The sequence below is a fragment of the Pseudomonas migulae genome (assembly GCF_024169315.1).
Classification (GTDB): domain Bacteria; phylum Pseudomonadota; class Gammaproteobacteria; order Pseudomonadales; family Pseudomonadaceae; genus Aquipseudomonas; species Aquipseudomonas migulae_B.
This window is the reverse complement of the sequence record NZ_JALJWR010000001.1, coordinates 5,307,025-5,363,626: the sequence shown is the minus strand read 5'-3', so window position 1 is coordinate 5,363,626 and position 56,602 is coordinate 5,307,025. Positions and strand designations below refer to the sequence as shown.

Sequence of the window (56,602 nt, the reverse complement as noted above, 5' to 3'; positions counted from 1 at the left end):
CGCGTAGGCAAACACCCCGGCGAGCAAGTAGAAAGTGCCGATGACCTTGTGCGGATTGAACCGGTCCATCGCCCAGCCCACGCCTACGGCGCTGAGCACGCCGCCGAACTGGAACAGCGCGCCGATGAATGCCGCCTGTTCCATGCTCGCGCCGCTGTCACGCATCAGCGTCGGCAGCCAACTGGTCAGCAGGTAAACGATCACCAGGCCCATGAAGTAGGTCAGCCACAGCAGCAAAGTGCCGGTGCTGTAGGTGCCGGAGAAAATCACCGCGAACACGTTGCGTGCCTTTACGGTTTTCTGTTCCGGCACGCTGAAGCTGGAAGCCTGGGCGACAACGGTCGGATCGATCGGCGCCAGCGCCTTGCGCACTTTGTCGGTGCCGCGATTGCGCACCACCAGGTAACGTGCCGACTCCGGCAGCCAGAACAGCAAGACCACCGCAAGGATCAACGGCAGAATCCCGCCGATCAGCAGCAGGCTGTGCCAGCCGAACGCCGGAATCAACTTGGCCGAGATAAACCCGCCACCGGCCATGCCGAGGTTGAAGCCGCAGAACATGCTGGTCACCAGCAGGGATTTCTTGCGCTCCGGGGTGTATTCCGACAGCAATGTCGTGGCGTTCGGCATGCCGGCGCCAAGGCCCAGGCCGGTGAGGAAACGCAGCACCAGCAACTGATCGACGTTGCTGCTGTAGGCCGAGGCCAGGCTGAAGGCGCCGAACAACAGCACCGCGCCGACCAGTACGACTTTTCGCCCGAAGCGGTCAGCCAACGGCCCGGAGCCCAGTGCGCCGAAGACCATGCCGATCAACGCCGCACTCATCACCGGGCCAAGGCTGGCGCGGTCGATGCCCCAGTCCTGGGACAGCGCCGGCGCGATGAAGCCCATGGCCGCGGTGTCAAGGCCATCGAGGAAGACAATCAGGAAACACAGGATCACCACTCGCCACTGGTAGCGCGAAATGGGTTGAGCATTGATGAAGGACTGCACGTCGAGGCAGTTACCTACAGCAGACTGAGGCTGGTTCATTATTTTTATTCCACGCAAGAACGCAGTCGGACAGGTGCCAGCCTGAGCTGGCGCTGCCGCGACATTAGTGATCTCGGGGAAAGTGCGTCAATTCGTTAAGCGCGAGTCTGTGCGGTTATCGAACAGCTTAGGCAAACAGCTGGGCGCTGAGGTTGCGGCTGGCGGCCAGCAGACCGGGCAGGAAGCGTTGCTCCAGTTCGTTGCGGCTGACCCGGCCGGCGTGCGTGCTGACGTTGAGCGCCGCCACGACTTGCCCGGAAGCGTCGTACACCGGCACGGCAATCGAACGCAGGCCTTGTTCCAGTTCCTGATCGACGATGCACCAGCCTTGTTGCCGCACTTCCTGCAGGCATTCGAGCAGCGCGTCGGGAGTGTGCAAGGTGCGGCTGGTCTTGGCTTGCAGGTCGGCATGGTCGAGGTATTCGCGCAGCGACGTGTCGTCGAGTGCCGCGAGAAGAATCCTGCCCATGGAGGTGCAATAGGCCGGGAGGCGTCCGCCGACCGACAGGTCAACGGAAATCAGCCGCTGGGTGGTCGCCGAGCGAGCGATGTACAAAATGTCATCGCCTTCCAGCGTGGCCATGTTGCAGGCCTCGTGGAGTTGTTCGCTCATGCGGTCGAGATAGGGCTGGGCCGACACCGCCAGCGGGGTCGAGGACAGATAGGCATGGCCGAGGGTCAGCACTTTAGGCAGCAGCGAATAGGTGCGACCGTCGGTGGTGGCGTAGCCGAGTTTGATCAGAGTGTGCAGGCAACGTCGCACGGCGGCGCGGGGAATTTCCGTGCGGTGACTGATCTGGGCGATGGTCAGGTGCCGTTTGCGCTCCTGGAACGCTTGCACCACGGCCAGGCCTCGGGCGAGGGACGTCATGAAGTCCGGGTCGCCGGTCAGGGCCTGGATCCGCTTGGCGGGCGACGCGACGATCGGCGGCGCCACTGAAGCGAAGGAATTGCGCATTTGCTCGTTCATATCAGGTCCTTTTCCCACACCAATCGGCGACGACTATTACAAGCGGCTCCGGTTCGGCACACAAGCCAAAGGCAGCCAAGATTGGGCGATTATCGAACCCTCGCCCGATAATCGCAATTGGTGGCCATCACTGAGCCTTGTTCGAGCACGTGTGCGCCCTTCCCCGTTACATGGTTTTAACCCCATGCTTGAACCCTGAGTTAAAGACCCCCATGTTAGGGTCTAACTTGTTCGACTTAATGACGCCAGAAAGACAGCGCGGCCAAGTGAAGGTAAAAACTTGCAAGTAATAAAACGATCACACATGAAGATCCATTTTTAACTCTTTGGCGATAGTGTTCTTCAAATCGACCGCTATAATGCAATTCAGTGACGACCCGGTTGTTCTATTCGCCGGTTCCGTCACCCGGTAGCGCGATGTCCCATCGTGGCTGCCCGCAGCAAGCGCCTGATGCTCATTTAAATGCTCCGACAGCGCGCTCGCTGAAACAGGAAACTGATGCTACGTCAGCTGTTTTGCTCTGGTGCCGTGGCCGCCTGCAACATGGAAGTATCGATCGCCGTGCCGTAAAACAATGCCTTTCGGGCGTTGTCCTTTCGGCGAGCGTGGTCAATGCATTTGTTGCAGCGCGATTTACCAGAATTAATCTCAACCCATACAGGTAGCACTGTGACGAAAGACGAACTGCGCGCGGAACTTGAGCGCCAGGAACAACGTTACAAGGAAGTTTACGGCGGGGAAGTCACCACCTACGCCGCTCAGCCCGAACCGGAACGCAAACCCTGGCGCAAACGCGCCACCGTTCAGGATCAGGCTTTCACCCAGGAACTGCAGAAGATGGAAAAGGAACTCAAAGCCGAAGAGCCATGATCGCCTCGGCCTGACTCCTTTCAAGGGCCTGCGTCTGCCCCCGTTAAAAGCGGGATGCATTGATGTTGCCATTCGCGCCCGCTACGAGCGGGCAGCGGTCACCTTATCTATCTGATGAGGTAATTGGCTCTTGTCTGGCCCTCTTCTCAGATATTTCATACAAGTCTTTGCATCTCTTCCCGTTTCGAGAGAAACCCTTGTGCCTGCGGGCTTTTCAAAGCAATTCAACGACTTGCAAAACCCCGCAAACACCCGGAACCCAGGGTACGGCCACTGACTAATTCGTTGAAGAATGTTACCGATGAGCAGCTAGTGCATCGATTTACAGTCTTTTCTGGCATAATCGCGCCCCCTTACGACCGGGTCAGAAAACCTTCATGATCGATTTATTCAGCGGACTGGATGCTTGGGTGCTTGTGAGCCTCTTGCTCGCCCTCGCCTTTGTCCTCGCCTTCGAGTTCATCAACGGCTTTCATGACACTGCAAACGCGGTGGCCACTGTTATCTACACCAAAGCCATGCCGCCGCATCTGGCCGTGTTCTTTTCCGGTGTGTTCAACTTCCTCGGCGTGCTGCTGGGCGGTGTTGGCGTGGCGTATGCCATCGTCCACCTGCTGCCGGTAGAACTGCTGATCAATGTGAACACCGGTCACGGACTGGCCATGGTGTTCTCGTTGCTTGCCGCCGCCATCACCTGGAACCTGGGCACCTGGTACTTCGGTATCCCGGCCTCCAGCTCCCACACGCTGATCGGATCGATCCTCGGGGTTGGCCTGGCCAACGCCCTGATCAACGACATCCCATTGGCCGATGGCGTCAACTGGCAGAAGGCGATCGATATCGCGGCTTCGCTGGTATTTTCGCCAATGGCCGGGTTCCTGATCGCCGCGCTGATCCTGATCGGCCTTAAATGGTGGCGTCCACTGTCGAAGATGCACAAGACGCCGGAACAGCGCCGCAAGATCGACGACAAGAAGCATCCGCCGTTCTGGAACCGCCTGGTCCTGGTGATCTCGGCCATGGCTGTGAGCTTCGTGCACGGTTCCAACGATGGTCAGAAAGGTATCGGCCTGATCATGCTGGTGCTGATCGGTATCGTTCCGGCGCAGTTCGTTCTCGACCTGGGCAGCACCACCTACCAGATCGAACGCACTCGCGATGCAACCCTGCACCTGAACCAGTTCTACAAGCGCAACGCCGATACGCTGGGTGAATACCTGGCCCTGGGCAAAAGCGTGGAAGGTGATCTGCCGGAGAAATTCCGTTGCAACCCGCAACAGACCGAACCGACGATCAACGCCCTGCTCGACACCCTTAAAGGCGTCGCGGACTACCACTCGCTGTCGGCGGAAAGCCGTATCGAAGTGCGCCGCTACCTGCTCTGCCTGGATGACACGGCGAAGAAAGTCGGCAAGCTGCCTGGCCTCGCTGCCCGTGAAAAGGCTGACCTGGACAAACTGCGCAAAGACCTGACCACCACCACCGAATACGCCCCGTTCTGGGTGATTCTGGCGGTCGCACTGGCCCTGGGCCTGGGCACCATGGTGGGCTGGAAGCGCGTGGTACTGACCATCGGCGAGAAGATCGGCAAGCAAGGCATGACTTACTCCCAAGGCATGTCGGCGCAGATCACGACCGCAAGCCTGATCGGCATGGCGAACATCTTCAGCCTGCCGGTTTCGACCACCCACGTCCTGTCGTCGGGCGTGGCCGGCACCATGGTCGCCAACAAAAGCGGCCTGCAGGGCGGCACCGTCAGAACGATCCTGCTGGCCTGGGTCCTGACCCTGCCAGCGACCGTGGCCCTGTCGGCCGGCCTGTTCTGGCTGGCGTCGAAGGCGCTCGGTAGCTGATAGATCGCTGCAACGAAAAAGGCGCGTTCCGTGAGGTTCGCGCCTTTTTCATGCCTGCTTTCCTCCAAACGCCGCAGATCAAATGTGGGAGCGGGCTTGCTCGCGAATGCGATTTAACATTCAACATCATTGTTGGCTGACCTGGCGCATTCGCGAGCAAGCCCGCTCCCACCTTTGATCTCTGTACATCCTCAAGAAATCGCGGGCAAAAAAAAGGGCAACCGAAGTTGCCCAAAATGCCTTGCGTGCTCATTGCATCAAGAAAGACCTACGGTTTTTTCCGCTTGTGCGAATCCTTCCAGATAAAAAATCCAAACCCTGCAAAAAACAGAACCATGAGGCCGACTGTCAGCACTCCGGCGATCACCACGTTGTCGAAAAACATGACTGGCCTCCTGCACTTGCCCTGTTGCGATAGGGCTAAGTTAACCAATCAGGCAGGAGAAAAAATTGACCGGGGTCAATATCGCCCGAGACAGGGCGCAAAGGCGGGGGAAAACTGATCTGCATCAACGGATGCGGGGGGATTAACGCTTTTTCGGTTTGTTCTTCGGCTTCTTCTTCGCTTTACCCAATGGCATCGCTTGCTCGAATGCCTGGCGCACTTCGTTCAGGCGTTTGTCGTTGAGGTCGTGAACGCGCTTGGCGCGCTCGGCATTAAGGTCGATCAGCTTGTCGTCTTGGCTCATGGCGTTCAGTGCATCGAGTGAATGAAAATTCCGCTGCCGCATCGATCGGCAGGATTGCGCCAATAATGCGGGCTGGCGCTGGCGCTGACCAGTCACCCGTGTGACAGCGGCTTAACAAAATATGTACCGAAGCGGTTTTTTCACCGCACAATCGCGGTTTTGCGATGGACCCAAAGGACCCGCGCCGTGGAATTGCACCAGGATCTGCCGCCCTTGATGGCCCTGCGCGCCTTTGAGGCCGTGGCCCGCCATTTGAGCTTCATCAAGGCCGCCGATGAATTGTCGGTGACCCAAAGCGCAATCAGCCATCAAGTGCAGAAACTGGAGCAGTTCCTGAACCAACGGCTGTTTATCCGCCGCACCCGGGCCATCGATCTGACGCCCGCCGGCGAAGCGTACTACCGGCAGATTCAACCGGCCTTGGCGTCCATTGCCCTCGCAACCCGCGAACTGTGCGGCAACGATCATCATGAAACCACCCTGCGCATCGGCCTCCTCGCCTCATTCGCCACGCTGTGGCTGGTGCCGCGCCTGGCTGACTTTAATGCGCGCCATCCACACATCCATGTCGAGCTGCTGCCTTCGGTAGAACTGTCCGACGTTGGCGGTGGCGAAGTCGACCTGGCGATTCGTTATGGCAAGGGCGGCTGGCCGAAAGTCAGGGTTCAGCGCTTCATGGCAGAAACACTGACACCCGTTTGCAGTCCGGCATTCAAGGCTCAGGGCACCGGTCTCGGCCCGTTACTCATGGCCAAATCCCATCAACCGTTCGAGTGGACCGACTGGAGCACGCGCAACGGCATTGACCTCAGCCGCTACCCGAGCGTGATGCTCCACGACTACAACATCGTTGTCGAAGCCGCAGTGGCCGGTCAGGGCATTGCCATGGGTCGTCACCATTTGATCGAACGCCGATACAAGGAAGGCGCGTTGGTGGACGCCTTTGACACCCCACCCTTCATCAGTGAAATCGGTTATTGGCTGGTCACTCCCGATCGACCCTCGAGCGACGCTGCGCAATGCTTCAGTGAATGGCTGAAGGAGATGGCTCACGCATGAGTTATTTGAATACATCGAATTAAATCTATCCGTTTGTCGCGCTCGCTGGACGCCAACATGCTGATGCCCTCATTCAGGAGGATTCACCATGACCGATTCACTCGCCCATCGTGTCCAGCAACTTGGCCTGAGCCTGCCGACGCCAAGCCAGCCCATCGCCAACTACGTCAACCATGTGGTCAGTCAGAACCAGCTGTTCATCTCCGGCCAGATTCCGTTGCAGGACGGCAAGCCGGCCTTCATCGGTCGCCTTGGCGAATCGATCTCCGACGATGAGGGCGCCAACGCCGCCGAACTCGCGGCCTTGGGCCTCTTGGCGCAACTCAGCGCTGCACTGGACGACGACCTGTCAAAACTGGTGCGCATCATCCGCCTCGGCGTGTTTATCTCCAGCGCTCCCGATTTCCAGCGACAAGGTGCGGTCGCCAATGGCGCGTCCAATCTTTTGGTCAATGCACTCGGCGAGAAAGGCCGGCATGTCCGCACGGCCGTAGGCGTCTCGAGCTTGCCCGGCGGCGTGGCGGTGGAAATCGACGCAATATTCGAGTTGCGGCCGTGAATCTTGCCGAGGTGGAACATTTGCGCGCGGCCACACCGGGTTGCTACAGCGTGATTCACTTCAACCATGCCGGCGCTTCATTGCCCAGCCAGGCCACCCTCGACGCGATGATCGAGCAGTTGCAGCGCGAAGCCAGCTGCGGCCCGATGGAGGCCGCCGACCAGAGCATTCAGGCCCGCGCACGCAACGCGGCGGCGACATTGCTCAATGCCAACAGTGAAAGCATCGCGTTCGCCAGCAGTGGCTCGGCGGCATGGGGCATGGCGTTCAACGCGCTGGGGCCGTGGCAGGCCGGCGACCGGATTCTGGTCGGTCGTCATGAATGGGGCGGCAATCTGGCTTGCATGTCCCGGGCTGTCAGCGCGGGCGCGCGACTTGAGGTGATCCCCTGCGATGAGACGGGCGCGGTGTCCGTCCCTGCCCTCCAGCAGATGATCGACGCGAAGGTGAAGCTGATCGCGCTGACCTGGCTCCCGGCCAACGGCGGTCTGATCAATCCGGCCGAGGCCATTGGTGCCGTGGCGCGACAGCACGGGATTGCCTACTTCATCGACGCCGGCCAGGCACTCGGGCAACTGCCTTGCGATGTGCAGGCACTGAACTGCGATGTGCTAAAGGGCGCCGGGCGCAAATTCCTGCGTGGCCCGCGAGGTACGGCGCTGATGTACGTCAAACCGGGGTTCCTCGAACGACTCGTGCCCGGTCATCTGGACGTGCTATCGGCCCCTTGGGACGGCGAAAGCTTTACCGTGCGCGACGATGCGCGGCGGTTTGAAACCAGCGAAGTATCGGTGGCCTTGCTGGCGGGATTGGCCAATGCACTGGAGGAGTTCATGGGGTTGGGCGCAACCCGCATTCGTCATCGGATCGATGGGTTGTGCCGGCACCTGCGCGATCGCCTCGGCGCAATCAGCGGCCTGACGCTGCACAACCTGGGGCCCACTGATCAGCAATCAGGCCTGATCGCCTTCACGCTCAAGGGTTGGGACTGTGTCGACTTGAAGCAGCAACTGGCGCAGCGCGGGATCAACATCGGCGCCAATGGTGTGGCCTATACGCCGCTGGACATGCAGGCAAGAGGGCTGCAAAGCATCGCGCGGATTGCGGTCAGCTACCTCAATACCGAAGAAGAAATGGAAGTACTGCTGAAGGCCCTCAGCGAACTCACCAAGGCTTAAATCTGAATGTCGACCCACAAGCCCTGACGCGGTTCGTCTTCAATCAGCGGTGCGACCGGTACGGTGTTGTCGGCGTTGAGCTCGGTACCGGGAATCGCCAAGTGTACGTCAGGGTCTTCATCGGCATCGCGACGACGCCGTTGCTGTTCCTGCTTGCGGCGTTGTTCCTCGCGCAGCTGAAAAGCCGCCTCTTCCGGGTCGCGCTGTTGCAGGTCGATAGTGCTTTCGTTGGAGCTTTCCTGCACCGGCACAACGGGTGGAATGTCCGGACGCTGGCGGATCGGGTCGTGCTGGGAAGTGATCGGCACGGCACTCAAGGGGAGCATCGGTGGCAGCATAAGTATTGGTCTCCTGTCAGCATGCTGTCGGCTGCGGGGATGGCGACTTGAGCCATCGGTCGCAAACTGTGACCTGATTGGCACTCACAAGTGCCCCGTCCTGCGCCCTGTGCATCGTTCGACTATCGTAATACCGTCAGTTTTTATGAGAGTCCTTTGGCCCTGAAGCCCTCATTCCGTTAAGATAGCCCGCTTTTTCAAGGTGGGAGTCAGGCAGCATGGCGCAGCAGTATCAACCGGGGCAACGCTGGATCAGTGACAGCGAAGCCGAGCTGGGTTTGGGCACCGTTCTGGCACAGGACGGCCGCTTGTTGACCGTGCTCTATCCGGCCACTGGCGACACTCGCCAGTACGCGCTACGGAATGCGCCCCTCACCCGCGTGCGATTTTCGCCAGGTGACTCGATCACTCACTTCGAAGGCTGGAAACTGACGGTCCGGGAAGTCGACGACGTCGACGGCCTGCTGGTCTACCACGGCCTCAACGCGCAGAACGAAGTGGTCACCCTGCCGGAAACCCAACTGTCGAACTTCATTCAGTTCCGTCTGGCCAGCGATCGCCTGTTCGCCGGGCAGATCGATCCGCTGGCCTGGTTCTCCCTGCGTTACCACACGCTGGAACACACCAGCCGCCAGTTGCAATCCTCGCTCTGGGGCCTGGGTGGCGTGCGTGCGCAACCGATCGCGCACCAGTTGCACATCGCCCGTGAAGTGGCCGACCGCATTGCGCCGCGGGTTCTGCTGGCGGACGAAGTGGGTCTGGGCAAGACCATCGAAGCCGGCCTGGTGATCCACCGCCAACTGCTCTCGGGCCGCGCCAATCGCGTGCTGATCCTGGTTCCCGAGAACCTGCAGCACCAGTGGCTGGTGGAGATGCGCCGCCGCTTCAACCTGCAAGTCGCGCTGTTCGACGAAGAACGCTTCATCGAAAGCGATGCCGCCAACCCGTTCGAAGACACCCAGCTCGCGCTGGTTGCACTGGAATGGCTGGTGGAAGACGAGAAGGCTCAGGACGCGCTGTTCGCCGCCGGTTGGGACTTGATGGTCGTCGACGAAGCCCACCACCTGGTGTGGCACGAAGACAAGGCCAGCCCGGAATACTCGCTGGTGGAACAACTGGCCGAAGTCATTCCTGGCGTATTGCTGCTGACCGCGACCCCGGAACAACTGGGTCAGGACAGTCACTTCGCCCGTCTGCGCCTGCTCGACCCGAACCGTTTCCATAACCTGCACGCTTTCCGCGCCGAGAGCGAAAACTATCGCCCGGTGGCCGAAGCTGTTCAGGAGCTGTTGGACAAGGGGCGCCTGTCGCCTGAAGCGCACAAGACCATTCACGGTTTCCTCGGCAACGAAGGCGAAGCGCTGCTGGCCGCCGTCAACGATGGCGACATCGAGGCCAGCGCCCGTCTGGTCCGTGAGCTGCTCGACCGCCACGGCACCGGCCGCGTGCTGTTCCGTAATACCCGCGCCGCAGTGCAAGGTTTCCCGGAACGCAAACTGCACCCGTACCCGCTGCCGTGCCCCGACGAATACCTCGAGCTGCCGCTGGGCGATCACGCCGAGCTGTACCCGGAAGTCAGCTTCCAGGCCCAGCCGGACGCCAACGAAGAAGAGCGCTGGTGGAAATTCGACCCACGCGTCGAGTGGCTCATCGATACGCTGAAGATGCTCAAGCGCACCAAAGTGCTGGTGATCTGCGCCCACGCCGAAACGGCCATGGACCTGGAAGACGCCCTGCGCGTGCGCTCCGGCATTCCGGCCACGGTGTTCCACGAGGGCATGAACATCCTCGAGCGTGACCGCGCCGCCGCTTACTTCGCCGACGAAGAGTTCGGCGCGCAAGTGCTGATCTGCTCGGAAATCGGCAGTGAAGGTCGCAACTTCCAGTTCTCGCACCATCTGGTGCTGTTCGATCTGCCGTCACACCCGGACCTGCTGGAACAGCGGATCGGGCGTCTGGACCGGATCGGCCAGAAGCACATCATCGAACTGCACGTGCCGTACCTGGAAACCAGCCCGCAAGAGCGCTTGTACCAGTGGTATCACGAAGCCCTGAACGCGTTCCTCAACACCTGCCCGACCGGCAACGCCTTGCAGCACCAGTTCGGCCCGCGCCTGCTGCCGCTGCTGGAAAATGCCGACGATGGCGAGTGGCAAGCGCTGATCGACGAAGCCCGCGCCGAGCGTGAGCGTCTGGAAGCCGAACTGCACGCCGGCCGTGACCGTTTGCTGGAGCTCAACTCCGGTGGCGCTGGCGAAGGTGATGCGCTGGTCGAGGACATTCTTGAGCAGGACGATCAGTTCGCCCTGCCGATCTACATGGAAACCCTGTTCGACGCCTTCGGCATCGACAGCGAAGACCATTCGGAAAACGCGCTGATCCTCAAGCCGAGCGAAAAAATGCTCGACGCCAGCTTCCCGCTGGGCGACGACGAAGGCGTGACCATCACCTACGACCGCAACCAGGCGCTGTCTCGCGAAGACATGCAGTTCATCACCTGGGAACACCCGATGGTGCAGGGCGGCATGGACCTGGTGCTGTCCGGCTCGATGGGCAACACCGCCGTGGCGCTGATCAAAAACAAAGCGCTGAAACCTGGCACCGTGTTGCTGGAATTGCTCTACGTCAGCGAAGTGGTTGCGCCGCGCTCGCTGCAACTGGGCCGTTACCTGCCGCCGGCCGCGCTGCGCTGCCTGCTCGATGCCAATGGCAACGACCTGTCGGCCCGGGTGTCGTTCGAAACCCTGAACGATCAACTGGAAAGCGTACCGCGCGCCAGCGCCAACAAGTTCATCCAGGCCCAGCGCGATCAGCTGACGCCACGGATCAACGCCGGTGAAGAGAAGATCTTCCCGCGTCACGCCGAGCGTGTGGCTGAGGCGCAGCGTCGCCTGGCGGCCGACACCGACGAAGAACTGGCGCGCCTGACGGCGTTGCAGGCGGTCAACCCGACCGTGCGTGACAGCGAACTGGTTGCCTTGCGCAAACAGCGTGAGCAAGGTCTGGCCATGCTCGACAAGGCTGCGCTGCGACTGGAAGCGATTCGGGTGTTGGTGGCGGGTTAAGTCCCCTGCTCCACCGGTAAACAAAAAGGCCCGCAGCGATGCGGGCCTTTTTTATGGTCGTATGAACCACAACAAATCTGTAGGAGCGAGGCTTGCCCGCGAAGAACGATAACGGGGTCTTACTGTTAAACCGCGGTACCCCCTTCGCCGGCAAGCCTCGCTCCTACAGGGATTTGTGGCTCAACCACCGCCACCAACCCTTCCTTCATCCGCTTCGCATCCCGCACAAAACACCGCGATGCCAGAAACAGAAACACCATCGTCAGGAACAGCGCCACCGGAATCAGGTACATCGCGTCATGCAGCCCGACGGCCTTGAACGCTTCGGTCATCTGCTCGGCACCGGCCGCCAGCATGGCCGTGTGCGCAAAGTGATCGGACAGACCACCCACCACCACCGGCCCCAATCCACCGCCGAGCAAATACAACCCGGCAAAGAACAACGCCATGGCCGTTGCCCGCAGGCGTGGTTCGACCACGTCCTGAATTGCCGTGTAGACGCAGGTGTAGAAGTTGTAGGCAAACAACCAGCCGACGCTGAATACCGCCACGAACACCCCGATTTCAATCCGACCCGCGTGCAACGCCCACGCGGTGCACACCGTCGAGATGATCAGGCTGAAGGCCGCAAACAGCAGCCGTCCGTTGGCCACGCGCTGGTGAATCTTGTCCGCGACCCAACCGCCCAAGGTCAGGCCGAACAGCCCCGTCACACCGACGATGACACCGGTCGCCACGGCGGCTTCATGCAAGGGCATCAGGAAATAACGCTGCAACATCGGCACCAGAAAAGAGTTGCAGGCATAGGTGGCGAAGTTGAAACACAGCCCCGCCATGACCAGCCAGAGGAATGTCGGCACCGCCAGCACTCGGCGGATCGGCCGGTCCACTCGTTCCTGCGAGACCTGCACACTCTCCGCCGCGCCGCGTTTTGGTTCCTTGATGAAGAACATGAAGATCGCCAGGACCAACCCCGGCACAGCCGCGATGAAAAACGGTGCACGCCAGCTGTCGAAGGCCTTGACCATCCAGCCGATGGTGAAGAACGCCAGTAGCAGCCCCAATGGCAGACCCAACATGAAAATGCCCATCGCCCGTGCACGGCGGTGGGCGGGGAACAGGTCGCCGATCAAGGAATTGGCGGCGGGTGCATAACTGGCTTCACCAATCCCGATGCCCATGCGCACGATCAGGAAACTCCAGAAACTGCCCACCAGCCCGTTAACCGCGGTCAGCGCGCTCCACGCCGCCAGGCCCCAGCCCATCAGTTTGGCGCGCGAGCCGGTATCGGCCATCCGCCCCAGAGGCAGGCCGGCAATCGCGTAGACGATGGTGAATGCAGTCCCGATGATCCCCAGCTGAAAATCGCTGAGGTGCCATTCCATACGGATCGGCTCGATGATGATGGCGGGAATTGTGCGGTCGAAGAAGTTGAACAGATTGGCCAGGAACAGCAGGAACAGAATGCGCCAGGCATTCGCCGCTTGGGTCGAGTTCTGCATGGGTCCGTCTCTTTTATTGTTATTGGGCTTCACTGCCGTCGCATCCGAGCCCGGAACCTGCAATCTAGTCAGGCGCGTCAGGGCTGTCTGTAATGATTCGTAAAGCTGATACCGCCCCATGGAACCCGGCGCGGTGCATGCAACAATTTATGTCTAAACGTCCCAAGCCTCATTCCAAAATGGTTGAAATCAATGTGCCACTACGGCTTGCGGTCTTTGTATGACCTCTATACTCCAAAGCATTCGCCAGCGTGCATGACGCGGCCAGGACAAGACGAGGCGTGCTATGGAGTGGCTTGGTTTGCGTTTTATTACCGAGCTGACCGCAAACGGGCAGGTTGTCCTCAATTGCACGCATGACCCCTTTCTGGTGCTCCTGGCCTATCTGGTCGCCTGCGTGGGCGGCTTCGCCACACTGGACATGGCCGAGCGTGTCGGCCATTCGGAAAGTCCTGCTTCTCAACGGCTCTGGCGCTGGGTCGGCGCCGCCTGCCTGGCGGGCGGGATCTGGGCCATGCATTTCATCGGCATGCTGGCGTTTCAGGCGCCGATCGAGATTAACTACGAACTGCCCATCACCATTGCCTCTCTGTTGATTGCCCTGTTCGCCTCGTGGCTGGCGATGCTCACCCTCAGTCACCCTCGCCTGAGCCTCTGGCAATATGCCCAGGCTTCGATCTGCATCGGACTGGGCATTGCCACCATGCATTACGTGGGCATGGCCGCCATGCGTTCGAATGCATTGACCTATTACCAGCCCGTGCTGTTCACCCTCTCCGTCGTGATCGCCATTGGCGCCAGCTTCGCGGCGCTGTTGATCTCGAGTCGTCTGCGCGATGGCTCTGGCAGGTTCCATCAACTGGTCAAGTTCAGCGCCAGCCTGGTACTCGGGGCGGGCATCATCAGCATGCATTTCACCGGCATGGCCGCCTTCAACATGGTGCTGCCGATCGGCAGCCTGCTGACGCTGCCCGGTGACAACAATCACCTGCAACTGGGGCTGACGGTGGCGGTGATGACGCTGCTGATCATCGGCAGCAGCATCAGCGCGGCATTGGCGGACAAGAAACTGCAACACAAGGAACACGACCTGCAACGGGTCAACACGCTGCTCGGCCAACTGGACCAGGCGCGCATGTCGCTGCAACACATGGCGAACTATGACGCCCTGACCAACCTGATCAACCGGCGCGGCTTCAACCAGACCTTCGCCGAGAAGCTGCTCCAGAAAACCAGTGAAGGCGGGAGGCTGGCGGTGATGTTTCTGGACATCGACCACTTCAAGCGGATCAACGATAGCCTCGGCCATGACGCCGGCGACGAACTGCTCAAAGTCCTGGCCCAGCGCATCATGGGGTCGGTACGCAGCCACGAAGATGTGGTGGCGCGCTTCGGCGGTGACGAGTTCTGCCTGCTCATCAGCCTGCGCGATCGCGAAGAAGCACGGCACATGGCCCAGCGCATCATGCTGAAGATGAAGGAGCCGATCGAGCTGTCGGGGCGGCGCATGGTCATGACCACCAGCATCGGCATCAGCCTGTTTCCCGACGATGGCACCACCTGCGAAGAACTGCTCAAACACGCCGACCTGGCGTTGTATCAATCCAAGGGCGGCGGTCGCAACAGCCTGAATTTTTTCAGCTCAAACCTGAAAACCCGCGCCACGCTGGAGCTGCAACTTGAAGAAGAACTGCGCCATGCCCTCAGCGAAAACAGCGGGCTGGTGCTGCATTACCAACCTGTCTATGACCTGAAAACCGGTCGGGTCAGCAAGCTTGAAGCGCTGGTCCGCTGGCAACATCCGGTTCACGGACTGCTGGCGCCGGACCGGTTCATTGCCATCGCCGAGGACAACGGCCTGATTGCCGGGTTGGACAACTGGGTTCTGCGCAAAGCCTGCGAGGACCTGGCTGCGTTGTCGCGCGAGGGATATGAAGCACTGCATATCGCCGTGAACTGCTCGCCCCTGAACCTCGTGCGTGAAGAGCTGGCCGCTGAAATCGAACAGACGCTCCAGGCAACCGGGGTCGCGCCGGAGCGCCTGGAACTGGAAGTGACCGAGAACGCACTGATGAACAACCTCGCCGCGACGCTGGTGTTGCTGCGCCAGATTCGCGCCCTCGGCGTTTCGCTGTCGATCGACGATTTCGGCACCGGCTATTCATCGCTGGCTTACCTCAAACGCCTGCCGCTGAACACGCTGAAGATCGACCGCTCGTTCATTCAGGACATTCCCAACGCCACCCAGGACATGGAAATTGTCCAGGCGATCATCGTCATGGCCCACACGCTGCATTTGCAGGTGGTCACCGAAGGCGTCGAAACCCCCGAGCAATACGCGTTTCTTCAGCGTAACGGCTGCGATTTCGTGCAGGGCTACCTGCTCAGTCGCCCGGTGCCGCTGGCGGAGCTACGTCCGGTGCTGAAGCAGATCAACCAACGCAAACATACGCACACGTTCAGTCCTCTGAGCCTGGCTCGCGGTACAGCTGCACTAACGTTGACGGGTCCTTTTGCAAAAAGCCCTGAGCCCCATGCAGGCGCATCAGTTGTGCGGCCAATCCGCTGATGGGCGTGGCCGAGCCCTGTTCACGGGAAAATTTCACGGCAGTGTCGAGGTCCTTGAGCAGCGTGCGCACGTGCCATTTCACCGGTTCGAAGCGGCTTTCGGCCATTTGCGGGGCGAGAATCTGCAAGGGTCTGGAATCGGCAAAACCACCCGCCAGGGCTTCGGCGATCAGGCCGGCCTGCACACCGGAACGCTCGGCCAGCGCCACCACTTCGGCGATGACCAGGGCGTTGCAGGCGACAATCATCTGATTGCAGACCTTGGTCACCTGCCCCGCTCCGACCGCGCCCATATGGGTCACGCGCTGGCCGAGGTTGAGCAGAACCGGCCGGACACGCTCAAGGTCCGCCGCTTCGCCGCCCACCATGATGGCCAGGCTGCCGGCCTCGGCACCGACAACACCGCCTGACACAGGAGCGTCCAGCCAGCTCATGCCGGTCTGGCTGGCCAGTTGCGCCGACATTTCCCGCGTCGCGGTGGGTTCCAGGCTGGAAAAATCCACCAGCAGCTGGCCACTTTTCCCACCCTCGACGATCCCGCCCGGACCAAACACCACGTCACGCACGACCGCCGTGTCCGCCAGACACAGCATCAGCACCTCCGCGTGCTGACAGAGTTCGGCGGGCGTCGCCACCTGCCGCGCGCCCGCTTCTACCAAAGGTGCGCACTTGGCCAGATTACGGTTCCACACCGTCAGCGCAAATCCCGCCGCCAGCAGGCGCCGGCACATCGGCAAGCCCATCAGACCGATCCCGGCAAATCCCAACGAAGGTAGGGTTGACATCATTTGGCCTTCTTTTCGATTAAAGATCGCCAAATATTGGCCGATTCATCATGACTAAGGAAAGGATTCCCCCGAGTGATGCTCAGGCCAACCCCCTGACGCTTGGGCCAATGACGCGCTAAAAAAGACGCGAGAACCCATCCGTGACGGTTCGACGACAGAGTCGCCCGACCGACCAGCCCAGGTACATGGCGCACAATGACTTCCAAAAACAATCCGGCCACTGCGATATCCGATCTGACGCTGAGCCCCGCGGCGAACAGCCCCGCAACGTCGAAGCCATTGACGCCGTCGCGCCCGCTGGCGACTCAGCAGTACCTGTACTTCACCGAAACCAACACCGACCGCATCCTCGACAACCTCGACGGCCTGCGCGACCTGGTGTTCCCGCGCCCGCCGCACCTGGAAGGCGATAGCGAGCACCACAGCGACCAGGAATTCCCGTCGGTGTGCCTGATCGGCCTCGGTCGCTGCGGCTCGAACATTGCGCTGGACGTCGCGGAGCTGGTGTACAACGCGCGCAAGTTCTACCTCAACGAATTCAACAACGAAGACCGCCTGTCGCCGGACAAACGCTACGCCGAAAAGGGCTACAGCCCGGCCCAGTGGATCCGCAACAACCTGCGCCTGGGGACGAACAAGGCCACCAAACCGGTGTTCCTGGTCGAACCGCTGGTGATGCTCGGCGACCTGGACAAAGACATCGCCGGTCGCATCCGTTTCTCGCGCAAGGGCGAAAAAAGCGGCTTCCTGCGCGACTACAGCAAAATGAAAATCATGGACTTGTCGGAAGTCCACGCCGGTGGCGCCGGTAACGCGCCGATCCTCGGCCAGTACCTGGCCAAGATCATCCTGAACAAGGACACCCAGCGTTTCTCCAGCCCTGACTGGAAGATGATTCACTCGTATCTGATCGACAGCTGCGGGATCAAGGCCAACCAGTCGCGCCTGTATTTCTCGATCTTCAGCGCCGGCGGCGGTACCGGTTCGGGCATGGCCTCGGAATTCGGCCTGGCCCAGCAGCACTCGTACATGAACAAGACGTTCGACACCAAGCCGATGGACGAGCATGACGGCAAGAGCGGTCATTCCTTCGTCTTCGAGCCGATCTTCACCAGCGGTATTTGCGTACTGCCGAACATTTCCGATCACCGCAGTGAAATGTCCGAGGCGCTGCACATCAACGCCGGTCGCCTGTTGTGCAAATACCTGTCGGAAGAGTGGGACTTCTCCTACAACTTCGCCAATGAAGACAGCAGCGAAGCCAGCGTCATGGGCCGTATCCGCCCATGGAACGCCATGATGCTGATCTCCAACGACATCATGCGTTATGCCGAAGAAAGCGATGACGGCAACATCCAGAACATCGACGTCAACGCGATGGAAAAGCACGCCAACCAGTACATCTCGCAGCAGATCTTCAACATTCTGACGGCGCAGGCGGTCACGACTGACTACGACCAGAACTATTTCCGTCGCGCCGGCATCGACATTGGCGAAACCATCCGCCTCGACGCCAACGATCTGTTCATGAGCCTGGCCGGCCCGGTGGCGATTGCCTACGCCGAATCCGTGGTGCCGGAAACGCCGCCGCCGAGCAGCGACAAGTTCAAGGTGTTCGAAAAAGAGCCGCAGCGCCTGAACATCGACGACCTGTTCTTCCGCTCCATCGACCTGCCGCACTTCAACAAGGTCACCCAGGCCATCGAAGGCATCAGCCTGTTGCCGATCGAATCCAAGCGTTATCGGGCGTCGCTGGAGCAGTACAAGAATTCCGGTTATGACGCGGCCGCGTTGCACGACCTGCACTTCTTCAAGAATTGCTCGTCGGTGGTCTCGATCGTGTCCTTGCCGAAAGACTACAAACTGTCCTACATGGACCTGAACCGGTTGAAGACTCACCTCAACAGCCTGTTCCCGAACACCACGCTCAAGCGTTATGCGTTGGTGATCGGCGCGTCGGCCAACTTGTCGCTGACCACATTGATCGCCAAGAGCCCGTGCCTGTCGGACGATTTCCTGACGCTGATCGTCGCGTTCATCAAGCGCTGCTTCGCGAAGAACCCGTACCGCTTCGACGACACGCTGGATAATTCGATCCTGGACTTCATCATCAATGAGGAATTCGACGAAGACCTGATCGACGACTTGCTTAACGAGTTCGAGAACCCGGCGAAGATCCTCGATACCAACTGGTATGCGATCAAACCGATGTACGAGAAGAAGTACCGCGAGCTGATCAACGACAAGGACAAGTTTGTCTCGATCAATGACATTCGCCTGTCGCGCGATTGCGTGAAGAAGGCGATCAAGTACCTGCGCGAGATCTACCGTCACCGGATTGGCAAGACCAAGGTTATTTCTCTTAATAACCATACCGGTAAAACGTTCTCGGTCTGACCTTACACCGCGCCGCCCCCTTCGCGAGCAAGCCCGCTCCCACATTTGACCGCATTCGCCCTGAGTGAACGCGGTTGAATGTGGGAGCGGGCTTGCTCGCGAAAGCGGCCTAAGGTCACCACAAATACCAACATCCAGAAACAATTAAGCAGCCGATCGGCTGCTCAATAAACTGTGCCCGTTACGTTTACGTCACCGTGATGCTGGCCACGCCTGTGGCCTTTCTCTACGGCAACATGCCATCACGCTACTCGGCTACACACTTTCCCCCGGCGAGCTCACGCACTCATTCGGTGCAGCGATTCACTTCGTCGCCCTTTCCTGGATCAGAATCCACGGCGAAACCACCACTGCCCACAGCTCCGGGTCGCGTTCAAAAAGATCCAGCGCCCGCGTTTCAGACAGCTTGGCGACCTCGTCGGCGGCCAGCCAGGCAGCCACTTTCTCCCCTTCGTCCGTTGCCACAGCCTCGGCCGCCGCAATCAAATCCAGACCCGGATCGACCCACAATAGGGCACCCCTGGCGAAGAACGGCTCCAGCTCCTTCCAGGTAATAGATGCGGTTTCACCAAGCAGCTTGGCATAGAGGGTGCTAGGTTCTTGAGTCATGGGTCCTGTCCGGAAAAGAAATCGACGTGGATGATAACGTTGGTGGTCTGGCAGAAAAACCCGGATGCAATTGAGTCACCGATCGAAAACTGCAGGAAAGCCAAGGATTGCTGATATTTCAGCTGAAGCCCCCGCCGCAATTCTGTCTTTTTCTTTCAAAAAAGCGACACCCCCTGATTTTGCCCCCCGGCGCCAGCTTCCCAGGCTGACAATCGGCGCTCTACACTGTACCGGTACAGTTGCCGGGGGCATTTTCCGGAGGATATCGAAGATATCTGACCCGGTTCTGCTGCTACGGCGCCAGGACTATAAAAACTACAACAGTAAGAGTGGAGCACTATGACTAAGGCTACTAAGCAGATTTCCAAACTGTTTGCCGCTATGGTTCTGGCCGGGGTTGCCAGCCATTCGTTCGCAGCTGACACCATCAAGATCGGCATCGCCGGCCCTAAGACCGGTCCTGTAGCCCAATACGGCGACATGCAGTTCAGTGGCGCCAAAATGGCCATCGAACAGATCAACGCCAAGGGCGGCGTAGACGGCAAGAAACTCGAAGCCGTTGAATACGATGACGCCTGTGATCCAAAACAAGCTGTGGCTGTCGCGAACAAGGTCGTCAACGACGGCGTCAAGTTCGTGGTAGGTCACCTGTGCTCCAGCTCCACTCAACCGGCTTCGGACATCTACGAAGACGAAGGCGTGATCATGATCACCCCGGCTGCCACCAGCCCGGACATCACCAATCGCGGCTACAAAATGATCTTCCGTACTATCGGTCTGGACAGCGCCCAGGGCCCTGCCGCCGGTAACTACATCGCCGACTTCGTAAAACCGAAGATCGTTGCTGTTCTGCACGACAAACAGCAATACGGTGAAGGCATCGCCACCGCCGTTAAACAGACCCTCGAGAAGAAAGGCACCAAGGTTGCCGTGTTCGAAGGCATCAACGCCGGCGACAAGGACTTCTCCTCGATCATCGCCAAGCTCAAGCAAGCCAACGTCGACTTCGTCTACTACGGCGGCTACCACCCTGAGCTGGGCCTGATCCTGCGTCAATCCCAGGAAAAAGGCCTGAAAGCCAAGTTCATGGGTCCGGAAGGCGTGGGTAACGACTCGATTTCGCAGATCGCCAAAGACGCTTCCGAAGGTCTGTTGGTAACCCTGCCGAAATCCTTCGACCAGGATCCAGCCAACGTTGCTCTGGCTGACGCCTTCAAGGCGAAGAAAGAAGACCCGAGCGGTCCGTTCGTGTTCCCGGCCTACTCGGCGGTGACCGTGATTGCCGACGGCATCAAGGCAGCCAAGTCCGAAGACTCTGCCAAAGTGGCTGAAGCGATCCACGCTGGCACGTTCAAAACCCCGACTGGCGACCTGAGCTTCGACGCCAAGGGCGACCTGAAAGACTTCAAATTCGTGGTTTACGAGTGGCACTTCGGCAAACCAAAAACTGAAGCCAAGCCTCAGTAAGGCGTTGCCTGACTGACTGCCAATAAAGCCCACGGCGTGCCGTGGGCTTTGTTTTACGAACGTATAGGGCCGCGCTGGCGTGATCCGCCAGTCTCCCCACCTGAAAATCTCAAAACCGTCATCAGCGGTTCGCTGGCAAACCTCGCGTTCGAAGTGGATGCAGATCCACGGGGCTCGAGCGGGAAAATGACTCCACCAGTGAAATGCGTATCAGGTTTTTAGGAGCGCTGTAATGCCTGACATCTATCACTTTTTCCAACAGCTGGTTAATGGTCTGACCATTGGCAGCACTTATGCCCTGATCGCCATCGGCTATACGATGGTTTACGGCATCATTGGAATGATCAACTTCGCCCACGGCGAGGTGTACATGATCGGCTCCTACGTGGCGTTCATCGCCATCGCCGGGCTGGCCATGCTGGGACTCGACAGTGTTCCGCTGTTGATGACCGCCGCTTTCCTCGCGACCATTGTCGTGACCAGTGCCTACGGTTACAGCATCGAACGGATCGCCTACCGCCCCTTGCGCGGCAGCAACCGTCTGATCCCGCTGATTTCCGCCATCGGCATGTCGATCTTCCTGCAGAACACGGTTCTGCTGGCGCAAGACTCCAAGGACAAATCCATTCCCAACCTGATCCCCGGCAACTTCGCCATCGGGCCAGGTGGCGCACATGAAGTGCTGATTTCCTACATGCAAATCGTGGTGTTCGTGGTGACCCTGGTCGCCATGATCGGCCTGACGCTGTTCATCTCCCGCTCTCGCCTGGGTCGCGCCTGCCGCGCCTGTGCCGAAGACATCAAGATGGCCAACCTGCTGGGTATCAACACCAACAACATCATCGCCCTGACCTTCGTCATCGGTGCCGCACTGGCCGCCATCGCTGCCGTGCTGCTGAGCATGCAATACGGCGTGATCAACCCGAACGCAGGTTTCCTCGTCGGCCTCAAAGCCTTCACCGCAGCAGTACTGGGCGGCATCGGCAGTATCCCCGGAGCCATGCTCGGCGGGCTGGTGCTTGGGGTAGCGGAAGCCTTCGGTGCCGATATCTTCGGCGACCAGTACAAGGACGTCGTGGCGTTCGGTCTATTGGTTCTGGTGTTGTTGTTCCGGCCAACCGGCCTGTTGGGCCGTCCGGAGGTTGAGAAAGTATGACTAGGAATCTTAAACAGGCGTTGTTCAGCGCCTTGCTGGTGTGGGCCGTTGCCTACCCGGTGCTCGGTCTGAAACTGACCATTGTCGGCATCAACCTCGAAGTCCATGGCACCAGCAATGCAACGCTGATCACCATCGCCGTGTGCTCGGTGCTGATGTTCCTGCGGGTGTTGTTCGATCAGCAGATCAGCTCGGCCTGGCGCTCCTCGCCAAACATGCCGTTGATTCCGGCCAAGGCCAGCAACTTCCTGACCCTGCCGACCACCCAGCGCTGGTTCATCATTGCGTTGATCGCCGGTGCCCTGGTCTGGCCGTTCTTCGGCTCCCGCGGCGCGGTGGACATCGCCACCCTGGTGTTGATCTACGTGATGCTCGGCCTCGGCCTGAACATCGTGGTCGGTCTGGCCGGCCTGCTCGACCTCGGTTACGTCGGCTTCTATGCCGTCGGCGCCTACAGTTATGCACTGCTGTCGCATTACTACGGTTTGAGCTTCTGGATCTGCCTGCCGATCGCCGGCCTGATGGCGGCCACCTTCGGCTTCCTGCTCGGCTTCCCGGTGCTGCGCCTGCGCGGTGACTACCTGGCGATCGTGACCCTGGGCTTCGGTGAAATCATCCGTCTGTTCCTGCGTAACCTCACCGGCCTCACCGGTGGCCCGAACGGCATCAGCAACATCGAGAAACCAACGTTCTTCGGCCTGACCTTCGAACGTAAGGCTGCCGAAGGCATGCAGACGTTCCACGAGTACTTCGGCCTGGAATACAACTCGATCAACAAGGTGATTTTCCTCTACCTGGTTGCGCTGTTGCTGGCCCTCGGCGCCCTGTTCGTCATCAACCGTTTGCTGCGCATGCCGATCGGTCGCGCGTGGGAAGCGTTGCGTGAAGACGAAATCGCCTGCCGGGCACTGGGTCTCAATCCTACGGTCATCAAGTTGTCGGCCTTTACCCTGGGCGCCAGCTTCGCCGGTTTCGCCGGCAGCTTCTTCGCCGCCCGTCAGGGTCTGGTGACGCCGGAGTCCTTCACCTTCATCGAGTCGGCGATCATCCTCGCCATCGTTGTGTTGGGTGGCATGGGCTCGCAACTGGGCGTGATCCTCGCGGCCGTGGTGATGATCCTGCTGCCTGAAATGATGCGTGAGTTCAGTGAGTACCGCATGTTGATGTTCGGCGCCCTGATGGTGCTGATGATGATCTGGCGACCTCAAGGCCTGCTGCCCATGCAACGTCCTCACATGGAGCTGCGCAAATGAGCCGCGAAATCCTTAAAGTCGAAAATCTGAGCATGCGCTTCGGCGGCTTGCTGGCGGTCAACGGCGTGGCCCTGACCGTGAAGGAAAAACAGGTGGTTGCGCTGATCGGCCCCAACGGCGCCGGCAAGACCACCGTGTTCAACTGCCTGACCGGTTTCTACAAACCGAGCGGCGGCAGCATCCTGCTGGATGGCGAGCCGATCGAAGGCCTGCCCGGCCACAAGATCGCCCTCAAAGGCGTGGTGCGCACCTTCCAGAACGTGCGGTTGTTCAAGGACATGACAGCGGTCGAGAACCTCCTGATCGCGCAGCACCGTCACCTGAACACCAACTTCCTGTCCGGTCTGTTCAAGACGCCGGGGTTCCGCAAGAGCGAACGCGAAGCGATGGAATTCGCCGAGTTCTGGCTGGACAAGGTCAACCTCACGGCGTTCGCCAACCGCCCGGCCGGCACCCTGGCCTACGGTCAGCAACGCCGTCTGGAAATCGCCCGCTGCATGATGACCCGTCCGCGGATCCTCATGCTCGACGAACCGGCCGCCGGCCTGAACCCGAAGGAAACCGAGGACCTCAAGGCGCTGATCAGCATGTTGCGCGAAGAGCACAACGTCACCGTGCTGCTGATCGAACACGACATGAAACTGGTCATGAGCATTTCCGACCACATCGTCGTGATCAACCAGGGCACGCCCCTGGCCGACGGCACGCCGGAACAGATCCGCGACAATCCTGAAGTGATCAAAGCCTACCTGGGGGAAGCGTAAATGCTGCAATTCGAAAACGTTTCCACCTTCTACGGCAAGATCCAGGCGCTGCACAGCGTCAACGTCGAAGTCCGTCAGGGCGAGATCGTGACTCTGATCGGTGCCAACGGCGCCGGCAAGTCGACCCTGCTGATGACCCTCTGCGGTTCGCCGCAAGCCCACAGCGGCAGCATCCGCTACATGGGTGAAGAGCTCGTCGGCCAGGACTCGTCGCAGATCATGCGTAAAAGCATTGCGGTCGTACCGGAAGGTCGTCGGGTGTTTGCCCGTCTGACAGTGGAAGAGAATCTGTCCATGGGCGGATTCTTCACCAACAAGGGCGATTATCAGGAACAGATGGACAAGGTTCTCGGACTTTTCCCACGCCTGAAAGAACGCTTTGCCCAGCGCGGCGGCACCATGTCCGGCGGTGAACAGCAAATGCTCGCCATCGGCCGTGCGCTGATGAGCAAGCCCAAGCTGTTGCTGCTCGACGAGCCTTCGTTGGGCCTGGCACCGATCATCATCCAGCAGATCTTCGACATCATCGAACAGCTGCGCAAGGATGGCGTGACGGTGTTCCTGGTGGAGCAGAACGCCAACCAGGCGCTGAAAATCGCTGACCGTGCGTACGTTCTGGAGAACGGCCGGGTGGTGATGCAAGGCACCGGCGAAGCGCTGCTGACCGACCCGAAAGTGCGCGAAGCGTACCTCGGTGGTTAAGCCTTTGCGGTAAACAAAAAACGGCCTTCGGGCCGTTTTTTTGTGCCTGCCACACTCTCATCAACAATGAAGATCCAGTGTGGGAGCGGGCGTGCTCGCGAAAGCGGTGGGTCAGCCAACATTGATGCTGAATGCGAAACCGTATTCGCGAGCAAGCCCGCTCCCACAAGGTTTTGTGTTGTGTCAGACATTATCGTTAGAGCCGATCCAGCGCCTCCCCGCTTCGCTTGAACCAGCCAATCAAATAATCCGCCAGCACTTGCGTGCGCTTGGGCAACCCACCCTGATACGGATGCACCAGGTACATCGGCATGCGACGTGTCTGATAGTCGCGAAGGAGCCAGCGCAAACGCCCGTCAGCCAATTCCGACTGCAGCAGGTAGGACGGCAGACGCGCAATACCCGCGCCACCCAATGCGGCTTTCTTCAACAGGCTGTAATAGTTGCTGGCGAACGGTCCCGACACACGCACCCGCAACAACTCGTGTTGCTGGTGATACAGCCATTCTTCGCGGCCGCTGTAGTGGCTGTTGAGTAAACAGCGGTGTTCTGCGAGCGCCTGCGGCGTCAACGGTTCGCCGTATTGCTCAAGGTAGGCCGGACTGGCACAGGTCAGTTCGTGCCAGGCCAATAGGGGGCGCGCCACCAGACGCTCGTCATTGCCCACGTCGGCGCGAACCGCCAGATCGAAACCGTCGCGGGACAAATCACGATAGTTGTTGCTGAGGTCGAGTTCGATCTGCACTTCGGGATACTGGTGGGAAAACTCCAGCAACAAGCCATCGAAGAAGGTTTCCCCCAGCGAGACCGGAACCGTCATACGCACCGGCCCGGCCATGTCGTCCTTCAACCTCGCCAATGCCTGATGCGCTCGTTCCACCTGGACGACCAGCGCCTGGGCTTGCGGCAACAGCGCCGCCCCGGCCGCCGTCAAACTCAAGCGTCGAGTGGTGCGTTGCAACAGCACCACGGAAAACCGCGACTCGAGCAGGCTGATGCGCTTGGATAACTGCCCCTTGCTGCAACCCAGCTGCTGCGCCGCCAAGGTGAAACTGCCTGCTTCGATCAACACGGCGAACGCCGCCAGATCATCCATCTCGCTCATGGATTGTTTCCATTTGAAAACCAAAGGTTGCCTATTAGCGCGCTTATCCGCAGAAAAAACCACTCTAGACTGAAGCCACTTTCAACACACATGAGGTTCAGCAGCATGAAAATTCTTTTGATAGGCGCAGGCGGCACCATCGGTTCGGCAATCGACAAGGAATTGTCCGAGCGTCACGAGATCATCCGCATCGGTCGCAATAGCGGCGATCTGCATGTGGATATCAGCGACAGCACCTCGATCCGCAAACTGTTCGAACAGACCGGCAAGTTCGATGCGCTGGTCTGCGCCGCGGGCAACGTAACCTTTGCACCGCTCGCTGAAATGAGCGAAGACAGTTTCGCCCTGGGCCTGAAAGACAAGCTGATGGGCCAGGTCAACCTGCTGCTGATCGGCCGCGAATTTGCCAACGATGGTGCCTCGTTCACCTTCACCACCGGCGTGCTCAGCCATGATCCGATTCGCAGCGGTGCCTCGGCAGCCCTGGTCAACGGCGCCCTCGACAGCTTCGTGCGCGCTGCGGCGATTGAACTGCCGCGCGGCCTGCGGGTGAACTCGGTGAGCCCTACCGTATTGCTCGAAGCCATGGGCAAATACGCGCCGTACTTCCGCGGCTACAAACCGGTTCCCGCAGCCGATGTGGCACTTGCCTACGCCAAAAGCGTGGAAGGCCTGCAAACAGGTCAGACCTTCCACGTCGGCTGACACACAACCATCCCTGTAGGAGCGAAGCTTGCTCGCGAAAGCGTCGTGTCATTCAACGACGATGTTGAATGAACTGGCCCCTTCGCGAGCAAGCTTCGCTCCTACAGTTTGATCGACGCAGCCAAATCAAAAGTCAGCGGGGTTGTGATGAACGGTCAGGCTGAGTAACGTGGCGGCACTTGTCTGGAGAGCCAAAGATGCGTGTTGCCCGTTCCTTAGTCCTTGTTGCCCTGCTTCCGCTGTTCGCCGCCTGCCAGTTGCTGGATGGCCCGCGTGAAAGTGCTTCCCACGTAGGCCAGACCCGAATGCAGGGTCAACTGATGGCAGCCGACGGCAAGCTGTCGTTCCAGCCATGTAATGAGCAGCGCAGTTTCGTGGTCAAGGACACCGGCGGCACCAGCGTCCTGCAAGAGTTCGCGAGCCTGGCCGATGCCCAGGGCAAGCTGTTCGCCGATGTGCGTGGCCGGATCGAGGGCAGTCGCCTGGATCTTGCGCAGTTGTACCGCGTCGAACGCTCCGGCACGGCCTGTGACGATGCCAATTTCAAACTGTTGATCCTGCGCGCCGCCGGTCACGGTCCAGAGTGGAACGTGAAAGTCAGCGGCAAAGGCATGGTCATCGACCGTGCAGGTCAACCGCCGTTGGCCGTGCCTTATGTTGAAGAACAATTGGGCGACGGCCGCTTCAACCTCAGCACCGAAGCCAATAACCAGCGCATCGAACTGTGGGTCGCGCCGCAACGGTGCGTCGACAGCAGCACCGGCAGCGTCCAGCACATGAGCGCCGAATTGCGCATCGATGGCCAGGTCCAGCGCGGCTGCGGGTATTTCGGCGGATCACGCGACGACTGATCGTTTAAGCCTCACGGGAATCATTCTTTGAGGCTTATAATCGCGGCCTTCAAACGCCCTGGCGCAGTTGTGCGCCCCGCGAACCGGATCCTGTCATGTTACGAATCACTGAACTCAAGCTGCCGATCGACCATCCCGAAGAAGACCTGCGCCCTGCCATCGTGCAGCGCCTGGGCATCGCCAGTGATGACCTGCTCGATTTCACCTTGTTCAAGCGCAGCTACGATGCGCGCAAAAAGTCCTCCGAACTGTGCTTCATCTACACCATCGACCTCACTGCGAAGGATGAGGCCGCGTTGCTGCACAAGTTCGCCGATGACCGTAACGTCAACGTGGCGCCGGATGTCAGCTACAAAGTGGTCGGCCAGGCGCCGGCCGATCTCGAGCAACGTCCGGTCGTGGTCGGTTTCGGTCCGTGCGGGATTTTCGCCGGGTTGCTGCTGGCACAGATGGGCTTCAAGCCGATCATCCTCGAACGCGGCACAGAAGTTCGCCAGCGCACCAAGGACACTTGGGGCCTGTGGCGTAAAAGCGTGCTCAACCCCGAGTCCAACGTACAGTTTGGTGAAGGCGGCGCGGGGACATTCTCCGACGGCAAGCTCTACAGCCAGATCAAGGACCCGAAATTCATCGGCCGAAAAGTCCTGCATGAATTCGTTAAAGCCGGCGCTCCGGAAGAAATCCTCTACGTCAGCAAGCCGCACATCGGTACGTTCCGTCTGACCGGCGTTGTGGAAAACATGCGTGAGCAGATTCGCGCCCTGGGCGGCGAAGTGCGCTTCCAGCAGCGCGTCACCGACGTGTTGATCGAAGATGGCCAACTGGTCGGCGTCGAGCTCAACGGCGGCGAGCAGATCCATTCGAAACACGTGATTCTGGCCCTCGGCCACAGCGCCCGGGACACCTTCCGCATGCTCCACGGCCGTGGCGTGTTCATGGAAGCCAAGCCGTTCTCGGTGGGTTTCCGCATCGAACACCCGCAGTCGCTGATCGACCGCGCGCGCCTGGGCAAATACGCCGGCCACCCGAAACTCGGGGCCGCCGACTACAAACTGGTGCACCACGCCAAGAACGGCCGCTCGGTCTACAGCTTCTGCATGTGCCCCGGCGGTACCGTGGTCGCGGCGACGTCCGAACCGAATCGCGTCGTGACCAACGGCATGAGCCAATACTCGCGTAACGAGCGCAACGCCAACTCCGGAATCGTCGTCGGCATCACCCCGGAAGTCGATTACCCGGGCGGCCCGCTGGCCGGTATCGAGTTGCAGGAGCGCCTGGAATCCCACGCCTTTGTGCTGGGCGGCAGCAATTACGAAGCGCCGGCGCAACTGGTAGGCGATTTCATCGCAGGCAGACCGTCCACCGAGCTGGGCAGCGTTGAACCGTCCTACAAACCCGGTGTTGCGCTGGGTGATTTGGCGCTGGCCTTGCCGGCATTCGCCATCGAAGCCATTCGCGAAGCCTTGCCGGCGTTCGAGAAGCAGATTCGAGGTTACTCGCTGCATGACGCGGTGTTGACCGGGATCGAAACGCGCACCTCGTCGCCGCTGCGGATTACCCGTAACGAGTCGATGCAGAGTTTGAACGTGAAGGGCTTGTTCCCGGCGGGTGAAGGCGCGGGTTACGCGGGCGGGATTCTGTCGGCAGGTGTGGACGGGATTCGCATCGCTGAAGCCGTGGCTCGCGATATCCTCGGTCTCGAAGCCTGATCCCAGGAACGACACCGCCCCCGTAGGAGCGAGGCTTGCCCGCGAAGAAGTTGACGCGGTCTTCCTGAAAGACAGCATTATCGTTCTTCGCGAGCAAGCCTCGCTCCTACAGGGGTGGTGTCCGGCTTAGATATTGGCGCGCAGCACGGTCGCCGGCAACGGCTCACCCCGCTCGACACTCGCCGCCACCACATCCATCAACCCACTCAACTCATACCCCTGGGCCTTGAGCCAATCCTGATCGTAATAACTGGTCTCATAGCGCTCGCCGCCATCGCACAGAATCGCCACGATCGACCCCGACTCCCCCGCCGCCACCATCTGCTGGGCCGCCATCAACGCGCCGATCAGGTTGGTCCCGCTCGACCCGCCCACTCGCCGTCCCAAACGCTGCGCCAGGTAATGCATGGCCGCCAGCGACAGATCGTCCGGCACCTTGACCATTGCATCGATCACCTTCGGCAGGAACGACGCCTCGACCCGTGGCCGACCGATGCCTTCGATCCGCGAACCGTGATCCAGGCGCAGGCTGGCATCGCCGGTCAGGTAGTAATCGAAAAACACCGAACGCTCGGCATCGGCACACAGCACGCGGGTGCAATGCTGGCGATAACGCACGTAACGGCCGAGGGTCGCGGTGGTGCCGCCGGTGCCGGGGCTGGAAATCAGCCAGCTCGGCTCGGGATGCTGCTCGAAACGCATCTGATGGAAGATCGACTCGGCGATGTTGTTGTTCGCCCGCCAGTCGGTGGCGCGTTCGGCGTACGTGAACTGATCGATGAAGTGCCCGTCGTGCTCGCGCGCCAGGCGTTCGGACTCGGCGTAGATCTGCGTCGGATCATCGACCAGATGGCTCTTGCCACCGTAGAAAGCAATCTGCGCGATCTTCTCTTTAGAGGTGGTTGCCGGCATCACTGCAATAAACGGCAAGCCCAGCAAACGGGCGAAGTACGCCTCGGAAATCGCCGTCGAACCGCTGGACGCTTCGATCACCGGCGCACCGGGCTTGAGCCAGCCGTTACACAACGCATACAGGAACAACGAGCGCGCCAGGCGATGTTTCAGGCTGCCGGTGGGGTGGCTCGACTCATCCTTGAAATACAACTCGATGCCCGGCAAACCCGGCAGGGGTAACGGGATGAGGTGGGTATCGGCGCTGCGCTGGAAGTCGGCTTCGATGATGCGGATGGCTTCTCGAGCCCACTGTCGGTTGTCGCTCATGATGGTTTTCTCGTTGAGTCGGCCTTGTCGCAAGGCTCAGCCCTGAAGCTTAGGAAAAATCCGACATCCCGCACAGATACAGCTGAGCTTCAATACGTCCGGCAACTGCTAGGCTCAGGTCCGTGTCGCCCTTTCGGCTGTAACGGCATATAACAAAAAAGAATATAACTTTTGTTTTAACAACTAACGGTACGGGTTAGGGTGTGCCACCTTTTTTGATAATTCGATGGAGAGCGACCTTGCCTCTGCGTAGCACTTTCACGCGTTTCTTTCAGTTGGAAGCTGCCAGCGGTCTGTTGTTGATCGCCGCTGCAGCCCTGGCTTTGATCATCAATAATTCGCCGCTGTCATGGCTGTACACCAGCTTTCTGGACACTCCGGTGGTGGCGCAGATCGGTGCGCTACAAATCGCCAAACCGGCGCTGCTGTGGATCAACGACGGCCTGATGGCCCTGTTCTTCCTGCTGATCGGCCTGGAAGTGAAGCGCGAAGTCCTCGACGGTCAACTGTCGAAACCTTCGCAGGTCGTCCTGCCTGGCGCCGCGGCCATTGGCGGCATGGTCGTGCCGGCGCTGGTTTACTGGTTTTTCAACCGTGACAACCCCGCAGCGCTCGGCGGCTGGGCCATTCCGATGGCGACTGACATCGCCTTCGCCCTCGGTGTCCTTGCACTGCTGGGCAAGCGCGTGCCGGTGTCGCTGAAACTGTTTTTGATGACCCTCGCCATCATCGACGACCTGGGCGCGATCATCGTCATTGCGATCTTCTACTCAGGAACGCTATCGACCCTTTCGCTGGCGCTCGCCGGGAGCTGCATTGTTGCCTTGATTGCGATGAACCGGCTCGGCGTGGTCAAGCTCGGGCCGTACATGATCATCGGTTTGATCCTGTGGGTGTGCGTGCTCAAAAGCGGTGTCCACGCGACACTGGCCGGCGTCACCCTGGCCTTCTGCATCCCGCTGCGCACGAAAAACGCCGAACCTTCACCGCTGCTGACGCTGGAGCATGCCCTGCACCCATGGGTGGCCTACGGCATCCTCCCGTTGTTCGCCTTCGCCAACGCTGGCCTGTCCCTGAGTGGCGTGACCGTCGAAAGCTTCACCCACCATGTGCCGATGGGCATCGCGGTCGGCCTGCTGCTGGGCAAGACCCTCGGCGTGTTCGGCCTGACCTGGCTGGCGGTGAAAATCGGCATCGCCGCCCTGCCCCAAGGCGCCAATTGGGGCCAGGTGCTGGGGGTGGCGATCCTCTGCGGGATCGGTTTCACCATGAGTCTTTTTGTCGGCTCCCTGGCGTTTGAACCGGGCGTCAGTGACTACGCCGGCATGGACCGAATGGGGATTTTGACCGGTTCGATATTGGCGGCATTGATCGGTTATGCGGTGACGGCAGCGTCGAGTCGCAAGAACACCGCGCTGCCATCCTGATCAACAGGGACAACTCCTAACGTCATTCGAGACGCGTCCTACAGCCACGATCAGCCACGTTCGTTAACGTCGCACAGCCCGTTTTTCAAGGGTTGTCGACGGACGAATGCAAGGATGATCAGTGGCTGGCAAGGACATTCCCCGGGTTCAAAACCCACCCTCAGGTGACGGGCATCACGTTACCTACCGCTACATGACGGCCACCGAACTGGCCGCGCGAAACACACGCCAAAACGCTTACGACGCCCTGCTCGCGAGGCAACAGGCCTTTGAAGACAGTCTGCAGGTCCTTGCGAAAAGGGACGATGCCGTTCGCGCAGGCTGCGTGTTCGCCAAGTCCTGCAAGCTCCCCGATGCCATCATCGATTACTCCCATCCTTCCGGCGTGGTCCCGACTGACAGCCTGAAAGACTACGGTGAGCTGATTCTGCTGGGCGCTCGCGAAGCGGATGAATCAGGCGCTGTGCCACTGAAAAAGATCAGCGGCACAGCGATTCCTGCCGGTCTGGGCAGCCTCACCCTGGCCGGTTCGGCATTCGCCGCCATTCCTGCCGCCGCTGCCGCCACCGTTGCCGCAACGCTGGTTGGCCTTGTCGCACTGGTCACACCCTCGAGCCTGGGCGACAGCTCGCTCTACACCGAAGACCAGCTCCGGGCCCTGAAACAGGCGCGTACTCGCGTGCGCTTGCGGGTTGAGCAACAGGCTGATGGCAGCCTCAAGGGGTATGGCTTCTACACCGGCAAGAATCGCGATTGGGAAATGGTGGATGTCGTGCAGTTTGCATTGCGCGGCAGTCAGCAGGTTGCGGATCTGGGGGATGGCGTTGAGCTGATCTGGACACCGGCTGTGGATGGTTCAGACATCCTCGGCATTCCCGCACTGGAGGCAGCTCCGCAAGCACCGCACATCTGGGTTTATCCGCCGACGAAACAGGCTGACAGCATCATCGTCGATCCGGTTTATCCGCCTGATTACAAGGATTTCATTCTTGTTTTTCCGGTGGGGTCGGGGGTGCAGCCGGTTTACATCGTTCTGAGTGTCCTGGGAGACCTGAAGTACCACCCTGCGCCAACAGCATTACCAGCTTTTCCAGATATAAAACCTGCGCCGATGAAAACTTCCGTGCGGGGCGGCGGAAAAAAACGCAGACGCTGGAAGGATCCGTCAGGGAGAATTTATGAATGGGACTCACAACATGGCAAGGTTGAGTTGTACACGAAACAAGGAAAACATCTGGGAGAGTACAACCCAGAAACCGGAGAGCAGACAAAACCTGCCGATCCGGCAAGGAGAGTAGACAAATGAAACATGTAATAGAGGTTTTCGACCGTCAGACTGAAGATCTGCTTCTTACCGTAGATGTCCCTGGCAGTCGACGTAAAGCTTTGAGAGTTCTGATGAACTGGCAGCAACCGGACGACGAATTCGACGGTCACGACTTGTCCCCAGAACAAGTAAAGGTATTGGAAGACTGGACAGGAAAATCCCTAATGGGTGCAAATAACATCGTACAACTGGTATGCACAGAATGACTCGAAGCTATCCGGCGGTACGCCATGCAGTTGAAGCTTTTGATAAAAAAACAGAATTTTTAGTGTTTGAAGTGCCCATCCCCAGGGAGAATATCGAAAAGCTAAGAATAATAATGAAGTGGAGCGAACCAGAAGACGAAATCTATGGTTACGATCTTGATAGTGCTCAGATAACGCAGTTGGAAGCTTTGATCGGCATTACGTTCTACGACCCGAAGTACGATTTTCAGATCGGGAGTCATGCAAGCAAGTAATTTTCTACTCGCATAAAAAACCCCGACCAGTCACCTGATCGGGGTTTTCTTTTACCCGTTCTCGCTTAGTGCGAAACGCGGCTAGTCCCATCAACAGTAGCAATCCGCACCCGCTCACCCACACGGAACACTTCATTCTCCTGAACCTGCTGAACATAGGCGCGCATGCTGCCGTCGTCTTCGCGAACGGTGATTTCAACGCCCTGGGCGCGGGTCAGGCCTTCTTCAGTGGCCGAGCCGATCAGGCCGCCGGCAACGGCGCCGATGACCGCCGCAACGATACTGCCGCGACCGCCGCCAATGGCGCTGCCGCCAACACCACCGACCGCCGCGCCGGCGAGGCCGCCGATCGGGGTCTTGGTGCCTTCGATTTTCACCGGACGCAGGGATTCGATGGTGCCCATGCGAACGGTCTGCACACGACGCGCTTCGTCACGGGAATAGGAGTCACCGGTCAAGCTCGATTGGCAGCCAGTGAGCAACATCGCCATCGTGGAAAAGGAAGCAACCAGCAGAACAGACTTACGCATAGCATCAACTCCAAAGGACAGGTCATCATTAAACTCCGCAGCTTGACGCCTGTCACGACGTGGCCCGGATAAAATTGGTTTGATTCAGGCCAGGTACAGGCGCCTCCACGAACTCAGCACACAGTAGCGGCAAATGGCTGAATCTGCGCCGCTGAACCAGGAATTGTCATGGATTACTTCATCATTGTCGTCACCACTGTCGCCGGTCTGTACTTCCATGGTTGGTTGTACTTGCGGATCAAACGCTGGATGGACCGCGACCTGGCGTTAGCCTTGGCTGGTGAGGACGAGCATAAGAAAGTCTTCATGCTCCAGCAACTGGCGAACGCTCAAGCGCAGAAGATCAAGCGTCGGGACCTGCCCCAGTGGCTGGAGGCCGCTGCGGCAGGCTATCCCGATCGGTAGACTGCTCAGGGTGCCAGACGTTCAAGAATCCAGTCGGCGCCCTGCGAGCGGTAGTTGAGGCGATCGTGCAGACGGCTCGAACGACCCTGCCAGAATTCGATGCGCTCAGGCAGCAGGCGATAACCGCCCCAGTGTTCGGGGCAATGAGGCTGTGTATCGCTGAAACGTTGCTCGGTGTTCTTGAGCAACGCTTCCAGTTCAGCGCGATCGGCGATCACGCGGCTTTGCGGTGAAGCCCAGGCGCCGAGACGGCTGCCCAGCGGCCGAACCTGGAAATAGGCATCGGACTCTTCCGGCGTGACCTTCACCACCCGACCTTCGATGCGCACCTGACGCTCCAGGGCCGGCCATAAAAAGGTCATGGCCGCGAACGGATTCGCGGCCAGGTGCTGCCCCTTGGCGCTGTCGTAGTTGGTGAAGAACGTGAAGCCGTGTTCGTCCAGGCCCTTGAGCAGCAGAATGCGGCAATGCGGCCGACCGTCCTGGTCGACGGTCGCCAGGGTCATGGCGTTGGCTTCCACCGGTGCCTGTTCGGTTTTCACCGCGTCGGCAAACCACTGATGGAACAGCGCGAACGGTTCGGCCGGGGCTTGTGCCTCGGTCAGGCCGTCTCGGGTGTAGTCGCGACGCATATCAGCCAGGCCCTGGGTCATGGCGCATTCCTTTTGGTTAACGAATCACTTTTTCACAGCATCGGCGGCAACGACTTTCTTGTCAGTTGCTGCAGCTTTGGCCGGCGCGGTCTTTTTGGCCGGTGTCGCAGTTTTGGCCGGTGCCTTCTTGGCAGCGGCTTTCTTGGCCGGTGCTTTTTTCGCGGCAGGCACAGCGGCTTTCTTCGCGGCAGGTGCAGGCGTAACCGGCTTGACCACTGGCTTGACGTCCTGGGCTGCGACCAATTTCACCGGCGCCGGGGCTGGCATGTTGTATTTGCTCAGCAGCGCGACCATGGTGTTTTGCGGGGTCACCAGCAGCTCAACGCGACGGTTCAAGGCACGGCCTTCAGTGCTGTCGTTCGCTGCACGCGGGGCTTCGCCGCCCATGCCGCGCAGCATCAGGCGATCACGCTGCAAGCCGCTGAGACGGAAGATCGCCGCCACGGCTTGTGCCCGTTCCTGACTCAGTTTCACGTTGGCCGGTGCGGCGCCCGAGGTGTCGCTGTGACCAAGTACCAGCACGGCGGTCTTCGGATCGACTTCGAGGATTTTCGCCACGCGAGTGAACGGGCCCAGGGTGACCGGCAGCAACATCGCTGGACGGTCGGGGTTGAACGAGCCTTCTACCGGCGCAGTCACCACCAGCACGTTTTCACGGCGCTCGAGTTGCAGGTTACTGTCCTTGATTGCCTCGCGCAGGCGCGGTTCGTAATCATCGAGCCAGGCCTGGGTGACTTTCGGATCCGGCATCGGCACGACTTTAGCGGTGCTCTGTTCCTTGCCGCCGAACGGCCACCACCATTTGCCACCCGCATCGGCTTCAGCCTTGGCCACTTCAACCGGTTTGGCTTCAGGTTTCACCTCAGGCTTCTTGTCCAGAACTTCCTCAGAGCCAAACGGCCAGTACCAAGGATTGGAGCTTTCAGCCTTCTTGACCACCGGGGCCGCTGCGACGGGTTTCACGGGTACCGGAGCGGGAGCCGGCTCTTTTGCCGCGACTTTGTCGGAGGAGCCGAACGGCCACCAGCTGCTGCCATCCGAATCATTTTGTGGAGTCTGCGCACAACCGGTAACAGCGACACACAGGGCCAAAGCGAGGGTGGTTTTATTAAGTGACATTGGATATCCACAAAAATGAAGTCATAAAAAATCAGGCCGGCATGACCCGGATAAACAGACGCTTGGAAAACATAAAGGCCTTCGGGTTCCGGCCCTGGAACCGTTGAGCGCGTTTTACAGACAAGTGGCCAGTACCCGTGCGAGCTTTTGCGCGCGCGGATCCATCAAGACGTAAGGCCCCAGTGTATTTGTCACAAAACCGAAGGCGACATCGTGCTCAGGGTCAGCAAAACCGATGGAACCGCCGGCGCCCGGATGGCCGAACGCTCGTGGACCGAGGCCATAAGTGGCGTTGGGAACGTCCGGTTGATCGAGCATGCAACCCAGGCCGAAGCGGGTCCGGGTCAGTAAAGTCTTGTCCTCGCCGAGGCTGTGTTCGCGGGTCAGCTCGTCGAGCATCTCGCTTTCCAGCAGGCTGCCGTCGAGCAGACCGGCGTAGAACCCGGCCAGGCTGCGGGCATTGCCGTGGCCATTGGCAGCCGGTTGCTGCATGCGCCGCCACTCGGGCTTGTTGGTGCTGGTCAGGACCGACGGCGGGTTGGTGAAGGCCCGCGTGGTCATGGCCGTCGGTTCGCGCATCGTCACTTGCAGCAGGCGTTGGGCCGCGGCATCGCCGACGTTGCCCTTGCCACGGGCGATGTGCGCCACGCGATGGAACTCTTCATCCGCCAGGCCGACGTGGAAATCCAGCCCCAACGGTTTGGCGACGCGGGCCACAATCGACTCGCCCGGCCCACGACCGTCGGCCCGACGCAGCAATTCGCCGACCAGCCAGCCATAGGTGATCGCGGCATAACCGTGAGCAGTGCCCGGCGTCCACCACGGCGCTTCGGCCGCCAGTGCATCGACCATGGTCTGCCAGTCGTAAAGCGCCTCGGGCGCCAGCAACTCGCGCAACGCCGGCAGACCGGCCTGATGGCAGAGCAATTGACGCAGGGTGACGGATTCCTTGCCGGCGGCAGCGAATTCGGGCCAGTAGCGGGCAACCGGGGCGTCCAGTTGCAGCTTGCCTTCGGCCACCAGTTGCAGGGCGGTGACGGCGGTGAAGGTCTTGGTGCAGGAGAACAGGTTGGCGATGGTGTCGCTGTGCCAGGCCTCAAGGCCATCCTTGTCGGCGGTGCCGGACCAGAGATCGACGACGGTTTCGCCTCCGACCTGGATGCACAGCGCTGCGCCACGTTCCTGGGGATCGTCGAACAACGCGGCAAACGCTTCACGCACCGCTTCGAACCTGAGTTCGTAATGACCCTGAATCTGCACCCGCTACTCCCTCGGACAAAGCTCTACAAAGTGGCCCGCATTGTTCCAGCCATTGATGGTTTTGGGAACAGGGGCGGGCTGGGCGGTCGGTTTGCCCGTGTCTTGGCTCTGAAATTTATGGTGTTTTTGAGGATGCCTTCGCGGGCAAGCCTCGCTCCTACAGGTTCAGAGGTGCTCTTGTAGGAGCGAGGCTTGCCCGCGAAGAACGATGACTCGGTTTCAGGCCTTAATGGCCCTTCCCGGAATGCCCACCCGGGTTACCGGCGCCCTGCCCCGGGCCTTTGCCGGCTTCGGCTTTTCGCCCACCCTCGGCATCATGGCTGGCTTTATCCGCTTCAGCCTTGGCCTTCTCGGCCTCTTTGCCCAGCTGATCAACGGCCGCGAGGTTGCTCTTGCGCACACTGTCGACAAAGCCCTGGAACGGCAGATCGGTAATGCCCACCAGACCGAAGTGCCCGTTTTCGCCGTCCAGCAGTCGGCCGGTCACCGGTTGATCGAGGTACTGGAACCAGTGCACGCCAACAATCAACGGCTCGCTCAGCGCCTGTTTCAGGAAGTTGGCGTAGGCCGGGCCGCGGTCTTCTTCCTTGGCCAATTGCGTAACGCCACCCCAGAACGGGCCACGATCGGCGGAGCCAAAGTTGAATTCGGTGATCAGCACCGGCTTATCCAGACTGCGCAATTTTGCGAAGTCGTAACCGTCCTGCGGTTGCAGGGTGTACAGGTTGAAGCTCAACACGTCGCAATACTGCGCGCAGGATTCCACGGCTTCCGGCGTGCTGATGGCAAAGCGACCGCCGAGCAACAGCTGATTCGGCGCGTGCCACTTGAGCGAGTCGGAAATGGTTTTGAAGTACGTGTCGGCAAAGACCTTCTGGAAGTATTTGAAGTCAGCCTCGATTTCCGGGTGTTCGGCGCTTGGCAGCGGCGGTACGAAGCCTGGGTCTTCCATCAATTCCCACGCCGGCAGGTCGATGCCCCAGGCTTTGGAAAGGCCCGCCTGATTGCGGTATTTGTCGCGCAGTTGCTTGAGGAACGCGCGCTTGGCCGGCACGTCGGTGGTCATTTTCAAGGTGCCGTAGGCCAGCGCGTAGCGGGCTTTCGGGTCGTCACCGGGGCCGGCCCAGGCCAGCTCGTTGTCGGCGAAGTAACCGATCAGCCACGGATCGTCACGATGATCGCGGGCGGCAATGGCCACGGCACGCTCGGTGGCCATGGCGAAACGCGGGTCAAACGGGTCGGGCATGCCGCCCCACCAGTCGGTGCCCGTGCTGATGCTGGCGTAATCGCCGACGATCGACAGCGGCAAGGTGTAGGGCACGCGATCAGCGTTGGCCAGTGCCGGGGCACTCCAGTTGCCGACGGTGTTGAAACCCCAGGCTTGCAGGCGATCCAGGGTGTGGCTGGTCCAGCGTTGTTCATCAATCACCGCTGTGCAGGGCTCGGCGGGTTTCTGCTCGGCCGCTTTCGCAACGGTCGCGTCCTCTGCGCCGGCCTTGGCGGCTTCGGCAACACCGGATTCGGCCGTGGCCGGCACGACCGGTTGCTCAGCGGCTTTTTCAACCGTCGCCTCAACCGCGTCAGCCTTGGCCGCTTCGGCGACACCGGCCTTGGTGTCGCTGCCCAATACGCAAGGAGCGCCATACAGACGCTGCAGGTTGGCACCATAGAAGTCGTACCAGCGGCCGGCGTTATAGCCACGGCCCTGATCGACGCCATTGCCGCCACGGTTGTCGCCTTCACCAAAATGACTGGCCAGCGGCTCGTCAGGTTTTGGCAGTGACTCGAACATCCATTCGCGGCCGGCGATGTAGGTCTGGTTGACGTCCGGGGTAACGGTGTTGACCCCGAGCGAATAAAACGGATGCCCTTCCGGTGTCACCAGATACCAGCGACCGTCACGTTTCTCGGTGCGGAAAAAGCCGCTGGCCTTGAAGGCCGGGCCTTTCAACCAGCCACCGAATTTGTCCAGCGACGACTTCTCGCGCTCGGCCAACCAGGTTTTGGTTTGTTGCTGTTCCTTGGCGGCGGCGCTTTTGAGTTGCTCGTCGCTGCCGATCTTCTCCGGCCATTTGCTTCGGGTCGATTGCCCGAACGCGTCCACCAGCCCGCCGTAAACGGCTTGGGTCACAGCCGCGCTGTCTTGCACACCAAAGCGTTCCAGCAGGATGCTTTGGGCGACTTTCGGCTGATCCATCGACAAGGTCACCGACACCACCTGGCTGCGATCCAGTTCACCGGCGCTGCTGGCCAGCAGGATGCGTTGACCGTCGACGGTCATCGGCATCGGCGGGCCGGCCTTCATGCCCAGGCTCAGTGGCGAAGTGGCGACCAGCGGCACCAGCAGCGTTTGCGCAGGACCGGCCGGCAGGTCGACGCGACTGATCAGCGTCTTGCCGTCGTTGCTCTGGATTTTCACGTAGAGCGTCACGGCCCAGTTCATCGCGCTCTGGATCCGCAGGCTCATCACGCCGGACTGCGACCAGTCCCAGGCACCGGTTTGCGGAGTCAGGCGCAAGGTTGGCTGGGCCACCGGGTTGAACGTCACCCGACGCAGCACTTCGCCTTCGGCTGTTTGCTCGGCATTGGATTGCGGCAGGCTGGCGTCCTGAGTCGCCACCTGAACCACGTCGGCGGGGCGCACGAAGTTGAACAGCGTCTGCTGGGCTGCGGGCGCAGCGAGCAAGGGCGTTGTGAACAACAAGGCAAAAACGGCAGGCAACGAACGGCGGATCATGAGAACGAAATTCTCCCTAACGACCTCAATGGGCCAATGGAAAAGCGATGGCAGAGAGATAGACAACGCGGCGGGCAGATTTGCCCACCGCTGTATCAGGAAATTTCTCGACGGAATGGCGGCAACGCATTGAGGATGGCTTTGCCGTAACGCTGGGTGACCAGGCGCCGGTCAAGCAAGGTGATGGTGCCGCGGTCTTCTTCGGTCCGCAGCAAGCGACCGCAGGCCTGAACCAGTTTCAGCGAGGCGTCCGGCACGGAGATCTCCATGAACGGATTGCCGCCCCGTGCTTCGATCCACTCGGCCAGTGCCGCTTCGACCGGATCATCCGGCACCGAGAACGGAATCTTCGCGATCACCACGTGCTCGCAGTAGGCACCGGGCAAGTCGACCCCTTCAGCAAAACTCGCGAGGCCGAACAACACGCTGGAATCGCCACCGTCGACGCGTGCCTTGTGCTTGTTCAGGGTTTCCTGTTTAGACAGGTTGCCTTGAATGAACACTTGCTTGCGCCAGTCGCGGTCGAGGCCGTCGAACACGTCCTGCATCTGCTTGCGCGACGAGAACAGCACCAGCGTGCCGCGCGAACCTTCGACCAGCTGCGGCAGATCGCGAATGATCGCGGCGGTATGGGCCGGTGCATCACGGGGGTCGGCTTTCAGGTCCGGCACCCGCAACACACCGGCGTCGGCGTGATGGAACGGGCTCGGAACCACGGCGGTCACGGCTTTTTTCGGCAGGCCGGCACGCATGCGGAAACGGTCGAACGTGCCGAGTGCGGTCAGCGTTGCCGAGGTCACCAGTGCGCCATAAGCCACGTTCCACAGGTTGCGCCGGAGCATTTCCGCCGCGAGGATCGGGCTGGCGTTGACCTCGATGTCGAACAGCGAACCGCTTTCGGCCAGGGTCAGCCAGCGCGCCATGGGCGGGTTGTCTTCCGGGTCTTCAGCGGTGAACGCGACCCACAGCTCCCAGTTGCCCGAAGAACGCGACAACAGGCTGCCAAACAGCGGATACCACTCCTCGGCCTGGTTGCTGGCGATGCCGATGTTGACCTCGCCGTCCATGCCTTCCTTGAGCAGCTCGGTGAGCCGGGTGAACAGGTCGGTGAGGCGGGCGAAGCCTTTCTTCAGCTCGACGCCCATTTCGCGCATGTGCTCGGGAATCACCCCGCCGACGAAGCGGTGACGCGGCCGCTCACGGCCTTCGACGTCTTCGCCGGGTTTGAAATCGGCGACCTGTTCGCAGGCACTGAACATGAACTGTTGCTGGGTCTTGATCTCACGGGCCAGTTCCGGCACCTGTTCGATCAACTTGCCCAGGTCACCCGGCAGCGGGTGCTGGGCGAGTAATTTGGTGAGGTTCTTGGCCGTGGTTTCCAGCCAGTCGGCGGTGGAACGCAGACGCGTGTAGTGAGCGAAGTGGCCGATGGCCTTGTCCGGCAGGTGGTGACCTTCGTCGAACACGTAGATGGTGTCGCGCGGGTCCGGCAGAACCGCACCGCCGCCCAATGCCAGGTCGGCCAGGACCATGTCGTGGTTGGTGACGATCACGTCGACCTTGCCCATGCCTTCCCGGGCCTTGTAGAAGGCACACTGGCCGAAGTTCGGGCAATGACGGTTGGTGCACTGGCTGTGATCGGTGGTCAGGCGCGCCCAATCGGCGTCTTCCAGGGCGGTGGACCAGCTGTCGCGATCGCCGTCCCATTTATTGCCGGCGAGTTTTTCGATCATGCTGGTGAACAGCTTCTGACTGGCCTCATCGACCTCGATCTTGAAGCCTTCTTCTTCGAACAGCTGCGCGGTGGCGGTTTGTGCGTGACCTTCCTGGAGCAACATGTCGAGCTTGGACAGGCACATGTAGCGCCCGCGCCCCTTGGCCAGGGCGAAGCTGAAATTCAGCCCGCTGTTGCGCATCAGGTCGGGCAGATCCTTGTAGACGATCTGTTCTTGCAGGGCCACGGTGGCCGTGGCGATCACCAGGCGTTTGCCGGCGGCCTTCGCGGTCGGGATCGCCGCCAGGCTGTAGGCCACGGTCTTGCCGGTACCGGTGCCGGCTTCCACCGCGACAATCGCGGGGTCGCCACTGCGCCGGCCTTCGTCGTCGGTGTCGATGTCACCGAGGACTTTGGCAATTTCGGCGATCATCAGGCGTTGGCCGTAGCGCGGCTTGAGGCTCTTGGCTTCGAGAAAACGCGAGTAGGCGCCCTGGATCGTGGTTTTGAGTTCGGTGCTGATCATGGATTGTCGGGCGCAAAAAACGCTGGATAAATTTTCAGTGGTTCGGTTCGGCGGCTATCATACCGCGCTAATTAATCCCGCGCAGAACGGAGTACCTCAATGACACCTTTTGGCATCGTTTACACCCTGCATGTCCTGTCCGCCCTGGTATGGGTCGGCGGTATGTTTTTCGCCTGGATGGTCCTGCGACCCGCGGCGATGAAGGCGCTGGAAGGCCCTGCCCGGTTGAAGCTGTGGGTAGAAGTGTTTCAAGGTTTTTTCCGCTGGGTCTGGGTGGCGGTGGTGCTGTTGCCGATCAGCGGCGTGGGCATGATCCATCTGCAATACACCGGTTTTGAATCCGCGCCGCGTTATGTGCAGGTGATGATGGGGTTGTACGTGGTGATGACGGCGCTGTTTATCCGGATTCAGGCGTTGCTGCTGCCGGAATTGCGCACGGCGGTGGCGGCGCAGGACTGGCCGACAGGGGCTGCGGTGCTGGGGCGGATTCGCAAGTTGGTGGGGATTAATCTGATTGTAGGGTTGGTGTTGGTGGCGATTGCCGCGGCGCGGCCGATGTTCTAAAGCCCCGCCAACTTTGTGCTGAGGGGGACTTTGTGCTGAGGGGACTCTGTGGCGAGGGGATTTATCCCCTCGCCACAAAAGTCCCCTCGCCACAGGGTCTTCGGTGATTTTTACAACCTTTGCACAGTCACAGAACCCGCCGCACCCGCAGGCCCCGGCTGCCCGTCGGCGCCTGGTTTGCCGCTCTTGCCGCCATCGGCCTTGTACACCAGGCAACCCTTGGCCTTGCCGCCCGCCCCTGGCTTGCCGCCAGGACCGGCCAGACCACCCGCGCCGCCAGCCACTTGAACCTTGATCTGCTCCGCCGGGTAATCGCGCGGCACTTCCAGCCTGACCAGTGCACCTGGAGCACCCGGTTGTCCATCGCTGCCATTGCTGCCATCGGCACCACGGCCGGCCTGGCCCCAGGTGCAGCCCGGTGCCTGACCGTTGGCGCCGTCGAGACCGACAAAACCCGGTGCCCCTACGCCGCCACGTGCATCAACCAACAACTGCGGTGCATTCAGTGCCTTGATCTGCACATTCAGATTGCGCCCCGAGCGGGCCGCCTTGAGGTAAGTGCCCGGCGCGCCGCGGGCGGTGATCTGGCTGCCTTCGGAAAGCTCGGCACGATTGACCTTCAACTCCAGGGCATTTTCGCTCGGCACAATGGCGATCCGCGCTTCACGTCCCAGGTGCAACTCGCCCACGGTGACTTCGGTCACGTTCGAGGGAATCAGCAGCGTGCCGTAATCGGCCACTTCCAGGCGTTCCAGCTGCAAGGTACTGGCGGTGTTGGGCAGGCGCATCAGCGAGTTGGTTTCGACGCTGACCACTTGGGCGCAGGCGAGCGGGCTGATGAAAGCGGCGAGCAGACAGAGTTTACGCATGGGATGCCTTAGATACGGCGGGAGCCGGAATGGTTTGCAGGTGGAAAACACCGAAAAAGACAATCTTCAAGCGATCGCGCCAAGGGTGGGCACGACCTCTGAGGCTGCGGAAACAGAACACCGCCTCAAGAAGATGAAGGACCGCCAACAGGCCACCGGCCAGATTGACCAACAGGTGCAGCGGATGGACAAACGGCATCATCTGATTGACCAGCACCACCAGCCAGAACAGCAGGGTCAACAGCTTCCCCAACCCCCAAAACACCTTCATACGCTCCCCCATTGAGAATTATTCTTTGGGCGCACAGTAACGGCTTCCACGCGGGATAAGCCAGAGGGCAACGGAAAAATCTTCATGAAGGCCGCCGAATGGCCATCGCAACAACCGCGATGGCTGCCCGACGGCTCTATCACGCGGTTCAGCGATTGATGTGCAATTCCACGCGACGGTTTTTCGCGCGTCCTTCGTCTGTTTCGTTATCGGCCACAGGCTGGCTTTCGCCCCGGCCTTCGCTGGTGAGTTTGTTCGGCGCCAGGCCCATGCCCAACAAGTAAGCCGCCACGCTGCTGGCGCGGCGTTCCGAGAGGGCCTGGTTATAGGTGTCCGAACCCACGCTGTCGGTGTGACCAATCACTTTGATGCTCACCACATCGGCACTTTGCAGTGTGGGCATCAGCGCATCCAGCTGATTTTGCATCGAGGGCGTCAGGTCGGATCTGTTGTATGCAAACAACACGTCGCTTGCATCGCTCAGGGTAATGACTTCGGACTGCACAGGTTTCACGCTGGCCGGGTACTGCGGCAGCGGGCAACCATGGTGTTCGACCGGGGTATTGGCTGGTGTATCCGGGCAGCGATCACGCCGATCGAACACACCATCGTCGTCTTCATCGCCGTCCTGGGCGTAACAGATCAAGCCGCCCGTCAAGATACCCAGTGCCGCTCCGCCCGCCGCCCAACCGCTACTCTCCAGAGCGCCCAGGCCTCCACCGACCAGACCGCCGATCACGCTGCAGATCGGCCAGGTACGTTGATTGAGAGGGGCAGTGCCATCGCTGTGAGTCGCGCAACCGGTCAACACGCTGCCAAGCAGCAGCACCGGCAAGAGGGTTCTTGGGAGAAGGCTCATGGTTGAAAGCTCCTGTGTTACCGGCAGATGCCGGTCACACAGGAGTAAAGACCCGCATCCGCGACTGCACAAGCCGCGGAGCGGAAGGGACTCAACGCTCGATCTTGATTTCGGTACGACGGTTCAACGCGCGGCCGTCAGCGGTTTTGTTATCGGCAACAGGCTGGCTTTCACCGGCACCGGTCACAGACACGAAGCTGCTGCGTGGCACACCATCCTTGACGAGGTAATCCACCACCGAGTGCGCGCGACGATCAGACAGTTTCTGGTTGTAGGCATCGCTGCCCACGCTGTCGGTATGGCCAGTAACGGTCAGGCGTGCGGTGGAAGATTCCTGTTTCAGGCGAGTGGCGACTTTGTCGAGTACCAGCTTGTCGGAAGGAGTGAGTGTGGCTTTGTCGAACTGGAAGTGAACATCGCGGATGACAATGGTTTCTTCCTTGACCACAACCGCCTCTTCAACCACTGGCGCAGGGACTGGTGGTGGGCAACCATCGGCATCGACCTGCACGCCTCTAGGCGTACCCGGGCACTTGTCGCGGCTGTCCGGCACGCCATCGCCGTCTTCGTCGCCATCACCGTGAACCCAGCAATAAGCTGCGGCGGTACCGCCAACCAACAGCGCGCCGTACCCTGCCCATGCCGTGCTCTCGGTCGCGCCGAGACCCGCACCTATCACACCGCCGACTGCCGCACAGGTCGGCCAGTCGGTTTTCTGCAAACCTGCGCAACCAGTCAACACACTGGTTAGCAGAACCAAGGGTAATGCTGTCCGAACTATGCTCATCTAGTTTTCTCCTGAGGATCGGCTTAGAACCGATTCAGGGAGTAAAGACCCGAGTTTTAATCTCCGCCAGCAATAGGCCATGCCTGTTTTGTCCCGTGTTCACGGGTGATCGGCACTTTTGACCCTAAGCCGCTCTATATCTGGGCGTTTGGGCAGGCTAGTCTTGGCGCTCTGATTGAGGATCTTCGATGATTGCAGGTATTTCTTCGCGCACGCCGCAGCAGGCGCTGGCCGCTTTGCTGGATCGTTACGCCCCGCCGCGCCTGTTGCTGATCGGCGCCAGTGAATTCCCGGCGCTTGAGGCGTTCAAGCTCGCGCACCCGGACACCTGTGTCGCCCATGCGGCGCCCGGGCCGTTGCCGGCCGAACTCGCGGCGCGCCGATTCGATCTGGCGCTGGTGGTCGATTGCCTCGAACACTTGCCCAAGCGTGACGGTCTGAATTTGCTCGGTGGGATCCGCAACCTCAATGCCAGTCGCATTGCGGTGCTGGCGGACTTGCCGGCCAGCGGCTGGCAGGAGACGGATTTTTTCTCCCTGGCGCTGCAAGCCAGCGAACGTTTCCAGCGTGACGATCAGGTGCTGACCCTGTTCACCTACGATCTGCTTGACTACAAACAAGTCCCCGACTGGCTCAACTCACGGTTCTGGGCCAATCCGGAAAACTTCGGGAAATATTGGTGGTAACGCAATGAGTACATCCATTTGCCCTTGCGGCAGCGGCACCCTGCTCGACGCCTGCTGCGGTCATTACCATGGCGGTCACCCGGCCCCTTGCGCCGAAGCGTTGATGCGTTCGCGCTACAGCGCTTATGTGCTGGGGTTGATTGATTATCTGGTGGCGACCACCCTGCCGGCACAACAGTCCGGCCTCGATCGTCAGTCCATCAGCGACTGGAGTGCCAAGAGCACCTGGCTGGGCCTGGAAGTGGAAAGCTCCGAGGTGTTCGGCGGTCAGCCGGAACACGCGTTCGTGACGTTCACCGCACGCTGGCACGACGGCAGCGGCGAACACAGCCACCGCGAGCGCTCGTCGTTCGTGCAGAACGCCGGCCACTGGTACTTCATCGACCCCACCGTGCCACTCAAGGCCGGACGCAACGATGCCTGTCCATGCGCCAGCGGGCAGAAGTTCAAGAAGTGCTGCGCGGGGTATTTCGGCAGTTGAGGTGATCCTGAAGGGCTAGACTGGGGTCAAGGGAGAATCCTCACCATGACCACCCGGCGGCGCTTCTTACACACCTTCACCCTGCTCCTGTTTCTCGGGCTCGGCGGCTGCGCGTCCTGGTTCAGCGACGACGAGCCGGAACCCGCCGTGCACCTGGTCAAGGTCGAAGTCGTCGAGGCCAAACTGATGCAGCAGCGTTTCATGCTGTACTTTCGCGTCGACAATCCCCGTGACAGTGACCTGACGGTTCGCGGCCTCGAATACCGGATTCATCTGGGTGACATGCTGCTGACCGAAGGTGAGCACGAGCACTGGTTTACCGTCAGTCCCAAACGCAGCGGTTTTTTCAAGGTGCCAATCCGCACCAACCTGTGGCCGAAGGTACGGGACCTGGTGAAGATGCTGAAAAAATCCGATCAACCCGTCCCTTATCGGTTGGAAGGTGAGCTGGAAACCGGTGTGTTCATCGCGCACTACGTGCACCTGGCGCGCAAAGGCGTGATAATCCCCGCCGATTTAATTCCGGAGCACACCCGATGACCCAGCAACCCCACGTCCATGGCCCTGACTGCAACCACGATCATGACCATCACGACCACCATGATCACGACCATGGCCATGTTCACGGCCCGAATTGCGGCCACGCGCACCAGGAACCGGTACGCAACGCCCTGAAGGACGTCGGCCGTAACGATCCTTGCCCGTGCGGCAATGGCAAGAAATTCAAGAAGTGCCACGGCGCTTGATGCTTCGGGCGAAGTTCTGCTTTGCCTGTTGAATCGCCTTCGCGAGCAAGCCCGCTCCCACGCTGGATCTGTGATGAACACAGTTCCCCTGTAGGAGCGAGGCTTGCCCGCGAAGAACGATTACGCGGTTAACCTGAACTAACGCGGTGTCTTCTTCGCGGGCAAGCCTCGCTCCTACAGGTTTACAGCCGTCATCAGGATCTGCGCACTGCTGACAACCGTCGCATATTCCCCATGCAGATTCCCCAGCGACATCGCATGCACATCCTCGGCACAACGGGCATTACCAAAGTAATCCGCCTTGTCGAACGTGAAGCACGCATCCTCCGCCACCCACGCGTCAAACCCCAGATTCCCGGCCGTTCGCGCCGTTGATTCCACCGAGTTGTTAGTCGCTACGCCAACGATGACCAACTGATCGATCCCCGCCTCGCGCAATCCCGCTTCCAACCCCGTCGCACAAAATGCATCCGGCACCTGTTTCTGAATCAGCTGCTCGCCGGCCGATGGCCGAAACCGCTCCTGAAACTCCACGCCCGATTGCTGCGGCCAGAACACCGAGTCCGGTGAACGGGACAGGTGCTGCACATGAATCACCGGTCGCCCGGTTCGACGCCAATGCTCCAGCAGCTCCAGAATCCGCGCTTCGGCCTGAGGGTTGTTTCGCCGGCCCAGCCGGGGCTCCAGGATGCCTTTTTGTTGGTCGATGATGATCAGTGCTGCGTTGGTCTTGAGCTCCATGCCGACTTTTCTCACGCAAGGTCATTGAATTTCACGCACTTCAGCATCACCTCTTCCTACAGGCAAGCCTTCGATCGCAAACAGGACGACCTGATGCCCGCGGTTGCTGTCCATCCCTTACGACGTCTCTTGATGTGGAGTACTTCATGATCGACCTGTATTACTGGACCACCCCCAACGGCCACAAAATCTCGATTTTCCTGGAAGAAGCCGGCCTGCCGTACAACGTGCACCCGATCAACATCAGCCAGAACGAACAGTTCCAGCCGCACTTCCTGAAAATCTCTCCGAACAACAGAATTCCAGCGATCGTCGATCATGAGCCAGCCGATGGCGGGGAGCCTCTGTCGCTGTTCGAGTCCGGGGCGATTCTGCTGTACCTGGCAGAAAAGACCGGCCAGTTCCTGCCCAAAGACCTGCGCGGTCGTCAGCAGGCGCTGCAATGGCTGTTCTGGCAGATGGGCGGGCTGGGGCCGATGGCCGGGCAGAATCATCACTTCAGCCAGTTCGCACCGGAGAAAATCCCCTACGCGATCAAGCGCTACATCGATGAGACGGCGCGCCTTTACGGTGTACTCAACAAGCAACTGGCGAATAACGAGTTTGTCGCCGGCAACGAATACAGCATTGCCGACATGGCGATCTACCCGTGGATCGTTTCCCACAAGTGGCAGAGCCAGAATCTGGAAGATTTCCCGAATGTGCTGCGCTGGTTCAACCACATCCAGAACCGGCCGGCGACGGTGAAGGCGTATGCCCTCGCGGCCAAAATCAACCCACCCAAACCCTAAGAACGACGCATCACCCTGTGGCGAGGGGATTCATCCCCGTTCGGCTGCGAAGCAGTCGTGAATCCAGACAACTCAATCTGTGACTGGGTTCTGGGGGGCCGCTTCGCGACCCAACGGGGATAAATCCCCTCGCCACAGATAAATCCCTTACGCCCTGGAGTTGTGGTTTATCAGACAAATCCTGAAATAACCCCATACCCCGCTTGCGCGGCCACCTCCTGCTCACTAACGTAGCGCCTTTATTGCGCCTCTACCCCCGCAGGAGCTTTGCCATGGCCTCGCCAGCCCTCACACATTTTCTTCCCCGGTTCGGCGTTGCCGCAGCAGTGGCCGGTGTTTTGAGCCTGACCGGTTGTCAGACCTGGAACACTCAGGACACCCTCCCGCCCACCACCGGTGTGCAGCCGCTCAAAGGCCTGGCGCAGAACGTTTCGGTGCGCCGCAATGCCATGGGCATGCCGTTGATCGAAAGCAGCAGCTTCCACGATGCACTGTTCGCCCTCGGTTACGTGCACGCGAGCGACCGCATCACGCAAATGGTCACCCTGCGCCTGCTGGCCCAAGGCCGTTTGTCGGAGATGTCCGGTTCGGACCTGCTGGACGCCGACCGCTACATGCGTGCCGTCAACCTGAAGAAAAGCGCCGGCGAGCTGTACAAGGCCTCGTCGCCGCGCCTTAAACGCTTCTTCGAAGTCTATGCCCGCGGGGTCAACGCCTACCTGTTCCGCTACCGTGACAAGCTGCCGGCAGACCTCGCCGCCACCGGCTACAAGCCTGAATACTGGAAACCGGAAGATTCGGCGCTGATTTTCTGCCTGCTGAACTTCAGTCAATCGGCGAATCTGCCCGAGGAAATTTCCTCGCTGGTGCTCGCTCAGACGCTCACCACCGACAAACTCGCCTGGCTGACACCGTCCGCCCTCGACGAAAAACTGCCAGTGGCCGAAGCCGAAAAACTTCAGGGCCTCAAGCTGAACGGGGCGATCCCGGGGCTCGCCGACATCAGCAAAGCCACCGGCCAACTGTCCGACCTGAATCTGCTGGGCGCCACGTCTTCGAACAACTGGGCGATCGCCCCGCAACGCAGCCGCAGTGGCAAAAGCCTGCTGGCCAGCGACAGCCATGGGCCGCTGGGCGTGCCGTCGTTGTTCAGTTACGTGCAGATTCGTGCGCCGAAATACCAGGCGTCCGGCGTGACCATCGCTGGTTTGCCGATGGTGCTGGGCGGCTTCAACGGCAAAGTGGCATGGAGCATGACCTCGGTCATGGGCGACAACCAGGACCTGTTCCTGGAAAAAATCAAACGCCAGGGCAACGGGCTTTCCTACGAAGTCGGCGGCAAATGGCAGCCGGCGATCGTTCGCAACGAAACCTATTTCGTCAAAGGCCAGCGGTCGATTCGCGAAGTGGTGTACGAAACCCGCCACGGACCGCTGCTCAACAGCGCCAAAGGTACCGCGCTGGATAACGGCCTGGGTCTGGCGTTGCAGACACCGAACTTCACCGATGACAAATCCCTCGACGCGTTTTTCGACCTGTCCCGGGCGCAGAACGTCGAGAAAGCGTCGGACGCCAGCCGTGAAATCCGCGCGATCACGCTGAACCTGGTCTTCGCCGACGCCAGCAACATCGGCTGGCAAGTCACCGGCCGTTACCCGAACCGTCGCGAAGGCGAAGGCCTGTTGCCATCGCCGGGCTGGGAAGGTCGTTACGACTGGGACGGTTACGCCGACCCGATGCTGCACCCGTACGATCAGGACCCGGCGCAAGGCTGGCTCGGCACCGCCAACCAGCGGGTCATTCCCCACGGTTACGGCATGCAGCTGTCCAACTCGTGGTCGGCGCCGGAACGCGGCGAACGCATGGCCGAACTGGCCGGCGTTGGCAAACACGACACGCGCAGTGTGATCGCCATGCAATACGATCAGACCACTACGTTCGCCGCCAAACTGAAAAAGATGTTTGAAGCACCGGGCATGGCCCAGCCGCTGAAGCAGGCTATCGAGGCACTGCCGGTCGCTGATCGCAGCAAGGCTCAAGAAGCGTTGACCCGCCTGAAAGCGTTCGACGGCAAACTCGCCCCGACCTCCGCCGACGCGGCGATTTACGAGCTGTTCCTGGAGGAAAGCGCCAAGCAAACCTTCCTCGACGAACTGGGCCCGACAAGCAGCCCGGCGTGGAAAGCCTTTGTCGCCAATGGCAAGTTGTCCTACGCGGCCCAGGCCGATCACCTGCTGGGCCGTGAAGACAGCCCGTTCTGGGATGACGCGCGCACGCCGCAGAAAGAAGACAAACCGACGATTCTTGCCCGTAGCCTTGCAGCAGCGATTACCGCTGGCGACAGCCAGTTGGGTGGCGACCACAAAGCCTGGCAGTGGGGCAAACTGCACCGTTACGAGTGGAAGAATGCCAGTGGCCAGACCGTTCGCGGTCCGCTCGCAGCCGGTGGCGATCACACCACGCTGAACACCGCGGCGTTCGCCTGGGGCCAGGACTTCAACACCACGCTGGCACCGGCCATGCGCTTCATCGTCGACTTCGGCCAGGCCGAACCGCTGATGGGCCAGAACGGTACGGGTCAGTCCGGTAATCCGGCCAGTCCGAATTACCTCGACAGCGTGGAGCCGTGGCTCAAGGGGCAATACGTGAGTCTGCCGATGCAGCCGCAGAACTACGACAAGGTGTACGGGACCAAGCGGTTGACGCTGACGCCCGGGAAATAGCCCAATCCCCTGCCACTGATCGTTCCCACGCGTGGGAACGATCATGTCGTTCACCCGTGAAATCTCGATAGAACTTCTGAACTCGCCCAAACCTCATAGCTAACAAGTCCCTCCATTTTGGTAACAACATGGACCTTGTTATCGCGCGCCCCGAAGGTTTGTACTGCCCCGCCGGCGATTTCTATATCGACCCGTGGCGGCCGGTCGAGCGTTCGGTCATCACCCACGCCCACGGCGACCATGCCCGAGGCGGCAACCAGCACTATCTGGCGGCCGCGCCCGGCGAAGGGATTCTGCGCGCGCGACTGGGCCAGGACATCAACCTGCAAACCCTGGCGTATGGCGAGCGGCTGCTGCACCACGGCGTCACCTTGAGTTTTCATCCCGCCGGCCACGTGCTCGGCTCGGCACAGGTGCGTCTGGAATACGGCGACGAAGTCTGGGTCGCCTCGGGGGATTACAAGATCGAACCCGACGGCACCTGCGCCCCCTTCGAACCGGTGCGCTGCCACACCTTCATCACCGAATCGACGTTTGGTCTGCCGATCTACCGCTGGCAACCCCAGGCGCAGGTGTTCGCCGAGATCAATCAGTGGTGGCAAGCCAACGCCACCGAAGACAAGGCCAGCGTGCTGTTCTGCTATTCCTTTGGCAAAGCGCAGCGGATTCTCCACGGCATCGACGCGAGCCTCGGCCCCATTCTGGTGCATGGCGCCGTCGAACCACTGAACCGGGTGTATCGCGAGAGCGGTGTTTATTTACCGCCGACGATCTACGCCGGCGACGTCAACAAGAGTGACCCGATGATGCGCAAGGCACTCATCCTGGCCCCGCCGTCCGCTGGTGGCAGCACCTGGATGCGACGCTTCGGTGATTACAGCGATGGCTTTGCCAGCGGCTGGATGCGTTTGCGTGGCACGCGGCGGCGGCGCGGTGTGGACCGTGGTTTCGTGCTATCCGACCACGCCGACTGGCCGGGCCTGCTCTGGGCGATCGAGCAGACCGGCGCCGAGCGCGTCATGGTTACCCACGGTTCGGTCGCGGTCCTGGTGCGTCATCTGCGCGAGCAAGGTCTCGACGCCCAAGGGTTCAGCACCGAGTACGGCGACGATGAAGAAGACGTCGCGGCGGCCGAACCGGAAAGTGCCGAGGTGCTGCCATGAAGGCTTTCGCCGAGTTGTACGCCGAGCTCGATGCGACAACTTCCAGCAACGCCAAACTGGCGGCGATGCAGCATTACTTCGCCCAGGCCGCGCCGGAAGACGCGGCATGGGCGGTGTACTTTCTGTCCGGCGGGCGACCTCGCCAACTGGTGCCGGTGCGCATCCTGCGTGAACTCGCCGTGGCGTATTCCGGCCTGTCGCCATGGCTGTTCGAGGAGAGTTATCAGGCAGTCGGCGATCTGGCGGAAACCATCTCGCTGGTTCTGCCCGAAACGCCCCACAGTTCCACCGACGGATTGGCGGTGTGGATCGAAGAAAAACTGCTGCCCTTGCGTGGCGAATCTCCCGAGGTGCTCGCCGAACAACTGCCCAGACTTTGGTCGCAACTGGACCGCCCCAGCCTGATGCTCTGCATCAAACTGATCACCGGCAGTTTCCGCGTAGGTGTCTCAAAGCTGCTGGTGACCCGCGCCCTCGCGGCCATGGCGCAGCTCGACAGCAAACGCGTGGCCCAGCGGCTGGTGGGTTACACCGACTTGTCCAATCGCCCGAGCGCGGCCAGTTACCTGAAACTGATCGCCGCCGAATCGTCGGATGAACATGCTCAGCGCGGCGGTCAGCCGTATCCGTTTTTTCTGGCTCATGCACTGTCGCAACCGGTCGAACAATTCGAAGGGTTGCTCGGCCCGGCCAGCCAGTGGCAAGTGGAATGGAAGTGGGATGGCATCCGCGCCCAAGTGGTCAAGCGCGACGGCCGACTGTGGATCTGGTCGCGGGGTGAAGAGCTGGTCACCGAGCGCTTTCCCGAACTCGACAGCCTGATTCATGGCCTGCCCGACGGCACGGTGATCGACGGTGAAATCGTGGCCTGGAAAACCGCACCACCGAACACCGAAGATGCCTTCGATCCACTGGCACCAACATCACCCGCAGTGCAACCGTTCGCCCTGCTGCAACAGCGGATCGGCCGTAAAACCCTGGGCAAGAAAATCCTCGATGAAGTGCCGGTGGTGGTCCTCGCCTACGACTTGCTGGAATGGGCGGGCGAAGACTGGCGCAACCAGCCTCAAGCCAAGCGCCGCGAACAACTGGAGCGCGTCATCGCCGACTGCAACAACCCGGTGTTACTGCCCTCCCCCGTGCTCACCGGGGAAGACTGGTTCGACCTCGCTCGCCAACGCGAAGCTTCCCGCAGCCTCGGCGTGGAAGGCATGATGCTCAAGGCCCGCGACGCGATGTATGGCGTCGGTCGCACCAAGGACATGGGCGTCTGGTGGAAATGGAAAGTCGACCCGTTCAGCGTCGACGCGGTGCTGATCTACGCGCAGCGCGGGCATGGTCGCCGGGCCAGTCTCTACAGCGATTACACCTTCGCCGTGTGGGACGGCCCGCCTGACGCCAGCGAACGCAACCTCGTGCCGTTCGCCAAGGCCTATTCGGGACTCACCGACGCAGAGATGCGCCAGGTCGACAGCATTGTGCGCAAGACCACGGTGGAGAAGTTCGGGCCGGTCAGCAGCGTCAAACCGAGCCTGGTGTTTGAATTGGGGTTTGAGGGGATTGCCCTGTCCAAGCGGCACAAGAGCGGTATCGCGGTGCGGTTTCCGCGGATGTTGCGTTGGCGGCAGGATAAGTCGGTCGAAGAGGCTGACAATCTGGCTACATTGCAGGATTTATTGGGCTAATCCAATTCCCCCTGCGGGAGCGCGCCTTTGTGGCGAGGGGATTTATCCCCTCGCCACAAAGGCTCTTTCCCACAAAGGATTTGCGCCATTCCGATCCAACTTGGTGCAGCTATTTACCGGCGCCCGTTTTCGTGCACAAATCCCGCTTTGCCATTTCTCGTATCACCTTTTAAAACGCTTGTTCGGCACTCTGGTTCGGAAATTGCTACTTTCAATGGGTCTTACGCTTTCCAGTAACAATAATTCTGCGCCACAAGCGCTCATATTGGTTCTTAGGGATTGAATAATGAAAAAAGCATTGCTGACCCTTTCTGCACTGGCGTTGTGCATGGCTGCCGGCTCCGCGCTGGCCAAGGAATACAAAGAACTGCGTTTTGGCGTTGACCCTTCCTATGCTCCGTTCGAGTCGAAAGCGGCCGACGGTAGCCTGGTGGGCTTCGACATCGATCTGGGGAACGCGATCTGCGCCGAGCTGAAGGTCAAGTGCAAATGGGTCGAAAGCGATTTCGACGGTATGATTCCGGGCCTGAAGGCCAATAAATTCGACGGTGTGATCTCTTCGATGACCGTCACCCCGGCCCGCGAAAAAGTCATCGACTTCTCCAGCGAGCTGTTCTCCGGCCCTACCGCTTACGTGTTCAAGAAAGGTTCCGGCCTGAGCGAAGACGTCGCTTCGCTCAAAGGCAAGACCGTTGGCTATGAGCAAGGCACCATTCAGGAAGCCTACGCCAAGGCCGTTCTGGACAAGGCTGGCGTAAAAACCCAGGCTTATCAGAACCAGGATCAGGTGTATTCGGACCTGATGTCCGGTCGCCTCGATGCGGCAATCCAGGACATGCTGCAAGCCGAGCTGGGCTTTTTGAAGTCGCCTAAAGGCGAAGGCTACGAAGTCAGCAAGCCGGTTGACAGCGAATTGCTGCCAGCCAAAACAGCTATCGGTATCTCTAAAGGTAACAAAGACCTCAAGGCACTTTTGGATAAAGGTATCAAAGCGTTACACGACGATGGCACATACGCCACCATTCAGAAGAAACACTTTGGCGATCTGAATCTGTACAGCGGCAAATAATGCCCGGCGCCCATCTCGCGATGGGCGCTTTTTTCATCCGATCAGGTTGCTGATTTATGTTCGAAACTCTCTTACAAAATCTGGGGCTCTCAGCCTTCAGCCTCAAGGGCTTCGGTCCGTTGCTGATGGAAGGCACCTGGATGACCATCAAATTATCGGCATTGTCGCTGCTGGTGGCCGTGTTGCTCGGCCTGCTCGGCGCCAGTGCCAAACTGTCAAAAGTCAAACTGGTGCGCGTGCCGGCGCAGGTCTACACCACGCTGATTCGTGGCGTGCCAGACCTGGTGCTGATGCTGCTGATCTTCTACAGCCTGCAGACCTGGTTGACGTCGTTCACCGATTTCATGGAATGGGAATACATCGAGATCAACCCGTTCAGCGCCGGGGTCATCACCCTGGGCTTCATTTATGGCGCGTACTTCACCGAAACCTTTCGTGGCGCGATTCTCGCGGTGCCTCGGGGTCAGGTCGAAGCCGCCACCGCCTATGGCCTCAAGCGTGGCCAGCGGTTCTGGATCGTGGTGTTCCCGCAGATGATGCGTTTCGCCCTGCCGGGCATCGGCAACAACTGGATGGTGATGCTCAAGGCCACCGCGCT

Annotated in this window: 53 protein-coding genes (2 of these 53 running past the window's edge); 32 read left to right on the top strand and 21 right to left on the bottom strand. The window is 60.2% G+C overall.

Annotation, left to right across the window (positions count from 1 at the left end; genetic code table 11):
* Together J2Y86_RS24540 and pcaR are read right to left on the bottom strand one after the other, a co-directional pair.
* Nucleotides 1–1,032, bottom strand: the 5' portion of a protein-coding gene (locus tag J2Y86_RS24540) for an MFS transporter (protein WP_084321750.1). It extends 315 nt beyond the left edge of the window; only the first 1,032 of its 1,347 coding nucleotides appear in the window; its start codon is at nt 1,030–1,032; its stop codon lies beyond the left edge, outside the window.
* A gap of 127 nt (nt 1,033–1,159) precedes the next feature.
* Entirely contained in the window at nt 1,160–2,002 is an 843-nt protein-coding gene (gene pcaR, locus J2Y86_RS24535; RefSeq protein WP_253437519.1) for a pca regulon transcriptional regulator PcaR, read from the bottom strand.
* A 670-nt stretch (nt 2,003–2,672) separates the two neighbouring features.
* On the opposite strand from pcaR, the gene J2Y86_RS24530 reads away from it, so the two are divergent.
* On the top strand, nt 2,673–2,873 hold the full coding sequence (locus tag J2Y86_RS24530) for a hypothetical protein (RefSeq protein WP_007935837.1): 201 nt from the start codon (nt 2,673–2,675) through the stop codon (nt 2,871–2,873).
* Nucleotides 2,874–3,250: 377 nt separating this feature from the next.
* A complete protein-coding gene (locus J2Y86_RS24525; RefSeq protein WP_253437516.1) occupies nt 3,251–4,726 on the top strand; it encodes an inorganic phosphate transporter in 1,476 nt (491 codons plus the stop codon).
* A 268-nt stretch (nt 4,727–4,994) separates the two neighbouring features.
* On the opposite strand, the gene ccoM is transcribed toward J2Y86_RS24525, so the two are convergent.
* Both ccoM and J2Y86_RS24520 read right to left on the bottom strand, forming a co-directional pair.
* Complete coding sequence (ccoM, locus tag J2Y86_RS30215; RefSeq protein WP_007906619.1) at nt 4,995–5,111, bottom strand: cytochrome c oxidase subunit CcoM; 117 nt, start codon at nt 5,109–5,111, stop codon at nt 4,995–4,997.
* A 142-nt stretch (nt 5,112–5,253) separates the two neighbouring features.
* Nucleotides 5,254–5,415 carry a hypothetical protein gene (locus J2Y86_RS24520; protein ID WP_008016476.1) on the bottom strand — a complete coding sequence of 54 codons (162 nt, stop codon included), beginning with the start codon at nt 5,413–5,415 and terminating at the stop codon, nt 5,254–5,256.
* A 186-nt stretch (nt 5,416–5,601) separates the two neighbouring features.
* Here J2Y86_RS24520 and J2Y86_RS24515 point away from each other — a divergent pair, with 186 nt between their 5' ends.
* The 3 genes from J2Y86_RS24515 (at nt 5,602) to J2Y86_RS24505 (ending at nt 8,211) form a co-directional block, all read left to right on the top strand.
* Nucleotides 5,602–6,474: a LysR substrate-binding domain-containing protein gene (locus J2Y86_RS24515; protein ID WP_253437513.1), complete on the top strand. Its 873-nt coding sequence runs from the start codon at nt 5,602–5,604 to the stop codon at nt 6,472–6,474.
* Nucleotides 6,475–6,562: 88 nt separating this feature from the next.
* The gene (locus J2Y86_RS24510) at nt 6,563–7,033 is read left to right on the top strand and encodes a RidA family protein (protein WP_253437510.1); all 471 of its coding nucleotides are present in this window, start codon (nt 6,563–6,565) and stop codon (nt 7,031–7,033) included.
* The gene (locus J2Y86_RS24505) at nt 7,030–8,211 is read left to right on the top strand and encodes an aminotransferase class V-fold PLP-dependent enzyme (RefSeq protein WP_253437506.1); all 1,182 of its coding nucleotides are present in this window, start codon (nt 7,030–7,032) and stop codon (nt 8,209–8,211) included. The genes J2Y86_RS24510 and J2Y86_RS24505 overlap by 4 nt, the downstream gene beginning before the upstream one ends.
* On the opposite strand, the gene J2Y86_RS24500 is transcribed toward J2Y86_RS24505, so the two are convergent.
* The gene (locus J2Y86_RS24500; protein ID WP_253437503.1) at nt 8,208–8,549 is read right to left on the bottom strand and encodes an aspartate-semialdehyde dehydrogenase; all 342 of its coding nucleotides are present in this window, start codon (nt 8,547–8,549) and stop codon (nt 8,208–8,210) included. The genes J2Y86_RS24505 and J2Y86_RS24500 overlap by 4 nt on opposite strands.
* A gap of 218 nt (nt 8,550–8,767) precedes the next feature.
* On the opposite strand from J2Y86_RS24500, the gene rapA reads away from it, so the two are divergent.
* Nucleotides 8,768–11,614, top strand: a complete 2,847-nt coding sequence (rapA, locus tag J2Y86_RS24495; RefSeq protein ID WP_253437500.1) for an RNA polymerase-associated protein RapA — start codon at nt 8,768–8,770, stop codon at nt 11,612–11,614.
* Nucleotides 11,615–11,739: 125 nt separating this feature from the next.
* Here the strand turns inward: rapA and J2Y86_RS24490 are convergent, their stop codons facing one another.
* Entirely contained in the window at nt 11,740–13,116 is a 1,377-nt protein-coding gene (locus J2Y86_RS24490) for a spinster family MFS transporter (RefSeq protein WP_253437497.1), read from the bottom strand.
* Nucleotides 13,117–13,402: 286 nt separating this feature from the next.
* Here J2Y86_RS24490 and J2Y86_RS24485 point away from each other — a divergent pair, with 286 nt between their 5' ends.
* Nucleotides 13,403–15,685 (top strand): putative bifunctional diguanylate cyclase/phosphodiesterase, encoded by a 2,283-nt coding sequence (locus J2Y86_RS24485; RefSeq protein ID WP_253437494.1) that lies wholly within the window; start codon nt 13,403–13,405, stop codon nt 15,683–15,685.
* Here the strand turns inward: J2Y86_RS24485 and J2Y86_RS24480 are convergent.
* Nucleotides 15,576–16,472 carry an NAD(P)-dependent oxidoreductase gene (locus tag J2Y86_RS24480; RefSeq protein ID WP_253437491.1) on the bottom strand — a complete coding sequence of 299 codons (897 nt, stop codon included), beginning with the start codon at nt 16,470–16,472 and terminating at the stop codon, nt 15,576–15,578. The genes J2Y86_RS24485 and J2Y86_RS24480 overlap by 110 nt on opposite strands.
* 195 nt (nt 16,473–16,667) lie before the next feature.
* On the opposite strand from J2Y86_RS24480, the gene J2Y86_RS24475 reads away from it, so the two are divergent.
* Nucleotides 16,668–18,869, top strand: a complete 2,202-nt coding sequence (locus J2Y86_RS24475) for a hypothetical protein (protein WP_253437488.1) — start codon at nt 16,668–16,670, stop codon at nt 18,867–18,869.
* Between the two features lie 303 nt (nt 18,870–19,172).
* Here J2Y86_RS24475 and J2Y86_RS24470 read toward each other — a convergent pair whose 3' ends face one another.
* A complete protein-coding gene (locus tag J2Y86_RS24470) occupies nt 19,173–19,478 on the bottom strand; it encodes a DUF2288 domain-containing protein (protein ID WP_253437485.1) in 306 nt (101 codons plus the stop codon).
* Nucleotides 19,479–19,817: 339 nt separating this feature from the next.
* Between J2Y86_RS24470 and J2Y86_RS24465 the strand changes: the two genes are divergently transcribed.
* The 5 genes from J2Y86_RS24465 (at nt 19,818) to J2Y86_RS24445 (ending at nt 24,820) form a co-directional block, all read left to right on the top strand.
* A complete protein-coding gene (locus J2Y86_RS24465; RefSeq protein ID WP_253437482.1) occupies nt 19,818–20,945 on the top strand; it encodes a branched-chain amino acid ABC transporter substrate-binding protein in 1,128 nt (375 codons plus the stop codon).
* A gap of 232 nt (nt 20,946–21,177) precedes the next feature.
* Complete coding sequence (gene livH / locus J2Y86_RS24460; protein WP_253437478.1) at nt 21,178–22,101, top strand: high-affinity branched-chain amino acid ABC transporter permease LivH; 924 nt, start codon at nt 21,178–21,180, stop codon at nt 22,099–22,101.
* Complete coding sequence (locus J2Y86_RS24455) at nt 22,098–23,354, top strand: high-affinity branched-chain amino acid ABC transporter permease LivM (RefSeq protein WP_253437475.1); 1,257 nt, start codon at nt 22,098–22,100, stop codon at nt 23,352–23,354. Before livH ends, J2Y86_RS24455 begins: the two co-directional genes overlap by 4 nt.
* The gene (gene livG, locus J2Y86_RS24450; RefSeq protein WP_017336820.1) at nt 23,351–24,118 is read left to right on the top strand and encodes a high-affinity branched-chain amino acid ABC transporter ATP-binding protein LivG; all 768 of its coding nucleotides are present in this window, start codon (nt 23,351–23,353) and stop codon (nt 24,116–24,118) included. The genes J2Y86_RS24455 and livG overlap by 4 nt, the downstream gene beginning before the upstream one ends.
* Complete coding sequence (locus J2Y86_RS24445) at nt 24,119–24,820, top strand: ABC transporter ATP-binding protein (protein WP_253437472.1); 702 nt, start codon at nt 24,119–24,121, stop codon at nt 24,818–24,820.
* A 196-nt stretch (nt 24,821–25,016) separates the two neighbouring features.
* Here the strand turns inward: J2Y86_RS24445 and J2Y86_RS24440 are convergent, their stop codons facing one another.
* Nucleotides 25,017–25,925, bottom strand: a complete 909-nt coding sequence (locus J2Y86_RS24440) for a LysR family transcriptional regulator (RefSeq protein WP_253437469.1) — start codon at nt 25,923–25,925, stop codon at nt 25,017–25,019.
* Nucleotides 25,926–26,030: 105 nt separating this feature from the next.
* Between J2Y86_RS24440 and J2Y86_RS24435 the strand changes: the two genes are divergently transcribed.
* The 3 genes from J2Y86_RS24435 to J2Y86_RS24425 all read left to right on the top strand — a co-directional run bounded on the left by J2Y86_RS24435 (nt 26,031) and on the right by J2Y86_RS24425 (nt 29,190).
* Nucleotides 26,031–26,630 (top strand): short chain dehydrogenase, encoded by a 600-nt coding sequence (locus J2Y86_RS24435; RefSeq protein ID WP_253437466.1) that lies wholly within the window; start codon nt 26,031–26,033, stop codon nt 26,628–26,630.
* 197 nt (nt 26,631–26,827) lie between these two features.
* On the top strand, nt 26,828–27,481 hold the full coding sequence (locus tag J2Y86_RS24430; RefSeq protein WP_253437464.1) for a COG3650 family protein: 654 nt from the start codon (nt 26,828–26,830) through the stop codon (nt 27,479–27,481).
* A gap of 95 nt (nt 27,482–27,576) precedes the next feature.
* Nucleotides 27,577–29,190 (top strand): NAD(P)/FAD-dependent oxidoreductase, encoded by a 1,614-nt coding sequence (locus tag J2Y86_RS24425; protein ID WP_253437461.1) that lies wholly within the window; start codon nt 27,577–27,579, stop codon nt 29,188–29,190.
* Nucleotides 29,191–29,316: 126 nt separating this feature from the next.
* Here J2Y86_RS24425 and J2Y86_RS24420 read toward each other — a convergent pair whose 3' ends face one another.
* Nucleotides 29,317–30,414 carry a PLP-dependent cysteine synthase family protein gene (locus J2Y86_RS24420; protein ID WP_253440417.1) on the bottom strand — a complete coding sequence of 366 codons (1,098 nt, stop codon included), beginning with the start codon at nt 30,412–30,414 and terminating at the stop codon, nt 29,317–29,319.
* A 236-nt stretch (nt 30,415–30,650) separates the two neighbouring features.
* Here J2Y86_RS24420 and nhaA point away from each other — a divergent pair, with 236 nt between their 5' ends.
* The 4 genes from nhaA to J2Y86_RS24400 all read left to right on the top strand — a co-directional run bounded on the left by nhaA (nt 30,651) and on the right by J2Y86_RS24400 (nt 33,625).
* Nucleotides 30,651–31,838, top strand: coding sequence for a Na+/H+ antiporter NhaA (gene nhaA / locus J2Y86_RS24415; protein WP_253437458.1), 1,188 nt, complete (start codon nt 30,651–30,653; stop codon nt 31,836–31,838).
* 121 nt (nt 31,839–31,959) lie between these two features.
* The gene (locus J2Y86_RS24410) at nt 31,960–33,144 is read left to right on the top strand and encodes a colicin E3/pyocin S6 family cytotoxin (RefSeq protein ID WP_253437455.1); all 1,185 of its coding nucleotides are present in this window, start codon (nt 31,960–31,962) and stop codon (nt 33,142–33,144) included.
* Nucleotides 33,141–33,371, top strand: coding sequence for a DUF7683 domain-containing protein (locus J2Y86_RS24405; protein ID WP_253437452.1), 231 nt, complete (start codon nt 33,141–33,143; stop codon nt 33,369–33,371). Before J2Y86_RS24410 ends, J2Y86_RS24405 begins: the two co-directional genes overlap by 4 nt.
* On the top strand, nt 33,368–33,625 hold the full coding sequence (locus tag J2Y86_RS24400; RefSeq protein ID WP_253437449.1) for a DUF7683 domain-containing protein: 258 nt from the start codon (nt 33,368–33,370) through the stop codon (nt 33,623–33,625). The genes J2Y86_RS24405 and J2Y86_RS24400 overlap by 4 nt, the downstream gene beginning before the upstream one ends.
* A gap of 65 nt (nt 33,626–33,690) precedes the next feature.
* Here the strand turns inward: J2Y86_RS24400 and J2Y86_RS24395 are convergent, their stop codons facing one another.
* On the bottom strand, nt 33,691–34,155 hold the full coding sequence (locus tag J2Y86_RS24395) for a glycine zipper 2TM domain-containing protein (RefSeq protein ID WP_017336812.1): 465 nt from the start codon (nt 34,153–34,155) through the stop codon (nt 33,691–33,693).
* Between the two features lie 168 nt (nt 34,156–34,323).
* Here J2Y86_RS24395 and J2Y86_RS24390 point away from each other — a divergent pair, with 168 nt between their 5' ends.
* Nucleotides 34,324–34,560 (top strand): hypothetical protein, encoded by a 237-nt coding sequence (locus J2Y86_RS24390; RefSeq protein WP_253437447.1) that lies wholly within the window; start codon nt 34,324–34,326, stop codon nt 34,558–34,560.
* Between the two features lie 5 nt (nt 34,561–34,565).
* Here J2Y86_RS24390 and pdxH read toward each other — a convergent pair whose 3' ends face one another.
* The 5 genes from pdxH to dinG form a co-directional block, all read right to left on the bottom strand.
* The gene (pdxH, locus tag J2Y86_RS24385; protein ID WP_253437444.1) at nt 34,566–35,213 is read right to left on the bottom strand and encodes a pyridoxamine 5'-phosphate oxidase; all 648 of its coding nucleotides are present in this window, start codon (nt 35,211–35,213) and stop codon (nt 34,566–34,568) included.
* A 24-nt stretch (nt 35,214–35,237) separates the two neighbouring features.
* The gene (locus J2Y86_RS24380; RefSeq protein WP_253437441.1) at nt 35,238–36,332 is read right to left on the bottom strand and encodes an OmpA family protein; all 1,095 of its coding nucleotides are present in this window, start codon (nt 36,330–36,332) and stop codon (nt 35,238–35,240) included.
* Nucleotides 36,333–36,446: 114 nt separating this feature from the next.
* Complete coding sequence (locus J2Y86_RS24375; RefSeq protein WP_253437438.1) at nt 36,447–37,592, bottom strand: serine hydrolase domain-containing protein; 1,146 nt, start codon at nt 37,590–37,592, stop codon at nt 36,447–36,449.
* Between the two features lie 226 nt (nt 37,593–37,818).
* Nucleotides 37,819–40,329: a beta-galactosidase gene (locus tag J2Y86_RS24370; protein ID WP_253437435.1), complete on the bottom strand. Its 2,511-nt coding sequence runs from the start codon at nt 40,327–40,329 to the stop codon at nt 37,819–37,821.
* 95 nt (nt 40,330–40,424) lie between these two features.
* Complete coding sequence (gene dinG / locus J2Y86_RS24365; protein ID WP_017336806.1) at nt 40,425–42,569, bottom strand: ATP-dependent DNA helicase DinG; 2,145 nt, start codon at nt 42,567–42,569, stop codon at nt 40,425–40,427.
* A gap of 99 nt (nt 42,570–42,668) precedes the next feature.
* On the opposite strand from dinG, the gene J2Y86_RS24360 reads away from it, so the two are divergent.
* Nucleotides 42,669–43,133 (top strand): CopD family protein, encoded by a 465-nt coding sequence (locus J2Y86_RS24360; RefSeq protein WP_253437432.1) that lies wholly within the window; start codon nt 42,669–42,671, stop codon nt 43,131–43,133.
* A gap of 110 nt (nt 43,134–43,243) precedes the next feature.
* On the opposite strand, the gene J2Y86_RS24355 is transcribed toward J2Y86_RS24360, so the two are convergent.
* The 4 genes from J2Y86_RS24355 to J2Y86_RS24340 all read right to left on the bottom strand — a co-directional run bounded on the left by J2Y86_RS24355 (nt 43,244) and on the right by J2Y86_RS24340 (nt 45,919).
* Complete coding sequence (locus tag J2Y86_RS24355; RefSeq protein WP_253437428.1) at nt 43,244–44,002, bottom strand: collagen-like protein; 759 nt, start codon at nt 44,000–44,002, stop codon at nt 43,244–43,246.
* Complete coding sequence (locus J2Y86_RS24350) at nt 43,995–44,273, bottom strand: DUF1145 domain-containing protein (RefSeq protein WP_253437425.1); 279 nt, start codon at nt 44,271–44,273, stop codon at nt 43,995–43,997. The genes J2Y86_RS24355 and J2Y86_RS24350 overlap by 8 nt, the downstream gene beginning before the upstream one ends.
* 148 nt (nt 44,274–44,421) lie before the next feature.
* Nucleotides 44,422–45,132: an OmpA family protein gene (locus tag J2Y86_RS24345; protein ID WP_253437422.1), complete on the bottom strand. Its 711-nt coding sequence runs from the start codon at nt 45,130–45,132 to the stop codon at nt 44,422–44,424.
* A 91-nt stretch (nt 45,133–45,223) separates the two neighbouring features.
* Nucleotides 45,224–45,919: an OmpA family protein gene (locus J2Y86_RS24340; protein ID WP_253437419.1), complete on the bottom strand. Its 696-nt coding sequence runs from the start codon at nt 45,917–45,919 to the stop codon at nt 45,224–45,226.
* Between the two features lie 188 nt (nt 45,920–46,107).
* Between J2Y86_RS24340 and J2Y86_RS24335 the strand changes: the two genes are divergently transcribed.
* The 4 genes from J2Y86_RS24335 to J2Y86_RS24320 are packed head-to-tail and all read left to right on the top strand — an operon-like array spanning nt 46,108 to nt 47,832.
* On the top strand, nt 46,108–46,605 hold the full coding sequence (locus J2Y86_RS24335; RefSeq protein WP_214381085.1) for a DUF6231 family protein: 498 nt from the start codon (nt 46,108–46,110) through the stop codon (nt 46,603–46,605).
* A 4-nt stretch (nt 46,606–46,609) separates the two neighbouring features.
* Nucleotides 46,610–47,086 (top strand): YchJ family protein, encoded by a 477-nt coding sequence (locus J2Y86_RS24330; RefSeq protein ID WP_253437416.1) that lies wholly within the window; start codon nt 46,610–46,612, stop codon nt 47,084–47,086.
* 45 nt (nt 47,087–47,131) lie between these two features.
* Nucleotides 47,132–47,626: an LEA type 2 family protein gene (locus tag J2Y86_RS24325; RefSeq protein ID WP_253437413.1), complete on the top strand. Its 495-nt coding sequence runs from the start codon at nt 47,132–47,134 to the stop codon at nt 47,624–47,626.
* Nucleotides 47,623–47,832, top strand: a complete 210-nt coding sequence (locus tag J2Y86_RS24320) for an SEC-C metal-binding domain-containing protein (protein ID WP_007906737.1) — start codon at nt 47,623–47,625, stop codon at nt 47,830–47,832. The genes J2Y86_RS24325 and J2Y86_RS24320 overlap by 4 nt, the downstream gene beginning before the upstream one ends.
* Nucleotides 47,833–48,006: 174 nt before the next feature.
* Here J2Y86_RS24320 and J2Y86_RS24315 read toward each other — a convergent pair whose 3' ends face one another.
* Entirely contained in the window at nt 48,007–48,573 is a 567-nt protein-coding gene (locus J2Y86_RS24315) for a cysteine hydrolase family protein (protein WP_253437410.1), read from the bottom strand.
* Between the two features lie 146 nt (nt 48,574–48,719).
* Between J2Y86_RS24315 and J2Y86_RS24310 the strand changes: the two genes are divergently transcribed.
* The 6 genes from J2Y86_RS24310 to J2Y86_RS24285 all read left to right on the top strand — a co-directional run.
* Nucleotides 48,720–49,364, top strand: a complete 645-nt coding sequence (locus J2Y86_RS24310; RefSeq protein ID WP_253437407.1) for a glutathione binding-like protein — start codon at nt 48,720–48,722, stop codon at nt 49,362–49,364.
* 272 nt (nt 49,365–49,636) lie between these two features.
* Entirely contained in the window at nt 49,637–52,087 is a 2,451-nt protein-coding gene (locus J2Y86_RS24305) for a penicillin acylase family protein (protein ID WP_253437404.1), read from the top strand.
* 128 nt (nt 52,088–52,215) lie between these two features.
* Nucleotides 52,216–53,250 (top strand): ligase-associated DNA damage response exonuclease, encoded by a 1,035-nt coding sequence (locus J2Y86_RS24300; protein ID WP_253437400.1) that lies wholly within the window; start codon nt 52,216–52,218, stop codon nt 53,248–53,250.
* On the top strand, nt 53,247–54,935 hold the full coding sequence (locus J2Y86_RS24295; RefSeq protein ID WP_253437396.1) for an ATP-dependent DNA ligase: 1,689 nt from the start codon (nt 53,247–53,249) through the stop codon (nt 54,933–54,935). Before J2Y86_RS24300 ends, J2Y86_RS24295 begins: the two co-directional genes overlap by 4 nt.
* Before the next feature lie 286 nt (nt 54,936–55,221).
* Nucleotides 55,222–56,004 (top strand): transporter substrate-binding domain-containing protein, encoded by a 783-nt coding sequence (locus J2Y86_RS24290; protein WP_017336791.1) that lies wholly within the window; start codon nt 55,222–55,224, stop codon nt 56,002–56,004.
* Between the two features lie 56 nt (nt 56,005–56,060).
* Nucleotides 56,061–56,602, top strand: partial view of an ABC transporter permease gene (locus J2Y86_RS24285; RefSeq protein ID WP_253437393.1) — the 5' portion only. Its footprint extends 187 nt past the window's final position; only the first 542 of its 729 coding nucleotides appear in the window; its start codon is at nt 56,061–56,063; its stop codon lies off the right edge, out of view.

Coding starts and splice junctions, on each gene's coding strand:
- rapA (WP_253437500.1), top strand. CDS start 8,768: ATGGCGCAGCAGTATCAACCGGGGCAACGCTGGATCAGTGACAGCGAA.
- J2Y86_RS24445 (WP_253437472.1), top strand. CDS start 24,119: ATGCTGCAATTCGAAAACGTTTCCACCTTCTACGGCAAGATCCAGGCG.
- J2Y86_RS24510 (WP_253437510.1), top strand. CDS start 6,563: ATGACCGATTCACTCGCCCATCGTGTCCAGCAACTTGGCCTGAGCCTG.
- J2Y86_RS24355 (WP_253437428.1), bottom strand. CDS start 44,002: ATGCGTAAACTCTGTCTGCTCGCCGCTTTCATCAGCCCGCTCGCCTGC.
- J2Y86_RS24290 (WP_017336791.1), top strand. CDS start 55,222: ATGAAAAAAGCATTGCTGACCCTTTCTGCACTGGCGTTGTGCATGGCT.
- J2Y86_RS24380 (WP_253437441.1), bottom strand. CDS start 36,332: ATGTCACTTAATAAAACCACCCTCGCTTTGGCCCTGTGTGTCGCTGTT.
- pdxH (WP_253437444.1), bottom strand. CDS start 35,213: ATGACCCAGGGCCTGGCTGATATGCGTCGCGACTACACCCGAGACGGC.
- J2Y86_RS24465 (WP_253437482.1), top strand. CDS start 19,818: ATGACTAAGGCTACTAAGCAGATTTCCAAACTGTTTGCCGCTATGGTT.
- J2Y86_RS24295 (WP_253437396.1), top strand. CDS start 53,247: ATGAAGGCTTTCGCCGAGTTGTACGCCGAGCTCGATGCGACAACTTCC.
- livH (WP_253437478.1), top strand. CDS start 21,178: ATGCCTGACATCTATCACTTTTTCCAACAGCTGGTTAATGGTCTGACC.
- J2Y86_RS24300 (WP_253437400.1), top strand. CDS start 52,216: ATGGACCTTGTTATCGCGCGCCCCGAAGGTTTGTACTGCCCCGCCGGC.
- J2Y86_RS24330 (WP_253437416.1), top strand. CDS start 46,610: ATGAGTACATCCATTTGCCCTTGCGGCAGCGGCACCCTGCTCGACGCC.
- J2Y86_RS24500 (WP_253437503.1), bottom strand. CDS start 8,549: ATGCTGCCACCGATGCTCCCCTTGAGTGCCGTGCCGATCACTTCCCAG.
- J2Y86_RS24485 (WP_253437494.1), top strand. CDS start 13,403: ATGGAGTGGCTTGGTTTGCGTTTTATTACCGAGCTGACCGCAAACGGG.
- J2Y86_RS24370 (WP_253437435.1), bottom strand. CDS start 40,329: ATGATCCGCCGTTCGTTGCCTGCCGTTTTTGCCTTGTTGTTCACAACG.
- J2Y86_RS24340 (WP_253437419.1), bottom strand. CDS start 45,919: ATGAGCATAGTTCGGACAGCATTACCCTTGGTTCTGCTAACCAGTGTG.
- J2Y86_RS24310 (WP_253437407.1), top strand. CDS start 48,720: ATGATCGACCTGTATTACTGGACCACCCCCAACGGCCACAAAATCTCG.
- J2Y86_RS24475 (WP_253437488.1), top strand. CDS start 16,668: ATGACTTCCAAAAACAATCCGGCCACTGCGATATCCGATCTGACGCTG.
- J2Y86_RS24390 (WP_253437447.1), top strand. CDS start 34,324: ATGGATTACTTCATCATTGTCGTCACCACTGTCGCCGGTCTGTACTTC.
- pcaR (WP_253437519.1), bottom strand. CDS start 2,002: ATGAACGAGCAAATGCGCAATTCCTTCGCTTCAGTGGCGCCGCCGATC.
- livG (WP_017336820.1), top strand. CDS start 23,351: ATGAGCCGCGAAATCCTTAAAGTCGAAAATCTGAGCATGCGCTTCGGC.
- J2Y86_RS24470 (WP_253437485.1), bottom strand. CDS start 19,478: ATGACTCAAGAACCTAGCACCCTCTATGCCAAGCTGCTTGGTGAAACC.
- J2Y86_RS24405 (WP_253437452.1), top strand. CDS start 33,141: ATGAAACATGTAATAGAGGTTTTCGACCGTCAGACTGAAGATCTGCTT.
- J2Y86_RS24435 (WP_253437466.1), top strand. CDS start 26,031: ATGAAAATTCTTTTGATAGGCGCAGGCGGCACCATCGGTTCGGCAATC.
- J2Y86_RS24480 (WP_253437491.1), bottom strand. CDS start 16,472: ATGATGTCAACCCTACCTTCGTTGGGATTTGCCGGGATCGGTCTGATG.
- J2Y86_RS24350 (WP_253437425.1), bottom strand. CDS start 44,273: ATGAAGGTGTTTTGGGGGTTGGGGAAGCTGTTGACCCTGCTGTTCTGG.
- J2Y86_RS24525 (WP_253437516.1), top strand. CDS start 3,251: ATGATCGATTTATTCAGCGGACTGGATGCTTGGGTGCTTGTGAGCCTC.
- J2Y86_RS24325 (WP_253437413.1), top strand. CDS start 47,132: ATGACCACCCGGCGGCGCTTCTTACACACCTTCACCCTGCTCCTGTTT.
- J2Y86_RS24360 (WP_253437432.1), top strand. CDS start 42,669: ATGACACCTTTTGGCATCGTTTACACCCTGCATGTCCTGTCCGCCCTG.
- J2Y86_RS24315 (WP_253437410.1), bottom strand. CDS start 48,573: ATGGAGCTCAAGACCAACGCAGCACTGATCATCATCGACCAACAAAAA.
- J2Y86_RS24345 (WP_253437422.1), bottom strand. CDS start 45,132: ATGAGCCTTCTCCCAAGAACCCTCTTGCCGGTGCTGCTGCTTGGCAGC.
- J2Y86_RS24335 (WP_214381085.1), top strand. CDS start 46,108: ATGATTGCAGGTATTTCTTCGCGCACGCCGCAGCAGGCGCTGGCCGCT.
- J2Y86_RS24430 (WP_253437464.1), top strand. CDS start 26,828: ATGCGTGTTGCCCGTTCCTTAGTCCTTGTTGCCCTGCTTCCGCTGTTC.
- J2Y86_RS24520 (WP_008016476.1), bottom strand. CDS start 5,415: ATGAGCCAAGACGACAAGCTGATCGACCTTAATGCCGAGCGCGCCAAG.
- J2Y86_RS24305 (WP_253437404.1), top strand. CDS start 49,637: ATGGCCTCGCCAGCCCTCACACATTTTCTTCCCCGGTTCGGCGTTGCC.
- J2Y86_RS24395 (WP_017336812.1), bottom strand. CDS start 34,155: ATGCGTAAGTCTGTTCTGCTGGTTGCTTCCTTTTCCACGATGGCGATG.
- J2Y86_RS24425 (WP_253437461.1), top strand. CDS start 27,577: ATGTTACGAATCACTGAACTCAAGCTGCCGATCGACCATCCCGAAGAA.
- dinG (WP_017336806.1), bottom strand. CDS start 42,569: ATGATCAGCACCGAACTCAAAACCACGATCCAGGGCGCCTACTCGCGT.
- J2Y86_RS24320 (WP_007906737.1), top strand. CDS start 47,623: ATGACCCAGCAACCCCACGTCCATGGCCCTGACTGCAACCACGATCAT.
- J2Y86_RS24455 (WP_253437475.1), top strand. CDS start 22,098: ATGACTAGGAATCTTAAACAGGCGTTGTTCAGCGCCTTGCTGGTGTGG.
- J2Y86_RS24490 (WP_253437497.1), bottom strand. CDS start 13,116: ATGCAGAACTCGACCCAAGCGGCGAATGCCTGGCGCATTCTGTTCCTG.
- ccoM (WP_007906619.1), bottom strand. CDS start 5,111: ATGTTTTTCGACAACGTGGTGATCGCCGGAGTGCTGACAGTCGGCCTC.
- J2Y86_RS24400 (WP_253437449.1), top strand. CDS start 33,368: ATGACTCGAAGCTATCCGGCGGTACGCCATGCAGTTGAAGCTTTTGAT.
- J2Y86_RS24440 (WP_253437469.1), bottom strand. CDS start 25,925: ATGAGCGAGATGGATGATCTGGCGGCGTTCGCCGTGTTGATCGAAGCA.